Here is a 57,671-nt window from a genome sequence, read left to right on the forward strand (position 1 = left end):
ACAACTATGAGTTGCTTTGGAACATTGGCAGCAATGATGGCTACCTGCAACTGGTCGGTATCATGCAGAAGTTCGTCGATCAGGCGATTTCCGCTAATACCAACTACGACCCGAGCATTCAGCCAGGTGGCAAAGTGCCAATGAAACTCTTGCTCAAGGACCTGCTGACAGCGTATAAACTCGGCGTTAAAACTCTGTATTATCACAACACCCGCGATGGTGCTTCTGATGCGCAGGGCGATGTCGCTGCAGACGACTGCACCAGCTGCAAGATTTAATAACTAACAAAAACAAATGGGAGCTTCGGCTCCCCTTTGATGCTGAGGACACAATGGCATACAGTACTTTCTGTAAAACTAACAACAACCCGCTGCATGAACCTATGTTCTTTGGTCAGCCGGTTAACGTTGCACGTTACGACCAGCAAAAGTTCGAGATTTTCGAAAAACTGATTGAAAAACAATTGTCTTTCTTCTGGCGTCCGGAAGAAGTTGATGTATCCAGTGATCGTATTAACTTCAACAATCTGCCTGAGCACGAACGCCACATTTTCATCAGTAACCTGAAATACCAAACCCTGCTGGATTCCATTCAGGGACGCAGCCCAAACGTTGCCCTGCTGCCACTGGTCTCGATTCCTGAACTGGAAACCTGGATTGAAACCTGGTCATTCTCAGAGACTATCCATTCGCGCTCCTACACGCATATTATCCGCAATATCGTTAACGACCCTGCTGTGGTATTTAACGATATCGTTGAAAATGAGCACATTATTAAACGCGCGGCGGATATTTCCCGTTACTACGACGAACTGATCCAGGACACCAGCGATTATCACCGTATGGGTGAAGGCGAGCATGTGGTCAACGGGGAAACCGTTGTGGTCAGTCTGCACGAGTTAAAGAAAAAACTGTACCTGTGCATGATGTCGGTCAATGCGCTGGAAGCGATCCGTTTCTACGTCAGCTTTGCCTGCTCTTTCGCCTTCGCTGAACGTGAGTTGATGGAAGGTAATGCCAAAATCATCAAGCTGATCGCTCGTGATGAAGCCCTGCACCTGACAGGCACTCAGCATATCCTTAACCTGATGCGTACCGGTCAGGATGATCCTGAGATGGCTGACATTGCCCGTGAGTGTGAACAGCAGAGCTTCGACATCTTTAAAGATGCTGCTGAGCAGGAAAAAGAATGGGCGGAATACCTGTTTAAAGACGGGTCGATGATCGGCCTGAACAAAGACATTCTTTGCCAGTACGTGGAATACATCACCAACCTGCGTATGACAGCCGTTGGCCTGAAACCCGCTTACCCGGGTGCCACTCAAAACCCGATTCCGTGGATTAACGCCTGGCTGTCTTCTGACAACGTGCAGGTTGCGCCACAGGAAGCGGAAATCAGTTCTTACCTGGTTGGTCAGATTGATAACGACGTCAGTGCTGACGATCTGGGTGACTTCGAACTATGAGCCGATTGACCATTACGGTTAACGGACAACAGGTTTCTGGCAATAATGATGAGCCTTTATTAGTCCAACTGGAACGTGCAGGTTTACAGCCTGAGTACCAGTGCCGCAATGGAATGTGTGGGGCCTGCCGGTGCAAACTGATAGCAGGCCAGGTGGATCAGCGCGAGGCAATGGCCTTTGTCGCACCGGGAGAAATCCTTGCCTGCCGGTCGATACCAACCTCAGATCTGAGTCTGGAATTTGATTACCAGGTCCAACTCTCTCACTCTGCGGTTAACGAGTAACCCACCTCAGCGCTGAACACAGCTCAACTCTGTGTCAAAAAAAGCCAGTCTGGAGTACCAGACTGGCTTTTTTGTTTCTTGTGCTGATTGAGATCAATTCGGCTCGGCCGGTAAAAACAACTCACTCAGCCTCTCGAACGATTCATACTGGCCAATCACGGTCTGACCCGTTTGCCACCGGCGCAGCATATCCAGCATCAAAGTCGCGACCATTTTACGATGAGGCTTATTGGCATACTCCCGTCGGGTACGCACGTGCTGCGCCCAATCGCCGTTTGGCGTAGACAGGGCAATCGCAATACTGTTGTCATACAGCGGGCCACAAACCAGTGCCAGATCAGAACCCGTCTGCTGCCGGGCGGCGGCGGCCATTGCTAAAGAGGCCCCCATAGGCTCTGCGTCGCTCAAAGAGGGATCGACCTGGGTCGTCAACAACCATCCCTGACTTAATGCAGTCTGGGTCGCCGGATTATCCTGCAGCCAGTTAAGTACATCACCGCCGGTAAACTGCTCTGCCACCGTTAATGTGAGAGGGGCTTTGGAGAAATGCGTGCCTATGGTATCGAGCAAGGTTTCACCGGCACCGACAATATTCTCACCCAGGCGCGCCTGAATTTGCGCTAACACGGCAGCGGCCTGGGCATCATTTTTAGGTGCAAACAACTTCACTTCGATAAAAGGCAAGTAAGAGCGGTAACCCAGCTGGAATAACGGCGGTAAGGACAGCGAAGCCAGAGTATCGTTGATGCCTGACTCTGATAATCCGAAGCTGTACAGCCGGTGACACTCAAGGCTTGCGACATCCGGGTGCAGCGATTTAAGCCTGGGCAGGATCTCGTCTTCTACCATGACCTTAAATTCACTGGGCACACCCGGGGTGAAGAACAAATGTGCACGGTTCAGCTTCATCATGAAGCCGCATGCGGTACCAACCGGGTTATCCAGTACGTCGGCTCCCTCTGGCAACATGGCCTGCTTCAGGTTTGCCTGCGGCATTTCCCGACCCAGAGTCCGGTACTTCTCGATCATTTGCTCAACCCAGAACTCCGACTGCTCTAAGCCGGCTCCTGCTGCAATGGCTGCCGCCTGGGCTGTCAAATCATCGGTGGTCGGCCCCAGACCACCATTTACAATGACGATATCAGCCGTAAGGCTGCACTGCTCTATTTCCGATGCCAGACTTTCAAGCTGATCACCGACTGTAGTGCGTCGCGACAGCGCGAAGCCGTTCTGAAAAAACAAACGGGACAGCCATGCTGCATTGGTATCAACGATATCTCCATGCAGGACTTCTTCACCGGTACTTATCATGACAACTTGCAACATGTTGTTCCTCTTATTTATTCAGTTGGCACTTCACTGTAACACTTAGTCAACCACGAGAGAATCTTAAGCACTGATAATTGAAAACACCCTCTGGTGCAATGCATTACACTCACTACATAACAATCAGAACCGTAAACTTTAATTTACATAAAAATAAACAAAATTTGACAGGTCATTTTTCTGCATTTAAAGTGTTCACCGTAAATTACGCCTGCTAATCAGTACAATTTGCAGACAAAAACACCAATTGTTGTACAAATGTTATGAGTAAGTTCGCCATGAAAGTCTATTATCGTCGGCCACAGTGGTCGAGCGTGTTGTAAAGAAATCTGAACATATCAATTCCTTCCAACCCAGTGCACCATTGTGGCTATATTTTTTCTTCGGAGAGAATCAGCCTTACCGCCCCCTCTCCCATTAATTAAACCAATAAAAATACAGGGAGTTTTTACTCGATGAGCATGAACAAAACCTTCGGCAGTACTTTAATTATTGCCGGAACAACCATTGGCGCAGGGATGCTGGCCTTGCCGCTGGCATCAGCCGGACTGGGTTTTACAACCGCCACACTGACCATGATCGGTATCTGGGCACTGATGGTATACACAGCGCTGCTGATGCTGGAAGTTCATCAACATGCTGATCCTTCAGCCACGCTCCACTCGCTGGCGAAAGAGTTGCTGGGTACAAAAGGACAAGTTGTCGCCAACATTGCAATGATGTTTCTGTTTTACGCATTGTGCGCGGCCTATATTGCCGGTGGCGGTGCCCAGTTAAATGACAAGTTGTCCGGCTGGTTTGGGCTTGATGTCATGCCGCAGGCTGGCACAGTGTTGTTCACTTTGCTGATTGCGACTGTGGTATCGGTCGGGACACACTCGGTTGATTTGGTCAACCGTATCCTGTTTACGCTGAAAATTATTGCACTGGCTGTCATGCTCAGCCTGTTACTGCCGCATATTCAGGGACAACATCTGGTGGATATGCCGGTCGAAAAAGGCCTGCTCATCTCGGCTCTGCCTGTGGTGTTTACCTCCTTTGGCTTCCACGGCAGCATTCCTTCTATCGTCCGCTATGTGGGCATAGACATGAAAGCGCTGCGCAAGGTGATGATAGTGGGTGCCTCTGTGCCGTTAGTCATTTACCTGCTGTGGCAAGTCGCCAGCCAGGGCATTCTCAGCCAGTCTGATCTGATCGCCAATTCCAGCCTGGGCAGCTTTATTGCCGCATTGAGTACACTGCTCAAAAGCCCTATGGTCAGTAATTCCGTCTCTATCTTTGCAGACCTTGCGCTGGCGACCTCTTTCCTCGGGGTAAGCCTGGGCTTGTTTGACTTCCTGTCTGATACCTTAAATCAGAACAATTCGAAGTCCGGCAGAGTACAAACGGCTCTCTTTACCTTCGTACCACCGCTGTGCTTTGCCCTGTTCTATCCGCAAGGCTTTATTATGGCGCTGGGTTATGCGGCGATTGCGCTCGTCATTCTGGCTATCTTCCTGCCAGTGGCCATGGTGCATGTTCAGCGAGGACAACGCCAGGCTATCGGTGAGTACCAGGTCAGCGGCGGCAAACCGGCTCTCATCATGGCAACCGGCGCAGGTGTGCTGATCATCACAGCACAGTTCCTCCAGATGGCAGGACTTATTCCTGCCGTCGGGTAAAACACCATAAAAATGCACACTGAGTTTCATAATGTGAAGTAAGTGTGTGTTTACCTGTAAAGCAAGAGCAATTCTGGGCTTAGCTGTTTAGCTAAGCCCATTCTCAGACGTTAGCTCATCACTTGCACAGTGCACTTCCGAGCCAATAGATCCGCTGACAGCTCACTATTTGTGCTTATTTATCATTAATTTACATTTACGCAACACGCACTTCCTGAATCAAGATCACGCTTTACACCCTCTCGCATGTATGCCTCAGACAATTTAGGCTATCGTTGAGGCATTGCCCCTTTAAAGTCATTCCTTTATCTGGTATGAGCCAATTCTTTACGACCTTTGAATATCTGCAATCCCCGGTATGGGTTTTCGACATCGAAAACAAAGCCATTATCTGGGCCAATTCTGCTGCACTTCCCCTTTGGGAGGCAGAGAGCCTGAGTGAGCTTACCTCACGGGATCTGGGACAGGATATGTCCGACGCGGTAGAAGCAACCCTGAATGACTATTTGCAGATGTTCAAACGCGGTGAATCGCTAAAACTTTGGTGGAGCTACAGCCCCAAGAGCAAAGTGAAAAATGCATTGTGTCATTTCTCTGGTATTCCGAGCGAAGATGGCAGAATCGCTATGCTGGTTCATGTTATTTCTGAGGAAGCCAGCCTGAGACGTGAACTGGCATTTTCTGATGGCTCAAATCTTGCCCTGCTTTTTTCTTCTGAAGGTCAGTTGCTGAGTGCCAATCGCGCCTTCATTCACGCTTTTGGTGAACAGCTGGACAGCCTCGCCACTTTTGTCGGCGATATCAAATTGGCAGAAAAATGGTTGCATGATGCCAGTGAAGGACAAGTGGTCAACCACAGAAAGCTGTGCTGGACAGGCCGAAACTACGACTGGTTCAGCATTGATGGCAAGTGGCTGGCTGACAAACAACAGCTCTTACTCAGCCTGGTGAATATCAGCCAGGAAAAAGAGCAGTTAAAACAGGCGAAATACCAGTCAGAACACGACTACCTGACCGGCCTGCTGAACCGCAGGGGCATGATTAATGCTATCCACGCCTCTCAGCATTCATCACAGCCTTATACCTTGCTGTTTCTGGATGTAGACGGGTTTAAGCTCATCAATGACACCTATGGGCATGCCATTGGCGATAAGATGTTGCGGGCTATCGCTATCCGGCTCAGCGAAATTGTCAAATTCAACGGCTTGCTGGCCCGGTTTGGCGGAGATGAATTCATCATCCAGATTGACCACCGCCAGGTTGAAGATCCGGCCCAGTTTGCGCGAAAGCTCATTACCAATCTCAATAAGCCTTTTCACCTGAAAGAAGTGGGTGAGTTATCCATTGGCTGCAGTATCGGGATGGCCAGCTTCCCCAATGACGCAAAGAAAATTGAAACCCTCATCACTCAGGCTGACATGGCAATGCACCGTGCCAAACTGAGGGGCCGTAATCGCTGCCATCATTTCTCTCCTGAGATGGCAGAAGATTTATACCGTAAAATGACACTGCGCCATCACCTGACGCTGGCCATGGATGCTGAAGCCTTTGAACTCTATTACCAGCCCATCGTCGATCTGAAAAACAATCGGTTAGGTGGATTTGAAGCCTTAATTCGCTGGTACGATGAAGATCTCGGCCAGGTGGCACCGTCTGAATTTATTCCGCTTGCTGAAGAAACCGGCCAGATTGTACCGCTAGGAAAGTGGACGCTGAAACAAACTTGTATGCAGCTTTCACACTGGAATAAAGCCTATGGTAAGCGTTTTACCGTCAGTGTGAATCTGTCCCGGGCCCAGCTCCATGCCAGTCTCGCAACTTATATCGGGACATTACTCGAACACTACGACATTAACGCCAGCCAACTGGCGTTGGAGCTCACTGAATCTGCCATGTTGCAGGAGTATGATGACGCCAAACAGTGTCTCATCGATTTAGCGGAACTGGGCATTGAGCTTCATCTTGACGATTTTGGTACCGGTTATTCGTCACTCTCTCAGTTGCAGAACCTGCCCATCACTATGGTGAAATTGGATCAAAGCTTCGTGCAGGCCAATAATCAAAGCAGCCGGGCAATTGTGGAAGCGACCTGTGCTATCTGTGACAAGCTGAACCTGAAACTGGTCGCCGAAGGTGTTGAAACGCTTGAACAGCTGGAATATATCCAGCAGTGCGAGTTTGACTATTGTCAGGGATACTATCTGGGCAAACCCATGCCAGCCCATGAACTGGAACAGCGACAATTTAATCTGTTCAACATCATCCCCAAAGCCAGCTGACCCCATCTACCCCATCCAACGTCAGAGGCCGCTGTGATCAGCGGCCTCTGCATTGCAATTTTACGTCCACATCGGGCTGAGTCCCTGCCACATGGCCGCCATGCCGGCAAAAGTACAAAGCACCAGCAAGGCATACCTGACCCATTCAGTTTTAATTAAATGCTGAACTTTATACGCAAACAAGGTGGTCAGTATCGGCGCGGGCAGCACGATCAGTGCATATTTCAGGTGCCACAGACTAAAATGGTCCGTTGCCGAAAGGGCAATCAGCGATAAAACACAGCTGAAGACAAAATACACGGCCAGATTCGCCCTTAATTTTCCGGCTTCCGCGTGCTGCAACACCAAAGCCATAGGCGGGCCACCAATACTGGTTGTCGTCCCCATCAGGCCCGAAGTAAAACCAGCCACAAACAAGGCTTTAGGGGTGGGCTTGAAGCGAACCTTAGATAAACTGATCAGAACCGCCAGTAACACACCCACACCCAGCACCAGGGCCAGATGCTCAGCACTGATGTATACCAAAATCCAGCCGGCAACTATGGTGCCAGGCACGCGCCCGACAAACGCCGCGCTCATTCCGGTAAAGGAAATCATTCGCCGGTACTGCCACATATTAATCAGTGCCAGTACCAGGCCAACAAATGTCACCACACCCGGCACAAAACGTGGTTCATAAAAATACACAATCGGCGCCGCCACAATGGCCATGCCAAAGCCAACGGTACTTTGCACAAAACAGCCAGCCGATAAGGCCAGCGCACAGAAGATCAGCGTGCTTGTCTCCATTATTTCTCCAATTGGGCGTGAATAAGTATATTTCTTGGTGTGGTGGGTTTATCACAGAATGTGCCAACTAACACCTGATATCCGGCCTCTTCCATAAACAGCGCCCGGTCAAAAACCAGCCACATTTCAAGCGGTCGGCGAAAAGCCTGGCGAACCAGCTCCATACGCTCTACCTTTCGAAAGCGGACTTCTCCCAATCGCTGCCAGTACGAATAATCCATCTCTTGCGGCAGTTGTAATCCTTTTTGCTCTGCAGCCCACCGGCAAAAATCAGCAAACCCATGCTTTAAGAGGGCTTTTTGCACATTGGGGACAGGCAAATAAGCGTCATTGTTGGTCAGATGTTTCTGCAAGGCATCAAAGCCCAGACGGTAACTGACTTCGACAAATCGCTGCTGTTTCACTCTTTGTCCGGCTGTGACGGTTTCCTGCAACGGCATTCTCAGATCATGCTTAGATAAGCTCAGCTCACTCTTTGTTGCCGGCGCCGACAATGGCTGATACGCATCATGACGGATCAGGTGGTAGCAGCAAGGTGACACACTGACTGCCGCGGTGCGCTTTGCAACCACCCGCTCCAGCAGACTGACGTGCAGATCGCCGCAGGCATGTAAAGCCACCGCATGCTGATCCGGCCGGATCACACTGGCGCTTTCCGGTGCAAAGGCATCCGCCTGAACGAAAGTCATTGGCAAGCCTAACTGATTCGCAGCTAGCTGGCCGTCTTGTGTCAAACTTTGTTGCCATTCAAGGCTGGTGACCCGGGTGTTGTGGCATGCTGCAAGCACTCGCCCTAAATAACCTTTGCCGGCACACCATTCCAGCCAGGGAAGCTTATGCGAAGGCAGTACCGCATTGAATGCCAGTACCTGCTGCCATTTCCGGCCCGGAATACCAACATCCAACCCACGGGGCAGATGCGGCGAAACCTCTGAGACTAAAGGGAGTGCAAGAATATCAGCCAACTGATGCATTTCAGGCAGAGCAGGGAGAAAAACGGCTAGTTCATCAATGAGCGCAGCAGTGTCTTCCAGTAAGCTGGCCACATCCAGATCGGACAGAGAGTCCAGCCAGTCAGACAGCCCTGGCATACTGTGCTGCCAGGGATATTCGTGGCAGGCGAAAGGCATAAACTGCCAGTATGCTCGTTCCTGAGTGAGCAAGGCATCCAACTGACAAAATGTGTCTGAATAAGCAGACATTGACGACCCTGATACGCTAATTAACTAAAGGGCCGCATTTTATCTCAGATCAGGTCGCAAAAGCAGTGAATAGTGAAGAGAGTACAAAAAAGCCGCAGAATGCGGCTTTTTTGTTGCTGCAGGGCTTTAAAAACTCAGCGCACCGGCAGTTTAATACTGGCGAACATGGCTTCTATTTCATCATTACTCTTGAGTGCTAATGCCTGATCAACCACGTTCCGGGTCAGATGCGGGGCGAAGCGCTCCATGAAATCGTACATATAAGTACGCAGGAAGGTGCCTTTTTTAAAGCCAATGGTCGTCGTACTGGCTTCGAAAATGTGGCTGGCATCAATAGCAACCAGATCATGATCCGTCTCAGGATCAATCGCCATGCTCGCCATCACACCAACGCCAATTCCCAGACGCACATAGGTCTTGATCACATCGGCATCTGTCGCCGTAAACACAATACGCGGTGTTAACCCGGAGCGGTTAAACGCATTATCCAGTTCAGAACGCCCGGTAAAACCAAATACGTAAGTCACCAAGGGATAAGCCGCCAGATCGTGAATCGTAATGTCTTTCTTCTGGGCCAAGGGATGATCCGAGCGCACCACAATTGAGCGATTCCAGTGATAGCACGGCAACATAATCATGTCCTGATATAAATGCAGTGCTTCAGTTGCAATGGCAAACACAGTGGTGCCCTTGGAAACCGCATCGGCTATCTGGGAAGGTGTTCCCTGATGCATGTGTAAAGAGACTTTCGGGTAGCGTTCAATAAAACCCTGAATCACTTTGGGTAGCGCATAACGCGCCTGGGTGTGTGTCGTCGCGATATGCAGTGTGCCCATTTCCGGATGCGTATACTCGCCGGCAACCGATTTAATGCTTTCTACTCGCGAAAGAATGTCACGAGCAATACGGACAATATTCTCACCCGCCGGCGTCACTTTGGTCAGGTGCTTACCGCTACGCTCGAAAATTTGAATGCCGAGCTCATCCTCAAGTAAACGTACCTGCTTGCTGATGCCCGGTTGAGAGGTATACAGATTTTCAGCCGTTGAGGACACATTGAGATTATGGTTTACCACCTCAACGATATAGCGTAATTGTTGTAGTTTCATTTTCCCGCCCCAAATATAGTCCGTTACATTCTAACAATGCGACTATCTATTTCACTATGTTATATACAGTATCATAGTGTCTAAAATGCACATGTACAGCAACACAAGGGTTCTGACCATCATAATTTGACAACAGGTGGAAATCTATACGGGCCCGGCGTTAGCGACAGGGCACCAGCGACCTCCCCCAATGTAAAAATGTGCGCACTGCGAATGTGAGGCTATGAGCAAAATTCTACCCTATGCTATGACCTCATGATCAGATGGTGTATCTTATGGCTTCATTTGTCTGTGGATTATCTGATCGAGTTTTATGAGTATACCTTTAGTGGTCGGTCTTATCGGCCTGTTGTTAGTCCTGGTTGTGGGTTATAACGTTATCATTCAGTACCGGCAGCAGCTGGAAAGCCAGAAGCAGCAGGAATTGGCTAAGCACATTGCCATCATCGACTCCAGTGAAGATCTGATAGGTCATGCTCATCATTTGCCTTACAGCAAAGAATTACTGGTCTGTCTGAATCAACGCATCCTGTCAGCCCTGGAAAGCATGTTCGAGGTGGATCAAAAAGATCGCTCTATGCCCCAGCGTATTAACAACGTCCGGGAGCAGATTCATCAGCTGCAGCAAAATTACACCCCTAACGAAATGTCTGGCTTTAAAGTACCCACCACAGACCGTCAGGCTATTGCTATGCTGCAGCTGGTCAAACGCCTGAAACAGGTAGTTAAAAGCGAGCACAGCAAAGGCCGCCTGGGCACCCAGGCATTCGTTGCTGAGAATGCGCGTCTGGAAGGATTACAGCTGCGCATTAACATTGAAAACGTTGTTAAACGTGCCAACGATGCCCGCATGAAACGCCAGATTGGTACTGCCAAACAGCTGTTAAGAAAAGGCCTGGATGCGCTGGCGACCAAAAATCACAATTATGCCAATCAGGCCCGCGAAAAGTTGCAGGCCATGCTGGATGAAATTGACAGCTCGCAGAATCAGAGCAATGCCAAACAGCGTCAGGAAATGCTCGAAAAAGAGCAGGACGAACTGGATATCCTGTTCCAGCCGAAAAAGAAATGGTAATGACAGCACATTGCTAATCCAATCAGGCCGCTTAAAAGCGGCCTGATTCGTTTGGGCTGTACCTATCACTTAGTTAGCCGATATTGTGATTACGACGTGGTGATTACGATGTGGGGTTTACAACATGGTGTTCACTGAGCACTTTGGCCAGTGTAGAACGAGAAAGACGGCCGCACACTTCTCCCTTCTCTCCCAGCACAGGCAAAGCGACGTCCGCCTCCAGAGTGACAGGCAGCACCTGCTCAAGCAGCTGATGACGCGAAATCGCAGGCACCGGCAGCAAAGCCGATTCATCTAACCGCCCGTCCTCAGCGTCAGTCATGGCCTTTTCAATACTGTGACGGGTCAGCACGCCCAGATACCGCTGCTGCTCATCCAGTACATAAACTTCGTTCAGGCTATGCTGCTCCATGTAGCGGTTCGCCTCAGATACCGAACATAATCCAACACAGTGCGCGCCCGGCGACATGACAGCCTCGACTTTCAGCACTCTGGACCGATTCACATCTTTAACAAAGGCTTCGACATAATCGTCAATGGGGTGCAGCAAAATATCCACAGGTCGGCCCTGCTGAATCAGCTCACCGTCGCGCAATATCGCGATCCTGTCACCCAGCCGCAATGCTTCGTCCAGATCATGAGTGATAAAAATAATGGTCTTGCCGAGTTTGGACTGCAGGGCCATCAACTGTTCTTGCATCTCGCTGCGAATCAGCGGATCCAGCGCCGAAAAGGCCTCATCCATCAGCAGAATATCAGCATCGGTACAAAGCGCCCTCGCCAGTCCAACCCGCTGCTGCTGCCCGCCAGACAGGCTCGATGGATAGTGTTCGCCATAGCCTGTCAGCCCCACAGTCTCCAGCCAGTAGCCGGCTTTTTCCCGCCACTCACTGTTATCAGCACCTTGTATCTGCAGACCATAGCCAATGTTCTGCAGCACAGTCCGGTGAGGCAATAGGGCAAAACGCTGAAAGACCATTGCCATCCGCTGTCGCCGGAATGACTGCAGCGCAGAAGCACTCAAAGCGGTGACATCCACCCCGTCAATTTCCACCTGACCGGCAGACGGCTCGATAAGACGATTAAAATGCCGGATCAAGGTCGACTTGCCTGAGCCGGACAAGCCCATCACGACAAATATCTCGCCCTGACATATCGACAGGTTAATCTTGTTCAGGCCAACCGTATGCCCGGTTTCTGCCAGGATGGCAGATTTCGATTTTCCGGCATGCACCTGTTTCAGTACCCGCTCGGATTGAGGGCCGAACACCTTATACAAATCGCGCACACGAATGAGCGGCGTGCCTGTGTCTGACGTGTGGATTGAATCAGTCATGTTTTTGCCCCGCAAGATGTTGCTGGGTGCGCCGGGCATAGCTTTGGGAGATACGATCAAAAATGATAGCCAGCGCCACTATGGCCAGCCCGTTGAGCAGACCCAGCGTAAAATACTGGTTGGTAATCGATTTAAGGACAGGCTGCCCCAAACCTTTTACGCCAATCATGGACGCGATCACCACCATGGCCAGCGCCATCATAATGGTCTGATTAATCCCCGCCATGATAGTCGGCATCGCCAGCGGCAACTGCACCCCGGTCAGCCGCTGCCAACTGCTCGCGCCATATGCCTCCGCCGCTTCGAGCACTTCTTTGTCCACCAGCCGAATACCCAGATTCGTCAGGCGGATCACTGGGGGGATCGCATAAATCACCACGGCAATCAGGCCCGGAATTTTACCTATGCCCAACAGCATCACGACCGGGATCAGATACACAAACGCCGGCATGGTTTGCATCACATCCAGCAGCGGGGTGATCACATTTTGCGCCCTGTCTGAACGGGCCATCAGAATCCCTACCGGTAAACCCAGCACGATCGCCAGCAGCGTGGATGCGATAATAATGCTCATGGTGCGCATAGTATCTTCCCACATACCGAAAAGACCAATGAACACAAAAGCAACGACTACGCCAACTACCAGCTTCCAGGAACGACTGGCATAAAAAGCCAGTCCGGCCAGTAGGGCAATCATCAGCCACCACGGCGTATTCAGCAGCAGCTTTTCAAAGCCAATCAGCAAAGAGAGCAGCGGGTCAAAAAAGGATTCAATACTGTCACCGTACTCACGTGAAAACGCACGATAGGCGCCATCGAGGGTTTTACGAATCGCGAGCAGTTGATGACGATCGAATTGGGGGAAATCGGTAATCCAGGAGAGTTCAGCCATATCGGGGTGCCGTAGATCGGTAAAATGAACAGACCCGGCAGCTACCGGGTCTGACTGGATCAGCGAGCCGCCAGGGCTTGCTTAATACGCTGTAACGCTGCCGGTGTTACCCACTGGCTCCACAGTGACTCATTATCCGCGAGAAAGTGCTCTGCCGCGATTTCACCGTCGGCCTGATTTTCTTCCATCCAGGCCAGCATGCGGTTCATTTGCGGATTGGTAAAGGCGCGCTTTGATAAATAGGCCAGCGCGTCAGGCGCTCGCGCCGCAAAACGCTCTGTCACCACAGTATCAACCGGCGACGGCGGATACATGGTCGGTTTAGGGTCCAGACAGTCCGCCTGGGTAATACAAGCCTTATAATGCTCGGCATCTACCCCTGTGCCGAAGTCCACTTTCACCATCTCGTATTTACCCAGAACCGCGGTGGGCGCCCAGTAGTAACCGAACCAGGGCTCCTGCCGCTCATAGGCTTTTGCAATGGATGCCGCCAGACCGGCGCCTGAACCGGGATCCACCAGCTCAAAACCTGAATCGCCCAATTTGAGCGCGTCAAACAAATGCTCAGAGGTGATCTGGCAGGTCCAGCCAGCAGGGCAGCCCATCATGGCGGATTTATCCGGATCTTCAGGATGTTTAAACAGGCTGGCATTGGCTTTCACCCCGGCCAGGGTTTTCAGGCTTGGCTCTTTGTCCACCATGTAGGCCGGCACCCAGAAGCCTTCTTCACCCCCGTCAGATAAGGTCACACCGGCATAGCGCAACCGACCTTCCTTAACACCTTTATCCAGTGCTTCGCGCATGGTATTGCTCCACATTTCAGGGGCAATATCCGGCTCACTTTTTTCAATCATGGATGTCGTGGTGGGAATGCTGTCGCCGGGGACAAGCTCGGCATCACAGCCGTATCCTTGCTGTAAAATGAACTGATCCAGATGGGCGATAAAGGTCGCGGAATTCCAGTTCATGTCGGCAATGGTGACATGGCCGCACGCTTGTTCAGCCTGCGCATTCACACTCAAAGGTAAAGTCACAGCGGCCAGTAACCAGGGGGCAATCCGGGGTAAGTGCATATAAAGTCCTTTTCTGATGTGTCTGGATGCCAATAACCGGCAGACCTCCTTCACCAGCCATCGACACATACTTTTTCAGTATAAGCACACCAAAATGGAATAACGATGATACAGCCCTCTTTTTTAAAGCTAAGTGGTTCATTTTTTCTTAGTTTCTTAAGATGAACCAATCTCTGTCATTCTCTGGTCGCTCAGAAAGAGCTTTGTTATAATCCGCCGGTTTTCTTTCTCCTGTTCAACTCAGCAATAAGACCCATCCATGACAGACACTCAGAGCATGATCAACGAGCTACTTCTTCCCGTCCGCCGGTTTCTGCATTGCGAAACCCCAGAGAGCTGGCTTGAGGAAGCACGCAAACCGGAAAACCTCAATGCCTTGCTGGTTGATCACTGTAACTGCGAGCTGAAAGCCAGCCAGACCGCTATTTTCCTGATCCGCAAATACGCCGTGGATGAGAAAAGCGGCCAGGCACTGCTAGACTGGGCCAAACCGTACGAAGATTTCGTCTATGGCAGGTCACGTCAAAAAGACGCCTTCCACGGCAAAAAGAATGGCCTGAGTGCTGAACTGACAGCCAGGGCAGATTGCCCTTACGGCCAGGATCTGATTGATAAGATGGTTCGCCTGATCAAAGAAGAATTCCACCACTTTGAACAGGTACTTGAGATCATGGACAAGCGCGGTATCGCTTACTCAAACCTGAGTGCCGGCAACTATGCCCGCGGGCTGATGAAAGCCGTGCGTACTCATGAACCCGCCACCTTAATCGATAAACTGATTGTTGGCGCTTACATTGAAGCTCGCTCCTGCGAGCGTTTCGCCAGACTGGCACCGTTTCTTGATGATGAACTCAAGAAGTTTTACATCTCGTTGCTGCGCTCTGAAGCCCGTCATTATCAGGATTACCTGAAACTGGCCGAGCAAATTGCCGGCAAGGATATCAGTGACCGAATTCTGCACATTGGCCAGCGGGAAGCCGGACTCATCAACACCCCGGATCAAGATTTCCGCTTTCACAGCGGCATTCCGGCCACCGCTATGGTGAACTGAACACCACACGGCTGAAATCAATCCAGCCATTCGCCAGCAGTGATACCCCATTGAGATGACTTCGGACATTGAGCTGCTGGCGGTTTTGCCACAAGGGACGATAGATGCCGATATCCACCAGCCATTGTTCGATCTCCTGAAATTTGTCCAGCCGCTCAGCCAGATTGTCAGACAGAAAGACGGTTTCCAGTTCTCGCAGCAACCGTGTCTGCTGCTGAGGTTGCAGGCATACGGCCAGCGCAGTGCTCGCCTTGAGCCATTCCATCCAGCTCAGTTCCGCGTCCTCGCCAAATACTTCACCGGAAATAATGATATCCGCCTGGGCCAGCCGCTCTGCCTGGTTGAAGTCCGGAAATGTTTCCACACAGCAAGTCGCCGGAATACCGGCGGCATTGAGTGCCGCTGCCAGTTGCTCGGCCAGGGCAATATGATCCCGCAACTGATAAGTCAGCACAGAGAGCGGAGCGTCAGGCGCTGGCAGATCTGAGAAATCCACAGCCACCCCGGTGTGGTGACAGGACAGTTCAGATTGCAACATGCCTTTCGCAACACGGTAATCTGCCGGTACCATAACGGCAGGCAGCGGCAGCTGACGAATAAAAGCGGATAATCGCAGCCTGTGTGCCGGTACCGCCATCCAGCCAGCACGATTTTCATTCAGCAACGCATACTCACACCCTTTTTCCCAGCTTTCGAGCTGCGAAAACGGCGTTGTCTGTCCCGGCACCAGCCAGGGATGAACCACATCACTGCTGACCTCAAAATCCATGGCCTGATCGCCAATGTTCCAGATCTCCACGGCATCGAGCCAGGGTCGATAGCCATGGTATTGCTCAAATGCACTCAGCCGGGTCAGCCACTCAGTGTGCTCATCAAGACGAAAAGCACCGGCGCCGAGAATGCTCCCATCGCGGGACACTTTCGAGATACCTGCCGCCTTTTGTGTTAACAGGGTCGGTATAAAGCCAGCGGTGGCATTCGTGGTCAGCTTCAGGCGCAGCGGCGCAAGCACCTCAACCGCTTTAATGCACTCGAACAGCCTGCGGTTACTGCTGTCAGACGCTTGCAAACGGGCAAAATGGGCTTGTACCGCTAAAGCATCCAGGGGCGAACCGTCATGAAACGTCAGTCCTTTTCTGAGTGTGATATGCCAGTCATTGCCAATACGCTCCCAGTGTGCGGCCAGATCGCCGTGAATCCGCCCTGAATCAGGATCCCGTTGCAGCAACCCGGCATAAAGGTAACTGCCGAGATGCACTTCGGTCCGCCGGGAGAGCTGCACGGCATCCAGATCATGAATCCCCCGATAAAACGGGATACGCAGCACATCGCTTTGTTCCTGCTGCGGTATCGCACGGTTATCCGAACGGTTACCCGAACGGTTATCCGAACGACGGCAACCTGCCAGGTACTCTGCCAGCAACCCCTGCCTTTGTGGCTCGGACACTAAGGCTGTGGCACGCTCCACCTGATGCTGAGCCAGCAGCGACAATGCTTCCTGCTTAAGAACCGAATCAACCGGTTTTTTCAGACAAATTGTCGGTAAATTACCGCGACCGACACCCGGCTGCCAGCTTATCCAGCCTTCCTCAACCAGCTTCTTAATCACAATCTGAGCATTGCGCCGGGTACAGGCGAGTCTCTGCGCCAAAGTGTCTAGTGAGATCGACCGGGCCTGTCCGACCGTCAGTTCTTCTCTGAAGTACATTAATGCTCGCCAATAGCGCATAAAAGGTGAAATCCCTTGTTATTGTTTACACTTTTTCTTCCACTTTTATCACGGATAATCGTAAATCTCTATGATGTGAAAAGGAATTTATGATGACAACCGTCACCCAGTCCCAAACGGGCATTTGGCAAGAGCCGAAGTTTCTCATTCTGCTCTCCAGTGCCTTTTTTGCTGCCTTCGGCGCCAAAATTTACAGTCTGGCGCTGCCACTGCTCGTGTATGAACTGACAGCATCGTCCGAATGGATGGGCTGGATGCGCGCTGTAGAGTATTTGCCGAATCTGTTGCTGGCACTGTTCATCGGGGTTTGGGTCGACCGTGTGAACCGCAAGCACTGGTCACAGGCCATGCTGATTGGCCAGTGTCTTTGCCTGCTCATTGCTTATACGGCCGTTGAATGGCTGGCAGAGCCGCTCTGGGCGCTCTTTCCGGCCGCTTTCATGATGATGGCTTTCGATTACGGCTACCACAATGCGCGGCTTGGCATGATGAAAACAGCGCTGCCGCAGGCATTGCAAAATACGGCAACCGCACGTTTCAGCACCATGTACAGCTTTCTTGAGACCGTCGGGCCGGTACTGTCCGGTATGCTGCTACTGATGGCGGCGATCCATCAGGTGTTCCTGTTGCTCATTATTTTCTACCTGATTGCATTTGTGCAACTGCACCGAATGCCATTTACACCAGCGGCCCCTGTGGCTCATCCGCCTGTCCTCATCGCACTCAGAGAAGGCTGGCAGGCGCTGAGTGCCGACAAGACCATGTGCCTGATCACTGCCGCCGTTGTGGTCATTAATACCACAGGCGCTGTGTTTCATGTCCAGGCGATATACTTTGCCAAAGCCACGCTCATGATGACCAACCTGGAAGTCAGTTATCTGATTGCCGCATCGGGGATCGGCGGCATTCTGGGCGGATTCGTCGCCGATAAGATCAGAAAACGTATGGGTCTGGGCTTGCTGCTGATTCTTTCCATCGCCTTTGAATCCGTGGGATTTGCCCTGCCAGCCCTGCTGCCCAGTGCACCGATGTTAGCCTTATCCTTCTTTTTGATCAGCAGTATAGGTTTGATGAGTTCTATCTGTATCTGGAGTTACCGCCAGGAAGCCTTCAGTGACACACTGCTCGGACGCGTAGCTGGTATCACCGGCTCACTGTTTAAACTCGGCATGCCTTTCGGTCTGGCGGCATCCGGTTATCTGGTGGTGACACTGGGGACAGAAAGACTGTTCTTGCTGTGCAGTATCATTCAGTTCATCACTGCGCTGCTGCTTTGCCTGACCCGTGTCCGTCACACCCCCTGATAGTCAATGAATACTCAAATACTGGCTGGCTCCGGGGCAAACCCGGAGCGACCATAGTGCTTTTTGACCACTGGACCACCACAGATTATCAGCCGTGAATATTAACAGCTGGCATATTCATCTGATCTTTTCCGCTCCCTTGTGTGGCGATGAAAACTTCGGTAGCTTAAAAACTCACCGATACTAAGGTACCCATCATGAATGTCACTTTACTGCAGCGCTGGCTTCTCACCCGGATACCCCTCAGTCGGTAGCATCTCCCCTGCCCGGCTGTGAGTCATGCAGTCGGTCTCCATCTCTCACAGCCTGTTCTTAAACACAAAAGGAAGTGAGCAATGGAAAAAGAACTGACACCCACTCCGGCCCTGTCGATCGACACACAAGGCATTGTTTATGCGCTGATCGGAACGGTATTTTTCTCTTTAAAACCTGTGCTGATCAAAATTGCCTATCAGCTTGGCGGGGATGCTGTCACCATCATGAGCCTCAGAGCAGCCAGCTCTCTTCCTTTCTACCTGCTGATACTTGGCTGGCTGCTCCGCGATGCCGGGCAGCGACACAAGACCCTGCGTTATGGCTGGCAGGCCATGCTGATTGGGATTTTAGGCTATTACTTTGCTTCACTGTTCGATATTCTGGCGCTGGAAAGCATTTCCGCTCAGCTTGAGCGGTTACTGTTATTTATGTTTCCGTCTTTTGTGGTTCTGATCAGCGTGCTGATTTTAAAAGAAACGCCGAAAGCGGGGACTTTTCTTTCCATCCTGCTGGGGTATCTGGGTATTGCGCTGATAGTCGCGCATGACATTCAGCATCTGGGTGATGATATCTGGCTCGGCAGCCTGTACGCCCTTGTGTCAGCCATGATTTTTGCCACTTATCTGGTGCTGAGCAAACAGGTGATCAGTCAGCTCGGCAGCCAGTTATTTACCAGCCTCGGCATGACCAGCGCCGGGATTGTCATTCTGCTGCATTTTCAGTGGTCAGGGGCGCAGCTGAGCACTATCTCACTGGATTTGGCCTTGCTGGGCATTGCACTGGGATTTTTCTGCACTGTCTTGCCGTCCTATCTGATTGCAGCCGCGATGGCACGCCTGACCCCATCCGCCGTCAGTCTGACCAGCAATATCGGCCCGGCCATGACGGCAGTCTTTGCGATCACCCTACTGGATGAGTCATTTACCGTGTATCACCTCATCGGGATAACGCTGGTGGTGTTTGCTGTGATTCAGGTCAACCGCAAACCCAGGGCTGCTCGAACACAGCTGACATCACCGGCCGAAGAGACTTCGACCGGACAGAAAAAAGCCACCTCACCTGCCGGCCCCAAAACGGAAGCATAAAAAAACCGCCTTGCGGCGGTTTTTCATTATTTCTCTTTTTTGGCGTTTTTGCGCTTATCGGTAATGAGCCATTTCCCGGCATCATAGAGTGCAGTATAACCGGTTGGTTTACCGTCTACTTCTGAACGGACATAGTTCTCTTTGGTCTTGCGGCTAAAGCGAACCACTGTCTTCAGGCCATCCGGATCTTCGGTCGGCGCCTCAGTCAGATAATGGAACTTGGGTGACAACCTGTCTTTAAAGCGAACCAGCTCTTCCACCAGAGGAGCACGGGTCTCACGGGATTTAGGGAAGGTGCTGGCCGCCAGGAACAGACCTGATGCACCATCACGCAACACAAAATACGCATCCGGATCCTGAGTACAAGGCAGCTCAGGCAGATGAACCGGATCTTCTTTCGGCGGCGCTACCTCACCGTTTTTCAGGATTTTCCGTGTGTTCTTACAAGTTTCATTGGTACAGCCCATGTACTTACCGAAACGGCCATTTTTCAGTTCCATGTCTGAGCCGCATTTATCACACTCAACCACAGGGCCTTCATAGCCTTTCAGTTTGAACTCACCTTTTTCAACCACGAAGCCATCACATTCGGGGTTGTTACCGCACACATGCAGCTTACGGCTCTGGTCGATGAGGTAGGCATCCATCGCTGTACCGCACTTAGGACAACGTTTCTTCGCCCGTAGAGCGGCAGTTTCCACATCCTCTTCAAGGACGTTCACCACACCTTCTTCATCACCCAGGTTAATGGTGGTCTTACAGCGCTCCTTCGGAGGCAGGGCATACCCAGAGCAACCTAGGAACACCCCGGTAGAGGCGGTACGGATACCCATAGGGCGAGAGCAGGTCGGACACTCAATATCGGTCAGAACGATTTTGTTCGGCTTCATTCCGCCTTCATCTTCATCCTGCTCAGCCTTGACTAATTCATCGGTGAAATCACTGAAGAATTTGTCGAGTACCGATTTCCAGTTTGCCTGCCCTTCTGCAATCTTGTCCAGATTACCTTCCATGCGGGCGGTGAAATCGTAGTCCATCAGATCTGAAAAGCTGTCTTCCAGACGGTCAGAGACGATTTCACCCATTTTTTCCGCATAGAATCGACGCTGATCCACTTTGACATAGCCGCGATCCTGAATAGTAGAAATGATCGAAGCATAAGTCGAAGGACGGCCAATACCGCGTTTTTCCAACTCTTTAACCAGTGCCGCTTCTGTGAAACGCGCAGGCGGTTTAGTAAAGTGCTGCTTGGGTTCCAAACTGTCCAGCGTCAGTACATCACCCACCTGAACGGTCGGCAGGGTGGTATCTTCATTCTTGCCTGACGGACGCTGCACTTTGGTCCAACCGGCAAAACGTAATGTCCGGCCTTTGGCTTTCAGCGTAAAGTTATCGGCCTGCACGGTAATGGTGCTGGAGTCATACTGCGCCGCTGTCATCTGACAAGCCACAAACTGGCGCCAGATCAGGTCATACAGTTTGACGGCATCCTGATCCATGCCTTCCAGATCTGCGGGCTGAGTATCAACACTTGACGGACGAATCGCTTCGTGCGCTTCTTGCGCATTGCCCTTGCTGCCGTATACCACAGGATTGGCAGGCAGGTAATTTTCACCATATTCAGACGCAATATAGCCACGCACGGCCTCGACTGCTTCTTTGGACAAGTTGGTCGAGTCAGTACGCATATAGGTGATATAACCTGCTTCGTACAGACGCTGAGCCAGGCCCATAGTGCGTTTTACGCCGTAACCCAGACGGGTACTGGCCGCTTGTTGCAGCGTTGATGTGATGTAAGGCGCTGAAGGTTTACTGCTGGTCGGTTTATCTTCCCGTTCAACGACTTGATAAGCCGCTTTTTCCAGTAAAGAAACCGCTGCATCTGTGTCCGCTTTGTTGACCGGACGAAATGCCTTGCCCGCCTGCTGGGCCACCATAAGACGCAATGCGTCTTTGCCGCCGGTTACCGTATTGGCGTGAATATCCCAGAACTCTTCCGGCACAAAGGCTTTGATTTCACGCTCACGCTCAACGATCAGCTTTACCGCTACCGACTGAACACGACCGGCAGACAAGCCCCGGGCAACTTTTTTCCACAGCAGAGGGGAAACCATGAAGCCAACAACACGATCAAGGAAACGGCGTGCCTGCTGCGCATTCACACCATCAATATTCAGTTCACCCGGATGTTCGAAAGCCTGCTGAATCGCATTTTTGGTAATTTCATTAAAAACAACACGTTTATAGCGTTCTTCATCACCACCGATGAGCTCACGAAGATGCCACGCAATAGCTTCTCCCTCGCGATCCAAATCGGTTGCCAGATAAACATAATCGGCGTTCTCAGCCAGTTTTTGCAATTCCTGGACGACTTTCTCTTTGCCGGGCAGCACAGCATAATGCGCTTCCCAATCTTTATATGGGTTCACACCCATTTTATTGATCAGCGCTGTAAGCTCTTTTTCTTTTTTGATCTGTGCTTTCTCTTCAGCGCTCAGACCTTTCGTGGACGATGCAGTCGCTTTTTTACCTGTACTGCTACCACCAGTAGACAGGTCTCGAACATGACCAACGCTGGACTTTACGATGAAATCCTTACCAAGGTACTTATTAATCGTTTTTGCCTTGGCCGGGGACTCCACAATAACAAGAGATTTACCCATATGACTCTATTACGTCCTCGTGCTCGCGAAATTTTCAAATAAAAACATATAGTTGCACGCTAAAAGTGACAGTGTATGCACGGCAACGCTATTACAATATTGGGCTACTATACAAGAAGGTCAACCTGTTTTTAAGAAATTCAGGCTAATTGCTCGACCCTTCTGCATATGTAAACACTGTGTTAAGTGCCGCTGTATTATCCAATCAGCGCCCACTTTTCATCTCTCTGAGTCAGTATTCTGACAGGGCGCAGATCATTACCACCTCGACGGAACTTTGACTATTTTCAGCCCTGTTTATTTGTGTCAGCTCACAGAAATATTCGTTTTCTTACTACAAAACGGCTCAGTGTGATTATTTTACAACCAACAAAACGATTTAAAGGCGTAATATTCACTCACATTATTTAATACGGCGGACAGCATGCCAAAAATATAAAAACTTTCATCCGTCGTTATTACTTCAGTCAGAAAGAGATAACCCGCCTGCTGGCGGGTTATCTCTTTGCTATTTACATAATCGGCCGCTGTCCCCGGCTGATCCATTTCAGCAGCAAAGTGTCGGCAGCTTCACTGCCCGCCCCGGCCAGACGCTCTGCCAGTTTCTTGCGCTGAACATAATGCACCTGCAAGACTTCACGGTCTTTACACGCCTTCATAATAAAGTCGTCACTGGTCCCGATACTGTCGACCAGACCAAGGGTAATCGCTTGCTTACCGAACCAGTGCTCTCCGGTAGCAACGGTTTCCAGATCCAGAGACGGACGATGTTCTGCAATAAAATCCTTAAACAAACCATGGGTCGCTTCAATTTCACTTTGAAACTTCTCACGAGCCTTATCCGTGTTTTCACCAAACATCGTCAGGGTACGTTTAAACTCACCGGCTGTGATTTGTTCGAACTCAATATCATTCTTTTTCAATACCTTGCTAAAGTTCGGCAACTGAGCAATGACACCAATTGATCCCACTACAGCAAACGGCGCAGAGATAATCTGATCAGCCACACAGGCCATCATATAGCCGCCACTGGCAGCGACTTTATCGACCGCGATGGTCAGCTTAATACCTGCCTGTTTCAGGCGATCAAGCTGCGAAGATGCCAGGCCATAGCCATGCACCATACCACCGCCGGTTTCCAGGCGCAGGAGAACTTCATCACCGTCAGCAGCCACGGCCAGAATAGCTGAAATTTCTTCGCGTAATCCGGCCACTTCTCTGGCATCAATACTGCCGTGAAAGTCCAGCACAAACAGTCGTGGTTCACGGGCCGCTGACAACTCGCCCGATTTCGCCGCGGCTTTAATTTCACTTTGGCGGGCTTTGCCTTTTTCTTTCTCGGCTTTCTTTTCCGCCTTCTCCCTGGCTTTGAGTAAAGGCTTATCGAACAGGTGAGACTCTAAATGATGAACGGTTTCTTTGTAGCGTTCAGACAAATCGGTAATTTCCAACGACCCTTTTCGCGCCCCCTGGCGACCACCTACGCTTTTCACAATGACCAAGATACTGACGACAGCAACCACGACAGTGATTATCTTGGCCAGAAAAAGTCCGTAATCAAACAAAAAATCCAAGAGTAATTCCTCATGTTCTGGTTTTACCTGATTGTAATACCAATCCAATCAAGCCTCTAGGCTTGTTAACGATTCAGGTTTAATTTTGTTCTTTCCAGTGTGAAATATCGCCTTGCGGGCAGTTAGTACTTGAAAAAAACACGCCATACTGGCAGTTAAGCGCCTTAGCAGCCTGCTGTTTTTCATTACCGACAGGTTTTGCCGGCTTGTCACCCTGAGCGTGAAACGCCTACAATAGCGGCACAAAGACATCCTTACCAAGAAGGAAAGCAAGTGAATTATCAAACTGCCGCTGACTCACTCAAAGACCGTGTCATTCTGGTGACAGGTGCCGGTGACGGTATCGGCCGCCAGGCCGCTATCAGCTACGCAGCTCACGGGGCGACCGTCATTCTGCTGGGCCGTACGGTTGCCAAGCTGGAAGCCGTATACGATGAAATCGAGGCGTTGGGTTATCCGCAGCCGGCAATCATCCCGCTGGACATGAAAGGGGCTTCGAAACAGAACTATCTGGATATGACAGACACCATTAATGATCAGTTTGGTCGCCTTGACGGTGTGCTGCATAACGCAAGCCTGCTTGGTGTGCTCAGTCCTTTTGACCAGCTGGGTGAAGACACATTTGACGAAGTGATGCAGGTCAATGTCAAAGCACAATTCCTGCTCACTCAGGCGATTATGCCTTTGATTAAGAAATCCGAAGACGGCCGTATCATTTTCACCTCCTCCACCGTCGGCCATGATGGCCGGGCTTTTTGGGGTGCGTATGCGATTTCGAAATTTGCGACCGAAGGCATGATGCAGGTGGTGGCTGACGAGCTGAGTGGCACCAGTGTTCGGGTGAATGCGATTAACCCGGGCGGCACACGCACAGGCATGCGGGCTAAGGCCTATCCGGGCGAAAATCCGAAAACGCTGAAAACACCGGCAGACATCATGCCGCTGTACCTTTACCTGATGGGGCCGGAAAGCAAGGATGTCAATGGGCAATGCATTGATGCCCAGCCTAAATAAGCGCCGGAGCGTCTCTGCCCTGAAATGACAGGCACAAAAAAGCCGACCACCATTTACGGGTCGGCTTTTTTACTGTACGTCACAGCATTCTTGCGAGAACAACGCTTACTTGCGAGTACGCGGTTTCGCAGGTTTGTTCTTCAGCGGGTTTCTGCGATTCGCTGCGTTACCGGCAGGCTTACGCTTGTTGCCGGCAGAACGCGCCGTCTCTTCACCTGGCTGGTTCTGAGGTGCCGGGCGACGATTGTCGCGACGACGACCGCGTGAGTCATCACTAACACGTTCTTCATGACGACGAACGGCACGACGGATCTTACGCACCCCTTTCTTACGCTTCAGACCTTCGACGGTCAGATGCGAACGCGTTTCTTCAGGCAGCTCAACAATTTCACGCAGATAGTTCACTTCCTGCAGCTCAAGCTCCAGCCAGCCACCTCGCGGTAAATCTTTGGTCAGGAAGATGTCGCCATAGCGGACACGCTTGAGTCGGCTCACCGTCACACCCTGCGAATCCCACAGGCGGCGAACTTCACGGTTACGGCCTTCGGTAATCACCACATAAAAAGTGTGGTTCATCCCTTCGCCACCGGCATACACGACATCTTCAAAACGGGCCATGCCGTCTTCCAGCTGAACACCGTGAACCAGATTTTTCACCATCTGTTCAGTCACTTCACCGAAGACACGCACCATGTACTCACGTTCTACGCTACGGCTGGGATGCATCAGGCGATTAGCCAGCTCACCATCGGTAGTGAACAGCAGCAAGCCGGATGTATTGGCATCCAAACGACCGACAGATACCCAACGGCCTTCGCTCAGTCGTGGCAGGCGGTCAAATACCGTTCTGCGTCCTTCCGGATCGTGTCGGGTACACAACTCACCTTCAGGTTTGTTATAAGCAAGCACACGGCACACTTCTTCAGAAGGCTTGACCAGGTCTACTTTGTGACCATCAATACGCACAAGTACGTCCAGGTTATCCAGACGATCACCCAAGTGGGCAACTTTGCCATCAATACTGACACGCCCTTCCTGGATCATCAGCTCCACTTCACGTCGTGAACCCTGACCGGAACGCGCAAGTACCTTCTGTAATTTTTCACTCATCAGACAAACCTTTGTCGCCTTCACAGGCGTCGAAACATTCTAAAAATCATCGTTCTGTTACTGACGTTTGGTACACCAGCAACACAAGATACCCGCCGTTTGCAGTCTTAAGCTGAAACGGCGTCCACCCTATTCAAAGCAGCCGTGAATTATGCCAAATACTGCCGCCTGATACCATATAAAAAGAAGGGAAAAGACGATTCTTTCATCGCCTGAATCCCTTCCCTGTCTGACTCAGCCGCGTTTATTCAAACGGCGTGGTATCACCGGCACCGTGACGCACAATCTCGATGCTGTCGTTACTGAAATCCACCACTGTCGTTGGCTCTTCCCCGATGACCCCGCCATGGATGATCAAGTCGACGGCGTGGTCGAGCGCATTGTGAATGTCCTCAGGATCCGATTCAGCCGTGTCTTTGCCAGGCAGAATCAAGCTGGTGGACATCATAGGTTCCCCCAGCGCATCCAGCAATGCCAGCGCAATCTCGTTATTCGGCACCCGGATCCCAATCGTTTTACGCTTCGGATTCATCAGGCGGCGGGGCACTTCTTTTGTCCCTTTGAAAATGAAGGTATAGGCACCCGGCGTGTTGTTACGCAACAATCTGAACGCGTCATTTTCCACGCGGGCATACAGCGACAACTCAGACAAATCACGGCACAACAGGGTGAAATTATGCTTTTCGTCAAGCTTACGGATCCGACAGATACGTTCCAGCGCCTGCTTATTGGCCAGCTGACAGCCCAGCGCATAGCCCGAGTCGGTTGGATAAACGATAACGCCACCGTTGCGAACAATAGCCACGGCCTGACTGATCAGCCTTGCCTGCGGATTTTCCGGGTGAACATAAAAAATTTGACTCATCACTCCTCCAGACCTGCGCTTACTCAGGGCACAGGTTTACAACATTTTATTCCATACCCCAGTCCTGCCACACAGGTACTGAAGCTTTGGGTAACCAAAGATTGCGTCCCAACTCCGTCCAGGGTGACGGGTAGTGAAAATCCGATCCCTGAGATGACAAAAGACCAAATTGTTCAGCGTACTCCGCCAGGGTACGGCGCTCATTCTGGGCCTGCTGCGGCTGAGCCACTTCGATGGCATCTCCGGTGGCAGCCACAAAATCACTGAGCAAACGTTTCAGCCATTTCGCCGTCATGTCATACCGGCCCGGGTGGGCCAGCACCGCCTGTCCGCCAGCGGCATGAATAGCCTGGACAGCCTCAGCGATACTGCACCAGTTAGGCGGAACGTAGCCTGTGTTTCCCCGGGTCAGAAATTTCTTGAACACTGCCTGCATTGTTTTGGCATGCCCCTGTTCGACCAGCCAGCGGGCAAAATGAGCCCGGGTTAAGGTGGCATCCCCGGCAAGGGCTCTCGCACCTTCATAAGCGCCGGCTATCTGGCTTTTGGCCAGACGCTCCCCCATTAACACAGCCCGGGCAGTTCGTCGCTCTGCCTGCTGGGCGATTAGAGACACTAAGTCAGCATGCGCCGGGTCAATGTTCAGGCCAACAATGTGAATATCAAAATTATTCCAAACTGTCGATATTTCAATGCCTTTGACCAGCTTTAAAGCCAGGTTTTGTGCATCTATCGCCTGCTGGGCTAATTCGAGGCCCGCGACAGTATCGTGATCTGTGATCGCGAGAACATCCACACGGAAATCGGTCGCCCGTTTCACCAGCTCTGCAGGTGTAAGCCGACCGTCCGAGGCCGTGGTATGACTGTGAAGATCAAACAACATAAAAATAAAGTCTTGACATAATATTCATGAACTAGTTTACTAGTACGAAGTTACTCAATGAACATTTAATTACTCAGGTTCTGTTTATGTTACAGCAAAAACATCATTCGCTTCGCGCTTTCTTCACTTGGTGGCTGCACAACCTATAGCGGGTCGTGAGATTTGCTGTGCCGACTGCACAGAATCCAGAACCCGCCCTGTGCGGGTTTTTTTATAGCTGAACAATCTAAAACCAATTCCAGATCTGGCTAGCAAGGACAACAACATGATTATCGTACTGAAACCAACAGCCACCGAGCGCCAAGCAAAAGACATCCTGAAACGTATTGAAGATGCCGGCCTCAAACCTCTGTATATGCCAGGTGTGGAGCGCATTGTGCTGGGTGCATTGGGTGACGAGCGGGTGCTGCAGAAACTGAATCTGGATGCCAATCCTTGCGTGGAAAACATCAAACCGATCCTGACCAAATACAAAATGGTCAGCCGTGAGGTGCAGGCACACGATACTGTGGTTCGCTTCGGCAATGCGTCGGTCGGCGGCAATCAATTTGCCGTGATTGCCGGCCCTTGCTCGGTGGAATCCGAGCAGCAGCTGCTGTCGGTGGCAGAAGTGGTCAAACAGCATGGCGCGGTTGCACTGCGGGGCGGCGCTTACAAACCGCGTACCAGCCCTTATGACTTTCAGGGCATGGGTGTTGAAGGGCTGAAGCTGCTCAAACAAGCCAGCGAGATGCTGAACATGCCCACTGTGTCTGAAGTGATGGAAGTGAGCCAGATGGAGACCATGTGTGAATACATCGACTGTCTGCAAATCGGCGCCCGTAACATGCAAAACTATGCTTTGCTTAAAGCAGTGGGTGAAAGCAAAAAGCCAGTTCTGCTGAAGCGCGGCCTGTCTGCCACTATCGAAGAATTGCTGCTGGCGGCGGAATATATCTATGATGCCGGCAACCCGAACATCATTCTGTGCGAACGTGGTATCCGCACATTCGAAACCGCTACCCGCAATACACTGGATCTCAATGCCGTTGCCTTCCTGAAGCAGAAAACCCATCTGCCCGTTGTTGTTGACCCGAGCCATGGTACGGGTGTCCGTGAGCTGGTGATTCCTTTATCCCGCGCGGCGGCCGCAGTCGGTGCCGACGGTATCATCGTTGAATCTCACCTCAACCCGGGCGAAGCACTGTCTGACGGCCATCAGGCGCTGACCGGCCCCATGTTCCAGCAACTGATGCAGGAACTGAAACCCTTTGTAGAAGCTGCAGGTAAAACACTATGAAAACAATACCTTTAGCTGTCGGAGAACTGGACGTTCTGAATCTGGACGTTCCTTATGTCTCAGAGCCCACCGAACTGTATTATTCGATCTGCGGCGACCGCCCCCACAATCTGTTACTGGAATCGGCAGAAATCGACTCCAAAGAAGATCTGAAAAGCCTGATGCTGATTGATGCCGCCGTGCGCATTGTCTGCCGCGGCCGCGAAGTACGCCTGGAAGCCTTAACCAGCAATGGTCAGAACGTCCTGCAGGCCGTGAAAAATCAGATCCCGGCCGATGTTGACCTGGCCGTGGACAACAACACCCTGATACTGACATTTAAGGAAAGTGGCCGTGCGCTGGATGAAGACAGCCGGCTGCGCCAGTCATCACCTTTTGATGCACTGCGCCTGATCCAGCACATTTTCCACCAGCCCGCACAGTCTCGCGAAGCGCTGTTTCTAGGCGGCCTGTTTGCCTACGATCTGGTCGCCAGCTTCGAGCCGCTGCCTGACGCAGAGCAGGGCAACCGCTGTCCGGATTACCTGTTTTATGTGGCAGAAACCCTGCTGGTTATCGACCACCAGCGCCGAAAAGGCAAGCTGCAGGCGACCTTGTTCGGCGGCGACAACTACACGGCGAGCTATTTCGAACTGAGCCGCCGGCTGCAGCAAATCAAAGAAATCTGCCTCAAACCGGTTGCCCTGCCACCGGCCGAGATATTGGAGCAGTGCGAACCCAGCGTCAGCATCAGCGATGCCGACTTCTGTGCCACCGTCGAGCAGTTAAAGCAATTTGTGGTACGGGGTGATGTTTTTCAGGTGGTGCCGTCCCGTCAGTTCACGCTGCCCTGCCCGTCACCGCTGAACGCCTATAAAGCCCTGAAGATTGGCAACCCAAGCCCTTACATGTTCTACCTGAAAGATGCCGATTTCACTTTGTTTGGTGCTTCTCCGGAGAGCGCACTGAAATATTGCACCGACAGCAATCAGGTCGAAATCTATCCCATTGCCGGGACCCGTCCACGCGGTAAAAAAGCCGATGGCAGTATCGATCTGGATCTGGATGGCCGTATCGAACTGGAACTGCGCTGCGATAAAAAAGAAAACGCCGAGCACATGATGCTGGTCGATCTGGCCCGAAATGATGTGGCCCGAATCAGCCAGCCAGGTACGCGTTATGTGGCCGATCTGCTGCAGGTTGACCGTTACAGCCATGTGATGCACCTGGTTTCCCGTGTGGTTGGCCAGTTGCGCGACGATCTTGATGCCCTGCACGCCTACCAGGCCTGCATGAACATGGGCACCCTGACCGGGGCACCGAAAATCCGCGCCATGCAGCTCATCCGCGATGTCGAACAACAACGTCGCGGCAGCTATGGTGGCGCCGTCGGCTACCTGACCGGGCAGGGTGATATGGATACCTGCATCGTCATTCGTTCGGCGTATGTTGAAGACGGCGTCGCAACCGTACAGGCCGGTGCCGGTGTGGTGTATGACTCCGTACCTCAGGCCGAAGCGGACGAAACCCGCAGCAAAGCACAGGCCGTGATCACCGCCATTCGTCACGCACACAGTGTGCAGTAAGGAGCCGACCATGAACAAACACATCGACATCGTTCTGCTGGATAACTTCGACTCCTTTACCTACAACCTGGTCGACCAGTTTCGCGCCATGGGTTATCCGGTCACCATTTTTCGCAACAGCCTGAGCGCAGAGCAGGTGGAGCAGGCTCTGGCAGAGAAACAAAATCCGGTGCTGGTTTTGTCACCGGGTCCGGGGGCGCCTGCCGAGGCTGGCTGTATGCCGGCACTGATCAAGCGGGTAGCCGGCAAGATCCCCATGATAGGTATCTGTCTTGGTCATCAGGCCATTGTTGAAGCCTATGGCGGCAAAGTAGAAGGGGCGGGTGACATAGTCCATGGTAAGGCCGCGCAGATGACCCATAACCGGCACGCCGTCTTTGGTCAGTTATCCAGCCCGCTGACCATAGCCCGCTACCACTCGCTGGTGGCCACTCAGGTGCCGGACGCGCTCAGGGTAGTGGCTGAAGTCGATGGCCTGGTGATGGCGGTCACCCACGAGAAAGATAAAGTCTGCGGATTTCAGTTCCATCCTGAGTCCATTCTGACTGCGCAAGGCGCGCAACTGCTGGCAAACACCCTCGACTGGGTCTCGGGCCAATCCGCCACTGTGACTGAATTTTAAAGCTAAGGGAGAGCCCAGATGAACAGCGCTATTTATCCGATTACCGACAAATTATACGATCAGCAAACGCTGACCAAAGACGAAAGCCGCACATTATTCGATGCCATTATCAAAGGCGACGTGGAACCCGCTCTGCTGGCTGCCATTCTGACCGCGCTGAAAATCAAAGGCGAAACACCTGATGAGATCGCCGGCGCCGCCACGGCCTTGCTGGAAAATGCCGCGCCCTTCCCGCGTCCGGACTACGACTTTGCCGATATTGTCGGCACAGGCGGTGACGGTGCCGACACCATCAATATTTCCACCACCTCGGCCTTTGTCGCCGCCGCCTGCGGTGTAAAAATCGCCAAGCACGGTAACCGTGGCGTCTCCAGCAAGTCGGGCTCTTCAGACCTGCTGGACAAATTTGGCATTAATCTGGCGATGTCAGCGCAAGACGCCCGCGCCGCGCTTGATGAGCAAGGGGTCTGTTTCCTGTTTGCACCTCAGTATCACAGCGGTGTGCGGCATGCGATGCCTGCCCGGCAGGCCATGAAAACCCGGACTATCTTTAACCTGCTCGGTCCGCTGATCAACCCTGCCCGTCCGAGCATTGAACTGATGGGTGTGTACGATGCCGCTCTGGTTCGCCCGATTGCAGAAACCATGATTGCGCTGGGGATGAAACGCGCCGCCGTGGTCCACGGCAGCGGCCTGGACGAAGTGGCCATTCACGGCCCGACTCTGGTTGCTGAAATCATCAATGGCGATATTCGCGAATATACAGTGACACCGGAAGATTTTGGCTTGCAAACCCATGCATTAGATGCGATTAAAGGGGGCGAACCGGAAGAAAACCGTGCCATTATCACCAACATACTGACGGGCAAAGGCACGGAAGCACAGCAAAGCGCTGTGGCCGTCAATGTCGCTCTGCTGCTTCGTCTGTTTGGTCAGGAAGATTTAAAAGCCAATGCTCAGCAAGCGATGGAAGTCATGCAATCCGGCAAAGCCTACCAGCTGGTAGAGCAACTGGCCGCACGAGGTTAATCATGGAAACTGTACTCGCCAAAATCGTCGCTGATAAGAAAATCTGGGTTGAAGCCCGTAAGGCACTCCAACCGCTGGACAGCTTCATTGCCGATGTCACCCCCAGCGACCGGGACTTTTATCAGGCTCTGCAAAGCGAAAACGCGGTATTCATTCTTGAATGCAAAAAGGCGTCGCCGTCTAAAGGGCTGATCAGGGAAGATTTCGATCTGGATCATATTGCTCAGGTCTACAGCCGTTACGCCAATGCGATTTCCGTACTGACAGATGAAAAGTATTTCCAGGGAAATTTTGATTTTCTGCCGCAAGTCCGCCAGCACGTGACCCAGCCCGTCTTGTGCAAAGATTTTATGATAGACCCGTATCAGGTCTATCTGGCCCGCTATTATCAGGCCGATGCCATTTTACTGATGCTGTCTGTCCTGAACGACGAGCAATACCGTGAACTGGCGGCCCTGGCCGACACGCTGAATCTGGGCGTGCTGACCGAAGTCAGTAACGAAGAAGAGCTGGAACGTGCCATTGCCCTGCAGGCCAGAGTGGTCGGGATCAACAACCGTAACCTGCGCGATCTCAGTATTGACCTGAACCGGACCAAAGTGCTGGCTCCGCGCCTGCCGGCAGGTACGCTGGTGATTTCAGAATCCGGCATTTACACCAACCAGCAAATTCGGGATTTATCAGACTACGCCAATGGCTTTCTGATCGGCAGTTCACTGATGAGTGAAGATAATCTGGAAATGGCCGTACGCACTGTGCTGCTGGGCGAACATAAAGTCTGCGGACTGACGCACCCTGATGATGCCTGTGCGGCTTACCAGAGCGGTGCGGTTTATGGCGGGCTGATTTTCGTCGAAGGATCACCAAGAGCCGTCGACGCTGAGCTTGCCCGCCTGGTAATGAGTGGTGCGCCGCTGAAATACGTCGGCGTATTTCGCAATGCCGATGTCAATGCGGTAGCCAAACACGCTAAAGCTCTGAAACTGGCGGCCGTTCAGTTGCACGGCAGCGAGTCCTCTGATTATATTTCAGCGCTGAAAGCGCTATTACCCGCAGACTGTGAAGTCTGGAAAGCCCATGGTGTCAGTGATGCCCTGCCCGACCTCACGGCCTGGCCGGCTGACCGGCACCTGCTGGATACCCAGGTCGGTAATCAGAGCGGCGGGACAGGTCAGTCATTTGACTGGTCGCTGCTGGATAACTGCGAAGAGAAAAGCCGCATTATGCTGGCTGGCGGGTTGAACCCGGACAATGCTAAAGACGCCGCCAGTAAAGGCTGCCGTGGCCTTGATTTTAACTCAGGCGTGGAAAGCGAGCCCGGCAAGAAAGACAGACAGAAATTACTCTCGGTATTCAAGGCAGTGAAGCCTTAATCAGGTTAGCGAACCGCTCGCGGGCTTCCGCACCGACACAGATTACAGAATAGGACAGCAGACACATGAGTAAACTTGACCCGTATTTTGGTGAATTTGGCGGCCAGTTTGTGCCCCAGATTTTGGTTCCGGCCCTGGACCAGCTGGAAGACGCATTTATTGATGCGCAAAAAGATCCGGCTTTTGAAAAAGAATTTATCGGCTTACTGAAAGACTATGCCGGTCGTCCCACGGCACTGACCCTGTGTCAGAATTTAACCAAAGGCACCAACACCAAACTGTACCTCAAACGCGAAGACCTGCTCCATGGCGGCGCGCACAAAACCAATCAGGTTCTGGGCCAGGCCCTGCTGGCCAAACGCATGGGTAAAAGTGAGATCATCGCCGAAACCGGTGCCGGCCAGCATGGTGTGGCGACTGCCCTGGCCTGTGCCCTGCTGGGCCTGAAATGCCGCATTTACATGGGTGCCAAAGACGTTGAGCGCCAGAGTCCCAACGTTTTTCGCATGAAACTGATGGGCGCAGAAGTCATTCCGGTTCATTCCGGCTCAGCCACTCTGAAAGATGCCTGTAACGAAGCCATGCGTGACTGGTCCGCCACTTACGACAAGGCGCATTATCTGCTGGGAACAGCAGCAGGGCCGCACCCTTTCCCAACCATAGTCCGTGAATTCCAGCGCATTATCGGCGAGGAAACCAAGGCGCAGATTCTTGACAAAGAAGGCCGCCTGCCGGATGCGGTAATTGCTTGTGTCGGCGGCGGTTCCAACGCTATCGGCATGTTTGCCGATTTTATCGAAGACACCAGTGTGAAACTGATTGGTGTGGAGCCTGCCGGTCTGGGCCTGGATACCCACATGCACGGCGCGCCGCTGAAACATGGCAAGCTGGGGATTTTCTTCGGTATGAAAGCCCCGTTAATGCAGGATGAACATGGTCAGGTGGAGGAGTCTTACTCTATCTCGGCCGGTTTGGACTTCCCGTCTGTGGGCCCTCAGCATGCCCATCTCAATGCCACCGGCCGCGCGGAATACGGCTCAGTAACCGACGATGAAGCACTGGATGCTTTTCAGGCACTGGCCCGTAATGAAGGCATTATTCCGGCGCTGGAATCGGCACATGCCCTGGCGTATGCACTCAAGCTGATTAAAGATGAACCAGAAAAGGAACAACTCCTGGTGGTTAACCTATCTGGCCGTGGCGACAAAGATATCTTTACCGTACATAAGATTCTGGATGAAAAGGGAGCCCTGTAATGGACCGTTATCAAGCTTTATTCAGCCGTTTAGCGGCCAAACAGGAAGGCGCGTTTGTTCCTTTTGTCACCCTGGGCGATCCAAGCCCGGCACTCTCGTTACAGATCATTGATACCTTAGTTGAATCCGGGGCCGATGCCCTTGAGCTGGGTATACCGTTTTCAGACCCGCTCGCCGACGGTCCGACCATTCAGGGGGCGACTATCCGTGCGCTGGATGCCGGCACCACCCCTGACACCTGTTTTGAGCTGTTAACACAGGTGCGGGAAAAGTACCCCGAGTTGCCCATTGGCCTGCTGATGTACGCCAACCTGGTGTTTGCAGGCGGTATTGAGCATTTTTACCGTCGTTGCCAGGAAGCGGGCGTTGACTCGGTGCTGGTCGCAGATGTACCTGTTAATGAATCCGCAGAGTTTCGGCAGGCGGCGGAAAAATACGGGATTCACCCGATTTTCATCGCCCCGCCCAATGCCACGGCAAATACGCTGAAAACCGTGGCCGAGTTCGGCGGTGGTTATACTTACCTGCTGTCACGCGCGGGTGTAACCGGGGCGGAAACCAAAGCAGGTATGCCTATTGACCATCTGCTGGCCTCTCTGGCCGAATATAAAGCGCCCCCCGCACTGCTGGGCTTTGGGATCTCAGAGCCGGCACAGGTGTCTGACGCGATCAAAGCCGGTGCTGCCGGGGCGATATCCGGCTCTGCGGTAGTGAAAATCATTGAGCAGCACAAAGATAATCCGGACGCTTTGCTCCATGCATTAGGTCAATTCATCCACAGCATGAAGCAAGCCACCAGAGGCTGATGCATTTCCTTCGCCCTGAACAGAGCCCTGGCTTGATTACAAGTCGGGGCCTCTTCATTAACAATACCGTTACATCTCGCCTTCCCTTGCATAAAAAACGTAATGCATAAGCCCGCCAGCCTATTAAAATAAATCGCCCCTAAATCGTAACCCAAGTAGAAAGTAACGCATTACAACATTGATTATCGCATTATTCTGCTGTAAAACCTTAACCCGCAAAATATTGACTCAAATTAATCAACATTTGCGAAACATAAGTCTTTCATCAATTAACAAATTCCACAATAAAGGTGTTCAAGGTGCTAAAACAACAAGGACTACTTGGCAACATTGGAGTACAGGTTGTCATTGCCATGTGCTTGGGTGCATTGGCCGGTGCAATGATGGGGCACTCGGCGAGCATGTTTGCTCCGCTGGGCAGTATTTTCATCCACCTGATTAAAATGCTGGTGATCCCTCTGGTTGCTGTGGCTATCATCTCTGGCGCAGCCGGTCTGGGCAGCAGCCAGTCAGCCGGTAAAATCGGCCTGATTACGCTGGGTTTCTTTGGCCTGACATCAGCCGTTGCCGTTGCACTGGCGCTGTTTATGGGTGAAGTGTTCCAGCCAGGTATGGGTGTCGACCTGACCGGCGTACAGGGCATGTTCGCAAATACCTATGCTGACAAAGGTGACCTGCCTTCGTTCTGGGCAACTATTCTGGGTATGATCCCAACCAACATTTTCCAATCCCTGAATGAAGCAAACATCCTGCAAATTCTGGTGTTCTGTCTGTTCTTCGGTCTCGCCGTTTCTAAACTGGAAAAAGAACGCCGTGACCCGCTGATCAACGGTGTTAATTCCATCGTTGACGCTATGGTCTGGATGATCAACGTAGTCATGAAGATCGCGCCTATCGGCGTGTTCGGCCTGATGGCTGATGCCGTAGGTACCTTTGGCTTTGACGCCCTGATGGTGGTGTTCAAACTGTTCGTTGTCTACATTGCTGCCATCCTGGTGTACGGCTTCGTGTTCTACCCGCTGATGATCAAATGCTTCAGCAAGACATCGCCAATCAAGTTCCTGGCTGCAATGAAGAAGCCTCAGGCAGTTGCACTGTCTACCGCCTCTTCCATGGCAACGCTGCCTGTCACCATGGAAACCTGCGAAGAAGAGCTGAAAGTGAGAAACAGCACGGCGGCTTTCGTACTGCCGCTTGGCGCGACCATCAATATGAGCGGCAACGCTATCTATTATGGTCTGGTTGCTATCTTCTTTGCCCAGCTGTTCAATATCGACCTGTCTATGAGCGCGTATATCGCCATCATAGTGACTTCGACACTGGGTGCCGTGGGTCAGGCCGGTGTACCTGGACCTTCATTCCTGGTCGTGGCTGTACTGCTGTCGGCAGGTATTCCTATTGAAGGTCTGCCACTGCTGTTCGCGCTGGACCGTATCTTTGACATGATCCGTACCGCACTCAACATCACAGGTGATGCTGCCTGTGCTGTGATTGTGGACAGCCTGATCACTGACGAGCAGAAAGAAGACGTACGCATGGCAACACAGAACGAAGCCTAAACGGCTACTTCTGCCATTGCCAAAAGGCTGTCAACCGACAGCCTTTTTTGTTTTCTGCCGCTATGGATCCGATTTTCGTTCAAAGTTCCATCAGGCCTGGGTCAGACCAGGCGCTTTGTGCTTGCAAGCCAGCGCAATATTGATGACCATATGAATACATCTTCCCAACACATGATTTATGATGAATTCAGAAAATAATGTCCCACGAGGCCAGTTATTACTTCGCACTTTAGCCATGCCTGCTGACACCAATGCAAATGGCGATATTTTTGGTGGCTGGATAATGTCACAGCTCGACCTGGCCGGCGCGATTCTGGCTAAAGAAATATCTCGCGGTAAAGTGGTTACCGTTTCTGTCGACAACATAGTGTTTAAAGCCCCCGTCGGTGTGGGCGATGTGGTGTGCTGTTATGGCGAATGTAACCGTATTGGTAATACGTCGCTCTCTGTCGCCATGGAAGTGTGGGTGAAGCCCGTTGGCAATGAGGGGATCGGTGAGCGTTACAAAGTCAGTGAAGCGACCTTCAATTATGTGGCCATTGATGCCGATGGCCGCCCTCGTCCGATTAAGAAAGCCTGATTTATCTGCCCTGACCGCTGGTTGGGGCTTTTTCATTCCGCTATGATAACGGCTGCATTCCACCACAAGTACAGGGAGACAGAACGCATGTGGTACGTCATTTTTTCTCAAGATGTTGAAAACAGTCTGGAGCGCCGTCTGAGCGTTCGCGAAAATCACCTGGCCCGCCTCAAAGCCCTGCAGGATGAAGGCCGTCTGCTGGTGGCCGGACCTATGCCCGCCATTGACAGCGACAACCCGGGTGAAGCCGGTTTTACCGGCTCTACCGTCATCGCTGAGTTCGGCTCTCTTGAAGAAGCAAAAGCCTGGGCCGATGCGGATCCTTACATTGATGCCGGTGTCTATGACAAGGTCATTGTGAAGCCATTCAAAAAAGTACTGCCGGCCTGATGGTTATGAATCGAGCATCGGTAAAGGCCCTGTTTGCCGCCGTCATAGCAGCGGTTATTCTCACTGGTTGCGCTAAATCACAAGAGGACCTGACCAACGAGCTTGCGGAGCGCCGGGCTGCCGTCATTAATTCCAAAGCACCTTATCCCAAGATTGATCAGTACCAGATCATGAAAGCGAAGGCGCAACAGAATATCGTTGAAATTACCATTCTCTACGGCGGTGGCGGTAAAGTGGCCCCCACCCAAGCCGCGCAGGCAGCGGCAGCGAACTTCTGCAGTAATCCTGAACTGACACCTATGGTCAGCGAAGGTCTGGGCTATCTGATTCAGATCCTGGATATGCGGGGAAGACCCGTGGTGCAGCAGCCGATCAATGCACAATTCTGTGCCCAGATTGTGGCTCCCGGCTCCTGATCTATTGCCAGACAGAAAACCAGGCAGGCAGGAAGCTAACCCGCAATAAAAATGCCGGAGATATCCTCCGGCATTTTTATTTATCGGGCAAAAATCATGGCCTTCAGCGCACTGTCGTGCTCCAGATCCGCAAACTCAGGCGGATTCTCAAGGCGCTCGATAAACCTCAGCTCAGGTGCTTCCTCAGCCATACCATCAATCAGAAACTGTGGTGACACAGCAGGCGAATTCACACAGGCCAGCACCTTGCCTTCGGCTGTCAGCATATCCGGCAAACGGCGCAGAATTTTGGCGTAATCTTTCGTGAGTGCGAAACTGCCTTTCTGGAAGGACGGCGGGTCAATGATGATCAGATCATAAGGGCCGTACTTTTTCAGTTTGCCCCAGGATTTAAAGATATCGTGCCCCAAAAAACTCACTTTGTTCAGATCGTGTCCGTTCAGCCGGTGATTATCCCGGCCGCGCCCCAGAGCCGCTTTGGCCATATCCAGATTAACCACATGCTCAGCACCGCCAGCAATGGCGGCAACAGAAAATCCGCACGTATAGGCAAACAAGTTGAGCACTTTGCTGTCTTTCGCCGCATCCCTGACCCACTGACGGCCATAACGCATGTCCAGAAACAGACCGTTATTTTGCTTCTGGCCCAAGTCGAGCTGAAACTTAAGGCCATTTTCCGTCACTTGCTGCCAGGTTTGCAGCTCCCCCCAGATCACTTCCACCGGCGATCCCGCCCGGTCACGATGCTGCACCAAAAGCGACACCGCCCCCGAGCGCTGCCAGGTGTCCGTTTGTACCAGTTCATGAAGCAAAGCTGTCAACGCCGCCAGAAAGTCAGCATCCTGCTCTTTAAACAGCGATATCAGTACCTGGCCGTCAAGCCAGTCGGCCGTCAGTTGTTCCAGTCCGGCCCAGCGCCGGCCGCGACCATGGAATAACCGGCGCACCTCATGAGGAGGAGAAGCCAGTTGCGACAGCAAATGTTGACAGAACAGAGGTAAAGCAGAAGCGTCCATGGATCACCAGTATGGAATGAATAATAAATAAATCTAAACGGATAGCCGCTCTGGCGGCAAAAGCGTTAGTCAACGCGCGGTTTAACCAGCCCTGAAGGTAACGAAGGCCAGGATATGTCCCAGGGTGTGGCCCACCCGGACAGGGCTGCCTGCACTTGCGCCACTTGCCAGAGCGAGCCTTGTTCTGGCAAACAGACAAAGCGCCAGACTTGTCCCTGAAAGGTAAACTGCAGGGCAAATGCGTGTAAATATCCACGATCTGCCTCTTCCTGGCCATAAATGTCGTCACCTGTAATACCGGCCCCCACACTTTTCAACGCCACCCGGATCTGATGGGTTTTCCCTGTGCAGGGTTTGCACAGGAACAACCGGCGGCCCTCACCGGCAGCCGTTGAAATAAACTGGGTTATGGCCGGATTCTCTCGCGTTGCATCCAGTTTCCAGCTGCGACGACGTGAACGGCTCATGTCGCCAATCACTGTGCCCTGCTTCTTTTTGGGTTTCTTGCTGCTGATCGCGAGATAAAACTTCTGCACGTCACGGCGGGCAAAACCGCCCGACAACTCGGCGGCGGCTTTGGCGTGACGGCCCAGCAGCAAAATACCCGATGTCATCTTATCCAGGCGGTGGATCAGATACAGCTGTTTATCACCGGTGGCCGCAGCAACTTCCGCCAGCAATGGCTGATCATTGTCATCTTTATGCACACTCACGCCAGCATGCTTGCAAATAACGAGGAAATCCGGGGTTTGATGCAGAAGTGTAAACATGGTTCGCAGTTCGATTGACTCAGGAGAACGGCAGTATACCCGCTCTGCCGCATGACGCCAGCCTTGTGATGCCATCTGTTACTGAAGGAAAAAGACCAGCAGCATGAGAACCGGACAGACAATCCGCACATACCAGGGCCAGATCCGCCAGAACAGGCCCGACTCGACGGCCGGATAGCCTTTGCGGATCTCTTGCAAGACTTTGTCTCTGCGCCAGATCCATCCCACCAGCAGCGCGAAAATCATGCCGATAACCGGCTGCGCATAGGCTGTGGTCATGGTCACTACCCGGCCGAACAAGGCGTCAAAATTAAGCACAATGACCGCCGAGGTGACACAGATTAACCCGCCTATCCACCAGACGGCGGCATGGCGGCTCTGGTTCAGCTCTTCAATGGCGCAAGAGACGGGCACCTCCAGCATAGATATGGAAGAGGTAAGCGCCGCAATGATCATCAGCACAAAAAACAGGATGCCGACTATTATGCCTACCGGCCCCATGGTATCGAACATGGTCGGCAGCACGCTGAATACCAGCGTATCTGACGCCAGTAATGCCCCGCTCTCGTCGTAAATCACCACGCCGTTATGCTGGGCCACAAACATAGCAGGCAGGATCAGCAGCCCGGCGATAAAGGCTACAGCGGTATCGAGCAGGGCAACCTGCGCGGCAGTTTTCGGTAAATTCGCGGACTTGCTCAGGTACGAGCCGTACACCATCATAGTGCACACCCCAAGAGAAAGAGAAAAAAACGCCTGCCCCATCGCGCTGACAATCAGCTTGGGCGACAAATGGCTTAAATCCGGGACCAGGTACAGCTTCAGGCCGTCCCAGGCACCGTCCTGAGTCAGGATATACATCACCATAACCACGAACAGCAGCAGCAGTACAGGCATCAGACGGGTGGACCATTTTTCGATCCCATCGGCAACCCCGCTCCTGACGACCATGACGGTCAGCCACATAAAGATCAGCATGAGTACCAGATTGCGGCCGCTGCCAAACGCTTCCAGCCAGTGAGCCAGTGAAACCAGCCCCACCGCCTCACACATCGGGGCCAGCAAATACCCCAGCAGCCAACCGGCAACAATCGCGTAGAAACTCAGTATCAGCGATACAGCTATCATGCCCGCCAGCCCGACCAGCCCCATCAGGGCTTTCTGCTGCGGCCAGACTTTACGCAACGAGGTGATGGGATCGGCACTGCCGTAGCGGCCAATGGTCAGCTCGGCCACCAGCAAGGGATAAGCCAGGGCAAACACCATCAGTAAATAGACCATCAGAAATACCGCGCCGCCATTGCTGGCCGCCTGAGTCGGAAAGCCCCAGATATTACCCAGCCCGACCGCGGAGCCGGCCGCCGCCAGAATAAAACCAATGCGGGAGCTGAATTGCGCTCTGTTCGCCATACACGATACTCAAATAACAAGGGGCTCTTACAAGATAAGACATTTCTCAGCGTAAAACGCCTTCACTATTGATACATGCGGCAATATAAAGTGTGTCAAGTTTTCGCTTAACCCTATGTTTTACAGAGATTCGGGTGCAAAATAGAGCGCAGGTATGCATATAGAAAGAGACAAGCCGCTTTTATGGATCACGTTTATCAAGTCTTAGCCTGGCTCAGCCTGTTTATCTATTGGGTGGCCATTGCGGCTGTCACTATGCGGGTGGTATTCAAACGTCGTGTGGTGGGTGTGTCGCTGGCATGGCTGATGATTATCTACATCATTCCTATTGGCGGCATCATTGCCTATCTCTTGTTTGGTGAGCTCAATCTTGGCAAAAAACGGGCATTACGTGCCGAAGAAATGTTTGAACCCTTCGCCAGCTGGTTTAAGCAACTGTATAACTGCCCGGGGCATCAGCCGCAGCTGATGAACCTGCATACCAAACCGATTCACGACCTGTGTCAGAACCGCCTCGGTATTCCGGCGTTAGTGGGTAACAGCATGACATTGCAGGACACTCCGCAAACCATTCTGCGCTCGCTGATTTCAGACATACAGCAGGCCCATCGCGCGATTCATTTGGAATTTTACATCTGGCATCCGGGCGGCCTGGCCGACGAAGTGGCGACGGCATTAATTCTTGCCGCCAAACGCGGTGTTAAAGTCAGATTACTGCTGGATTCCGCCGGCAGTATGCGTTTCTTCCGTTCCCACTGGCCTCGTTTGATGAAGCACGCCGGTATCGAATTAACAGAAGCGCTGGCTGTCAGCCCGTTACGTATGTTCCTGCGAAGGCTGGATATCCGGCAGCACCGTAAAATTGTTGTCATTGATGCGCAGATTGCCTATACCGGTTCCATGAATCTGGTCGATCCGGCTTTTTTCAAAACAGATGCCGGTGTCGGGCAATGGATTGATGTGATGGTGCGTGTCACCGGTCCGGCCGTCTCGGTGCTCAATTGCATTCAGGCCTGGGACTGGGAAGTCGAAACCGGGCAACGCTATTTACCCCCCGTTCCTGAATGCGACGCCACTCCTGCTGATGGCAGCATCGATATGATCCAGGTAATTCCGTCCGGACCGGGGATGCCGGATGAAATCATCCATCAGGTTCTGTTAATCAGTATTTATCAGGCCAGGGAACGCGTCGTTATTACTACGCCCTATTTTGTACCCAGCGAGCACCTATTACATGCACTGATCAGCGCCGCTGAACGAGGAACAGAGGTTCACATCGTCATCCCCGCCAAGAACGACTCTGTCATGGTGGAATGGGCCAGCCGCTCGTTTTTTGCCGAGCTTTTGAATGCCGGTGTGTTCATTCACCGGTTTAACGGTGGTTTGCTCCATACAAAATCGGTTGTCGTTGATGATACCCACTGCCTGATTGGCACAGTCAACCTGGACATGCGAAGTCTGTGGCTGAATTTTGAAGTGACGCTTGCGGTCGATAATCCGGTTTTTACAGCGCAATTAGCACAATTGCAGCAACAATACATAAGGCAATCCAGCCGGATTGATCCGGCAAAATGGCGTGAACGTTCTTTAGGGCATAAATTTCTTGAACAGTGCTTTTATATGTTCAGCCCGCTACTTTAATTCGAAGGTTTTCCCAGCGAAAGAAATAGCGCCAAACACATAAGTAGCAACATGAAAAAATCACTGTTTGGTTACATCATCAGGCGTATGAAAATACAGACAACTTAGTCTGACTTTCCGGGATAGAGGTAAACTAAAGTGGGAACTTCTTATATGCAACCGCTTACAAATACTGTCGTTTGAACAAGGATCACACCGGAAAGGCATGAATAAATACTAAAAAAACCGTAACTGCATAATAAAAAATCCAGGAAATCTTAAATTTCAGCAGGGAAAACCACAAACCATTCAGAAATGGAATAATCACCTCATCTTCAATCATGTGAGAAAAGTATTGCTTTGCGCTTTTATATAGCTATCTTTGTATTTACGTACTAATCACCTACAAAGATGAGGGATATGTGATTCTCAGGAAGTATATTTCACCGCTTTCCAATGCCCTCACGCCAGGCCTGCTGTTTGCAGGTTTTATTGTTGTGTTTCCTGTTTTTGCTCTTACACCGCCTCCTTTAACACTCAAGGGGCAGTCGGCAGAAAATGCCCCTATAGAAGTACGCCTGACGCGGGATGATATTGCCAGCTTTCCCCAGGAATCCGTCACGACATCCATGCCCTGGGTTAATGACAAGGCAACATTTTCCGGTGTTAACCTGCAAGCCTTGTTAAACCACTATCATCTGAAACCCGGCACCATACATTTGACGGCCCTGAATAAATTTACCGCCGAGTTACACTGGCAAGATATGAAAAAATATCAGCCTGTACTGGCGATACGCCGCAATGATGAGTGGATGAGAGTACGTGATTACGGCCCCTTCTGGCTTATTTTTGCGCTAGACACGCACCCGGACCTCATTGATAAGGGCTTCCTAGAAAAAATGGTCTGGCAAATAAACGAAATTAATGTGGTGCCGTGACGTGTTTTTGAAATCATTAAAAGTTTTCCACTTAGCCGGGATGCCGTTGATGAAAAAGCTGCTTTTTTTTGCAGCCCCCCTGCTTATTGTGTTCACTTTCGTGTCTGTCAGCTCTCTGGAATCCAATGCTGAATCTGTCAGTAAAGACCAGAATCTGGCCAGCTGGTTCATGATGCAACTGAGTGATGAATACAGTGAATTGATTTACCAGCTTCAGAGTTATGAAGCCGGACGTGCTGAAACTGACGATGTGTTACTCCAGTATGAGATACTGTTAAGCCGTTTTAATTCCATACAAGTCAACAGCCAGGTGAACCGCCTCCACAGCACCTTTGGCTCATTGCAGTCGTTCAATCATCACTATCAGATCGTCAAGGGCTACGAATCATCGCTGCAACGGCTCACCAGACAAAACGTGGCTGAACTGACCTTAACAGTCAAAGATAACTACGATCAATTGATGAGCTATGCGTTGAAAACATTTCTATTCACAAACAATGTATTACGCTCGAAACTGGACAGGTTTATTTCTCTGCGCTGGTTAATTCATGCTTCCCTGTTTTCAACCTTGTTAATCGGCATCATGATGATTTACTTACTGATGAAGGAGTCTAGAACACACCATCAACTGGCGATGTATGACTCATTAACAGGTATCCATAACCGGCTGTGGCTCAACAGAAAATTAAAAGATCTGGAGAAATGCGGTAAAGATTTTGCTTTTTTCCTGATTGATCTGAACGGGTTCAAAGAAGTGAATGATACGCTGGGACATGGGGCCGGGGATCAGCTGTTAAAAACGATCGCACGACGACTTGATAACCTGACACACGACGGTATGTATGTTGCCCGGATGGGAGGGGATGAGTTTGCCGTGATCCAGGTTTTCCCTCAGTCGGTCAATCAGGAGTATGTATCGAACTTTCTGATGAACACACTGGACCACGTACTTAAAATCCCTATTCAGCTCCTCCATCGTGAGTTATCGCTATCAGCCAGTATCGGCCTGAGCGTGTACACACCGGGCAGCAAAAGCCTGTCAGAACTACTGCAGGAAGCGGATTTTGCTATGTATGAAATGAAACAACAATTTAAAGCAGAGCATCCGCACCCAATCACCAATCTGGAGCACCCTGCATCTGATGCTGCACCAGGCTTTACCAAACGCCAGTAACTGTTACTAATTGGCCGACCAAATATCGCTGGCCATGACATGACCTGTTTCCAGCAAGGTTTTTAAATTGCTGATCACTGCAGGCCAGCCATCACAGACATCCTGATAGCTCAGAGAGCCCGACTGTAAATCACTGTGGATAACTGTTATCCGGGTGTCTTCACCCAGGTTTTCCAGCGCAATGCTCACCTGAGAGGAATGCATGACACCGTGGTGCCCATCGGTTTCCTGCCAGCTCAGCACTAAATGATGAGGGGGATGAATCAGCAGCACTTTGCCCGTCACATCTTCAATTTCGGAGCCGTCGGCCCGGATATGTGCCCACCGGCTGCCCACCTTCCAGTCAGATTCATTCACATGCCCCCAGTATTGCTGCGTCATTTTCGGATCCAGCAAGGCATTCCAGACGTCGGTATCCTTTGCCGCGATATAGCTGACATATTTGAATTGTTGCAAGCTCATGGACATACCTCATCACAGGGACGGCGAATCTGGCCGGATAAACAACGTACCGACCAGGATACGTTAGCACCACAACCGAAAAAGAGTTATTCAGTCATTCTTTATTGAGAGTAGCACTGAGTGTCTCTGCAAGCCGAACCGGATAGTTACAATAACTTCTTCATTTGCAGTAACGTCCAGGGTTCACCGTTAAAAACGCGGGTCGCCCGGTCAGCCTGATAGATTTCAAAGCCCATCCCGCGATAACAATTGACCGCACGAAAATTGTGCTCAAACACCGACAGTGATACCACCTCAGCACCGAACTCAGATTCTGCTTTCTCCACTGCCATATCCAGCAGCATCCGACCATATCCCTTACCGCGATCCGATTCATTTGCCACTAATACGCGACAAAGCCTGCAGTGTTTGGGCGATGATTGGTATAACTCTATATAACCTTTTGTCTGGCCTGCGGCCTGAAATAAATAAGGATGGACTTCAGGACGAGAAACATGTCTTTCAATCTGTTGTAAAGTCAGAGGAAACTGATAGACAGGCCCTCCCCAAAGTAAATTAAACTCCTCATCCGTTACCCAATCCATGAGTAATGAATAGTCCTGCGCGGTAAACGGTTTAAGTTGATGCCGGGAGTCTGGCCGTTTGGTGAGCATGATCTTCCTTTATAACAGACAAATTTATACGATGTTTATACAGGTGCAACGGTACGCAAGAATGGATTGGTAACACGACAAACCATGACGAAAAGCTGAAAGATCGCATCTTTTCTCAGTCGCAGGCTGATCACAACATCACCAAAATGAACCAAGTTGCACACCACTCTGTAGCATTACTGCAATTGGGAGCCAGATCAATGCTCTAAAGCTGATTGATTGCACTAACTCTCACTTTTTTTCAGTGAAAAGCGCAGAAGATACACTTATTCGCACCCTGTTGGATATTGTTTATGCGCATCACAAACCGCTAACCAAACGAGCTTATATCGGTATAAATATGTTTTTGCTTCTTGGGAAGAAAGGAAGTATCCGGCTTGTTCTGGATCATTACATCGAAGCGAAAAGGTCACAGCCCCGCATTGACAGGGGGCCATGATGATGATTCGACATCAGAACGGCTAACCGTCCAGTGAATTCAAGTCGAGCTCCATAAAAATACTGAGCGGGTGTGCTTGATACTGACCATAAGGCTCACAAACCCGATATCCTATGGTTTGATATAAACCAATGGATTCAGGCTGATTCACGCCGGTTTCCAGGCGGGCAAGGCGGATACCGTTATGCTTAAGGTACTGGTGCAAAGCATCCATAATTTGCCGGGATATACCCAGACCGCGGTAATTATCCAGTACAAACATACGCTTGATTTCGCCGTACTGCCCGTCATCATCCATCATTTTCACTGCGCCAATACCGGCTAACGCACCGCGTACAAAGGCTCCGACCAGATGAACATTGTCCTTCATGAGGGATTCCTCACTTTCCAGGTTGTTCGTCTCGGGCGGGTACAAACTATACATATAATCATCGGATGCGCTGAGGATCACTCGGACGTCATCACGATTGGGCATAACTTTTTGAATATACATAGTATTAACCAAGCATTAATGTTGTTACTGCTACACAGTCAAAAAATAGTGATAATAATTTTCATCGCGCTGAAAACCCAACGACTCATAAAGAGCCTGAGCAGTCAGGTTTCTGTGCGATGCCTCTAACGCGATCCCTCTGGCGCCGGTACGACGGGCAAACAGGATAGCTTTTTGCATTAGCTGGCGGCCAATGCCTCCGACTTCTAACCCTCATCAGCCAATCAAACCGACCTGCGCCCAGGCGCTATAATCGGAATCAGCCTCACATAATAGCAATTTTGAAATCGGAATGAGAGCTTAAAGCGTAAAGTGGTAACATTCTGTGCACTCTCGCACATAGCCAACCACCAAAGCAAACTCAGCCGCTGTGCATCCTGATGCTTTAGGCCAAACGGTTCTGAATTTACATCAGTCTATCCTTCTGGGAGGCGCACAGTACTACAAGGCAACCTAAGATGCCATGAGTGTTGAGACACCTCAGGAACGAGGTGTCTGGGTGGTAATTTGGCAGTCGTCGGTGACTGTCAGGACAGACATGTCGCCAGCGGCATCAACCGTGATGCTGACAGGGAATTGAGATTTACTTAATGACATTCTGGATTTGCTGGAGCCGCTTACTGCTGAGCGCATTTTATTACCACTACGTGAGGTCAGTGAATACGCGACTCGCTCACCGCTTTCCGAGATCATTAATATCGCCACTGAATCCCCGGCCAGAGTGCAGCTGATATCAAACGGTTTTTCCGTCTGGCTTATCGCCAGCAATGGATAAAAACAGAAAGCGGCGATAATCGCCGCTTTATTGGTCATAAGTTTACACATAGTTAGTCATTCAATTTAATTTCTACAATGTTATCAGAACTGCTGGATATCAACTTCGTTATAAGACGAGTTGCTGATATAAAAGGTTGCGGTATCAGCGCGAGTCTGCTCGATGTCCACTTCATTGTAGCTAGAGTTACCCAGGATTTTACCGTAGACACGAGCATCATCTGAGTTCTGGTCGATATAGACATCGTTGTGATCAGCGCCATAACCTTTGATGTCAACATACACTTTGTTGTCATCGCCATACTGGTCAACATCAACATGGTTGTCATCACCACCTTCGATATCTACATCAGCGGTATTGTCATCACCATTTTGGTTCAGCACCACATAGTTGTCATCTGCATGGTCATCCAGGCTGATTCGACCTTTATTATCGTCACCATCTTGCAGCACTTCCAGCTCGTTATCTTCTGAGTCGTCAGCTACTTCAACTTTAGCGAAGTTATCCGAACCGTCTTGTTCAATATCGATTTCGTTGTCATCGGAACCACCGCTGATATCGACCACTGCTTCGTTACCCCAGCTTCCTGGAGAATCCTGATAAATCCACACATCATTGTAATCACTGTACCCTGTGATACTGACATCAGCTTCGTTATCTACCGCCAGCGCACCACCAGAGACCAACAGCGCAGAAATTACCAGAGCTAACTTTTTCATGTGATATTCCTTACATTGTGTTAATGGACTGTTATTTGTTTATTCATTCCGTTGACTATTAGTATTTGCTCATTACCTGATTGATTGATATTAAAACCAGAGTAATTCACATTTGGCTTGTCAATGACGTAAGCCACATTACCATCACCATCCTGGTTGATGGTTTCGCTAAGCCCTATTCCCGTTTGGGAAAGTACCGCACGATTCTGATTGCCATTTTGTATAATTGCGCCTTCGTTATTCCACCCGGCCTGATAAATGGCAGCATAATTATCATTACCATTTTGTTCGATATAAGAGAGGTTCCCCCCTCCAATCTGGTCAACATTGGCGTTATTGTTATAACCTGACTGTCGGACTAATGCTTTGTTACCTGAACCAAATAAATGCGTTTGGTTAATTCTCGCTGAACTATCATACGCATTTCTTAATTCAACTCTTGCCGCATTATTAAAGTCATCAGACAACTCAGAGACCCTGCTTAATTCATTCCTTGCCAAATCACTTGCAAGAACAGGAAAACTTAACATAACACCTATTAAGGCCACCGCATTCGAATTATTTGAAAATTGATACTTCATTGCTGCAACCCTCGAAATCACCTTGCCTTGTTTGTAATTTCATTATGGTATTTATTTATCTATTTCCTATGAACTTTATGATGATTGTATCTATTTTTTTGCTAGCACTTTATTACTATATAACTCACCAATAAAATTAAAACATAAGAAAGAAATCAGATACATACATAAGGACTAAGTTGAAAGACGCAGCAGAGCCATACCTGAATCATCAGTTGGACAATAATAATCACTGTCAGAATAATTTAAATAGTTAATAAAAAAAGACAATCATCTTGTACAGATGATTGCCATAACATAAACAGCAACAAAAGGCCTGGAGAGAAAGAAATGTATTGATTTTAGATTTTAAATGATTGGCTGAGTAGTTCCCGCATATTTTTGAATAACAGGATTGGACATATCTGAAGGATTTCTAAGTTTCCAGAGATTTGTCTTTATCCCATCCACAACCATTTGTATTACGGCAGAATCTATCGCCGACATTACAGCAACATTGACAGGCTCATTGGTTGTAATCCCTAACTCAGCTTCTAAGAGATCTTTATAATCTATAAATTTAAAAATACCGGTTTGCAGTTCCTGAGACAGAATGGTCTTGCTGGTTGTGACACTCAACAAAATGCGACCACTGCGGATATCCACCGCCCTGACATTCACCGTCACCTGATCTGTGCGGTACTGAGAAGATAGCCCTATCCCCAAATACCTCGCACCTGCTCCGCCAGTCTGGATATTGGTATCGTAAGCGATGATTCCACCTTCAACCATAATATTGGCCGCCATCAAAGAAGGAAGGTGATTACCGTGATTTTTCGGTGTCTCATGTTTACTCTGAGCGGCGCGAATAATCTTTCGCTCAGTGAGCAAATTCTGAAGCCCTTCCCGCTCTAAGGGGATAAACCACTTAGAATTGAGCAGCGCTGTTGTTAACATTGCCGCTCCCCCTTGCGGAACCGCAGTAGAGAAGTTGCTGTTAGGCTGGGGCTTGTACTGGCCGGTTTGGTCCCGGAAATCATAAACCGACACGTAAACCGGACCTCGGGGTAAGGGCAAAGAGGTTAAATCTAAATAGGTCGCCCCTCTTGGCATCAGTGTTGGCTCATCTTTAGGTGCCGGAATACTCATAGACTGAGAGCAACCCCCTAAGATTAATGTAGAACACAATAAGGCAATAAGTCTCATGATCGTCTCCTTACATATCAGGCACTAAGCCACTAACTTGTATAGTAGATGTTTCGCCTGTTGCCTTATCAGTGACTTGAATCATCAAAGCACCATTATTGTCGACTATATTCAACAGAAAATCATCCGTACTGAGTTGTCCTGTATTTCCGTTACCTACATCGGAAAGTAGCTGACCGATTAACCGGGACTCCAGATTTGCCGCCAGCCTTTGTATACTGCTTTCGTCTTCACCCAGTAAACGATCTTCTTGTGGCGGTTTATAATCATTAATGGCATTAGCTCCAGCTAATAAATAACTACCATTTAATGGGCTACCGCCAAAATTAGGGTTCACCGGTGTATAAATCAGTTCGGTTGCTGAGACATCAATTGTCCAGAAACTCATAAACAATAAACAACATACCTTCCCTTTCATGTGCTGACCTCTTAAATTTCGTCGTAGTCAATATCAAAAGTATCTTTTAAATACCTTTCTATCCGCCATCTCAATACATAATTCTTAACCGCTGAAACAGCCTGATCCGTTTTCTCTTCAATATTTTTTCTGCCTGGAGACAAAGCCGTTCGGTAGATAATATTCTGCCGATGGAAAACAGTGATAATACTGCCTGATAACGCTGTCGGCCTTTCCTTCACAGAAATATTCTCTTTTAGCTCGTCCAGTTGGTCTTCTAATTTTTGTGCAAAGAGAGAATAAAACTCTTCACCTAATCGAGTCATTGTTCTGTCGATCACTACACCATCAATTTCTCGTAAACTATCTAACGATTCCAATCGGTCCTGGAGTTCGAGCGGCTCATCATTTTCCAATGACGGTCCATTCTCAATCGGCTTTGATGACTCTATCGAATCACCCTTGTCCGCACTCACCGCAGGAAACACAATGACTAGGTATACAAGCATAAAATATGGTAGTTTCATGATAATAAGCTATTAAATGTATGATTCTTAGCCCACATAAACGCCTGCAGGCGGTTCTTGACTTTGATTTTTTTAAACACATTATGAAGATGTGTTTTGACTGTATTTTCACTTACGAACAAGGACTCAGCAATTTGCAAATTTGAGGCGCCTGAGACCAAAAGTTGCATAATTTCTTTTTCTCTTGTCGTTAACTCCACACTCAATTTTGGGATATTAGCTTGAGTACTCCGGTATTCAGAAATCAGTTCCTGGCATAACTTACGACTAAACCACAGCTCACCACTTTGTATCTTCAGCAGCCCCTCAGATAACAGCTCCAGTGAATCACTGGTATAAAAGACCCCCACCAGGTTCGGCCATCGCTTAAGCTCATCGACCTTAATATCAGTGCATACATTGATCAGAATTTCAGAAGGTATTACCTCTTTATCAGCCATGATACTCAGGTACTTTTCACTCGACTTTGGCGTGATACTGGCAGAATCTAAAATGAACAATGTCTCTTCTATATGTTTAGCTGATAACTTGCTGATTTCATCCAGCTTTATACAGTTTATGGAAAATGTAAGCTTCTTTACCAGGTACTCTTTCAGAATAGAAGACTGAATACTCTCGTCCGACACTAATGCCAATCTAGTGTATGATTTTCTAGACATCCCTACTCGTCCTTTCATTATTATATTAGCGTTTTAATAAAGTTAACTTTAGTTCACGTCAAAAAAATAACAAACAATAAAGTCATCGTGAAAGTTGCTTAAAGTTAACCTTTTAAAAACATGAAGTTACAATTGGTCTTACATTTTAATCCTGATACTTAATTGCCTTTCAAATATCAATAAAGTTATATAAAAATTCACCTTCTTATTTTTAGCACTGGAAGTTTAGTTTGGTAGTAAACTTAAGTATTAATTTTCAATTGTTCAGTTAAATTAGATAGTTGATAAAGTATTTTTATAAATAAACATTTTTATCAGAAAACCATGTGTCAATATTTTTTACGTTTGTCTTTTTAGGCAGGTTTAATCTGAGATAAATCGGCTCAATATTCATCAGGGAGTATATGGCAACAGAGTTAACCGGATTGATGATTACATTGAATAAGAAAGATGATGGATGTAAAAGTAATCCAGAAGGGCTGTCGCTGTATTTTAGTCTATTGGGCTGCTTGTCTTGCATCAGGCAGGCAAGGGATTTATCGCTCGCAAGCTCGCGCCCTTCGGGCGTTGCCTGAAGGCAACGTGGTCTCGCTTCGCTCGGCTGAAGACTCGCCGTCCGCCCCCGTCCAGGCTTCTTCACCCTATCTCATCTTGCCAAGGTTCAGGCGAAAAAAAACCGCTGACAGTTCAGCGGTTTCTTCGAATGTGACGGAGCCAGAACAAGGTATAGAGGGATTTTCAAATCCCGGGAAACATCATCTGAAACCCAATAAAAAAAGCCCCGTCGATGACGAGGCTTTCGAATGTGGCGGAGAGATAGGGATTTGAACCCTAGATACGCTATTAACGTATGCCGGTTTTCAAGACCGGTGCTTTCAACCACTCAGCCATCTCTCCTGAATGTGGCGGTGAGGGAGGGATTCGAACCCTCGATACGTTGCCGTATACACACTTTCCAGGCGTGCTCCTTCAGCCACTCGGACACCTCACCAAATTGTTGCCAACGCCTGTCGCGTCGACGGCGGCTAATTTACTGACTTGTGCTAATTGGGTCAAGGTTTTTTCCCAATTTGTTGTACTTTCTTATCGCAAGCGATGATCAAAAGATCAAATCGGTTTTTTCTTAGGCCTAACACACGCTTATTTCTACACTTGTAAGATAATTCTTATTTGAGTCTTACCACTTCACTATGCGCAATCTCACCGTATTCGTACTCTCGTTAGTCTTATTGATCACCGTCTTTCCCTGCTACGCCAGTGAAGAGTCAGATTCCGCCGCCACCACACAGCAAACGTCCGATTACAGTGAAGCACTGGACAAACAGATTGCGCTGGCCAAGGAGCTGGGGACAACGCCTGAGAATGAGAAATTACTGGAGAAACTGCTTCAGGCGCAGGATCAATTGCAAAAAACGGAAACCTATAAAACGCAAATCGAAAAGAATCAGCAGCTACTTGATAACTTCAATGAACAAACAGAAACCATAAAAACGCAAATCAGTGACTTTAATGCCTCAACCTTTCCTGACTTCAGCCAGTGGGGCCAGGATCAGCTGACACTTGAAATAGCGGAGCAGGACAACAAGTTAGAGCAGCTTGAATTACAACGACACAACTATCGCAACGAGATTGAAGACATAGAGCGCAGTATTGAAGCGTTTCCTAAACGGGTCGAGCAACTGCGCCAACAAATAGATAGTGCTGATAAAGCCCGCAAACAGGCAGAAAGAGATCGCGATAACCCGCTCTTGCTGGTTCATAACATTGAGTATGCGTTTTATGACACCCAGTTGTCAGCCCTCGAAGCCGAACAACTGACCGGCGATAATCGTCGCACACTCAGTAAACAAAAACTCCAGCTGGTCAATATAGAAATAGAAGCCAGACAGGCTTACCGTAACAATCTGCAATTAATGCTGAACCGGCTACTCCGAACCGATGCCGAACAATCTGCCGTCGATACCGATGAACTGGTACAAGAGCTGGTCGATCTTCCCCCTGAACTGAAACAGCTCAGTGAAGAAAACCGTCGCTATGCCCGTGTGTTGTCCTCGCTGTCAGATCAGCTGGATCAGGTTCAGCTGCAACAGGAAAAAGCCGACCAGCAATCAGAACAAGTGGTAAAAACGGCTGAGGATCTGAATAACATGGCCGAGTGGCTCTCCCTCAGCCCTGCTTTCAGTGAAAACATGCGTACGCGGCTCAAGAGACTGCCAGATCCGCCGGATATGTCAGAACTCGACAATAACATCGCTCAAAATCAGATCCGTAAATATGAATACCAGCAACGGTTTGAAGATCTCACAGAAAGCGCAAAGTCAGCGCCGGAAAGAACCCTGTCTGAAGATCAGCAAACCCAGCAATCAGAGCTTATTCAGAACAATCTGTCTTTGCTAGAAAAGCTGATAGACAGCAGTGACATCCTGATTTATCAGCAAGCGACCTTAAAAGTCGCTTATGACAAGCTGGACTCATCACTGAATAACCTGAAAAACAGAGCGGCACGCTTGCTGTTCCTGGCCCCGGACACTAATGCATTCAGTCTGAAATTAGCCACCGACACACTGGAGAAATTACAGTGGTTTTTTTCACCGACGCACTGGCTGGGTTTACTCAAAGTCCCTTTGGTTGCCGATCCTGTGCTACTGGCTTTCTGTCTGATCATTGTCGCACTGCTGATCATCGCCCTCAGCTGGAGCCGTGCACGCTGGAAGAAATATTTACAAGAAACCAGTCAGTATATAGGCAAAGTCACCAAAGACAGGTTCAGCTTCAGTACCATCAATGTCATCTTCTCCGGTCTGTTTGCCTGGCCGGCACCACTGGTTGTCGCCGTCATTGGCGCTCTGCTAAGTGCGCTTTGGCAATTACCTTTTATCCATCACTTAGGTCAGGCCCTTGCGCTGCCATTGCCGCTGGTCATGTACTGTTTCATGAGAGAGCTGGTGCGGCCGGACGGTCTGCTCATCAAACATTTTGACTGGCAACCCAACCTGGTCATGCGCTGCTTCGGCCATTATCGTCGATTGATCTGGATATACCTCCCTATGATGGTGATCCAGAACTTTGCCTTCTATTACAACGATATTGATGTGAACGCCACCCTGGGACGGCTTGCTTTTATCATCAGTAACTTAGCCATCAGTTACTTTCTGTGGAAAATGGCCAATGAGCGTATTCCTATGACATACCGGGATTTACCCCAAGGCCATTTACACCTTGGCCATCATTTATTCTGGTGGCTGCTGATTTTATTACCGCAAGCGCTTAACTATTTTGCTCTGCTGGGTTATCTGGGCTCAGCACAACAGCTGATGTCCAAACTCGAATATGCTGCAGTGCTGGGCGTGTTTACCCTCTTGGTGTATTACCTGATCAAGCGCCTTATGCTGATTCAGCGACGCAGACTGGCTTTCGAGCGGGCAAAAGCAAAACGTCAGGAAATATTAGCGCAACGCAGAGCGGAATTGCTCGAGGGCAAAGAGGAGTCAACCAGCAGTGAGCTGCAAATTGAAATTGAAGAGCCAGAAGTCGATCTGGATGTCATCAGTGCGCAATCGCTGCGGCTTTTGCGCTCGCTGTTGCTGCTGATATACCTGTTTATTCTCGCTCTCTTGTCATCAGATTTATACCAGGCCACCAGCTTCCTGGAAGACATTACACTCTGGGATGTCAATGCCAATATCGACGGGATAGAACAACTTAGCCATATCACGCTGAAAAGTGTGCTGCTCGCCATTCTGGCACTCTGGCTGACTGCGATTCTGGCCCGTGATTTACCCGGTGCAATGGAGCTGCTGGTACTGCAACACATCAGCCTGAGCCCGGGAACCGGCTATGCGATTACATCCCTCACCCGCTATCTGGCCATTTTCTTTGGCATCATTATTGGCTCGGCATTGATAGGTTTTGAATGGTCGAAAATGCAATGGTTGATTGCGGCGCTGGGTGTCGGTCTGGGTTTTGGTTTGCAGGAGATTTTCGCCAATTTTATCTCAGGCTTGATCGTACTGTTTGAGAAGCCCATCCGGATAGGTGATACGGTCACTATCCGTGATCTTACCGGGATTGTGGCAAAAATTAATACGCGGGCAACCACCATTGTCGACTGGGACAGAAAAGAAGTCATCGTGCCGAACAAAGCCTTTGTGACAGAGCAATTTGTCAACTGGTCGTTATCGGATTCTATTACCCGGGTAACCATAGCTATCAGTGTGAAATATCTGGCTGATACTGAATTGGTGACCCGGCTGTTATTTGAAGCGGCAGATGAATGTGAACTGGTGCTGGACAATCCTGAACCCGAAGTGTTTTTCCTGAGTATTACCGCAGATGCGCAAAATTTTGAAGTGCGGGCTTATGCCGCAGAAACCGGCCACCGGCTCAGCCTCACTCATGATCTCCACAGCCGGATCAAACGTAAGTTCCTGGCACACGATATCAGTATTGCGCACCCTCAACTTGAAATTGCCATCAAGAAGCAGCAGCGCCACCCTTTGAGCCGCTAGCGACAGCAACGAAAAAGGCAGTCCATTGGACTGCCTCTCAGTAAAGACGCTATAACTGGCGGTGTTAAGCCTGCTGGTAGTAACCTGGTACCCTGAACATACGACGGCAAACTTCAAGAAACTGGCCATAGACGCCACCCAGCACACCGCTTACCAGCGCATTAGTTGCTACCGCTGTCATAATTTGCTCGGGCTCTGCCCCCACAAACCAAAGGATAGCGGCATAAACAGGCGACTGGAATAGCACGTAAGCCAGCATATCTGAGACGAATTTCATCCGGCCCGACGGGCTCAGTTTTGCGCCCTGACGGATCATCCAGTCGCGAAAGACGCCGTAAGGCCAGGCAATGGCGATGTTAACCGGAATTGACAATGTTCGGGAAGCCAGCGACTGCTGGAAGGTCATCCCTGAGATAAACACTTCGATCATCATGCCTGTGATAAAG

Annotated in this window: 54 protein-coding genes and 2 tRNA genes (2 of these 56 running past the window's edge); 25 read left to right on the forward strand and 31 right to left on the reverse strand. The window is 50.3% G+C overall.

Going from position 1 to position 57,671, the window contains the following annotated elements; translation table 11 throughout:
- The 3 genes in view from nrdA to H511_RS0116920 are tightly spaced (at most 53 nt apart) and all read left to right on the forward strand, a layout consistent with a single transcriptional unit that may run on beyond the window.
- A protein-coding gene (nrdA, locus tag H511_RS0116910; RefSeq protein ID WP_027253376.1) for a class 1a ribonucleoside-diphosphate reductase subunit alpha crosses the window boundary here: on the forward strand, positions 1-278 show its end. 1,990 nt of this gene lie to the left of the window's left edge; 278 of the gene's 2,268 nt are visible here — the last part of the coding sequence; its start codon lies beyond the left edge, outside the window; its stop codon occupies positions 276-278.
- A 53-nt stretch (positions 279-331) separates the two neighbouring features.
- Positions 332-1,465, forward strand: a complete 1,134-nt coding sequence (gene nrdB / locus H511_RS0116915; protein WP_027253377.1) for a class Ia ribonucleoside-diphosphate reductase subunit beta — start codon at positions 332-334, stop codon at positions 1,463-1,465.
- Complete coding sequence (locus tag H511_RS0116920; protein ID WP_027253378.1) at positions 1,462-1,749, forward strand: 2Fe-2S iron-sulfur cluster-binding protein; 288 nt, start codon at positions 1,462-1,464, stop codon at positions 1,747-1,749. The genes nrdB and H511_RS0116920 overlap by 4 nt, the downstream gene beginning before the upstream one ends.
- Before the next feature lie 93 nt (positions 1,750-1,842).
- Here the strand turns inward: H511_RS0116920 and H511_RS0116925 are convergent, their stop codons facing one another.
- Positions 1,843-3,075 (reverse strand): CinA family nicotinamide mononucleotide deamidase-related protein, encoded by a 1,233-nt coding sequence (locus H511_RS0116925; protein ID WP_027253379.1) that lies wholly within the window; start codon positions 3,073-3,075, stop codon positions 1,843-1,845.
- A gap of 455 nt (positions 3,076-3,530) precedes the next feature.
- Here H511_RS0116925 and H511_RS0116930 point away from each other — a divergent pair, with 455 nt between their 5' ends.
- Together H511_RS0116930 and H511_RS0116935 are read left to right on the forward strand one after the other, a co-directional pair.
- Positions 3,531-4,736 carry an aromatic amino acid transport family protein gene (locus H511_RS0116930; protein ID WP_027253380.1) on the forward strand — a complete coding sequence of 402 codons (1,206 nt, stop codon included), beginning with the start codon at positions 3,531-3,533 and terminating at the stop codon, positions 4,734-4,736.
- A gap of 314 nt (positions 4,737-5,050) precedes the next feature.
- Positions 5,051-7,015 (forward strand): putative bifunctional diguanylate cyclase/phosphodiesterase, encoded by a 1,965-nt coding sequence (locus H511_RS0116935; RefSeq protein ID WP_027253381.1) that lies wholly within the window; start codon positions 5,051-5,053, stop codon positions 7,013-7,015.
- A gap of 60 nt (positions 7,016-7,075) precedes the next feature.
- Here the strand turns inward: H511_RS0116935 and H511_RS0116940 are convergent, their stop codons facing one another.
- From H511_RS0116940 to cysB, 3 genes are all read right to left on the reverse strand, one after another.
- Positions 7,076-7,804 (reverse strand): sulfite exporter TauE/SafE family protein, encoded by a 729-nt coding sequence (locus tag H511_RS0116940; protein WP_027253382.1) that lies wholly within the window; start codon positions 7,802-7,804, stop codon positions 7,076-7,078.
- On the reverse strand, positions 7,804-9,006 hold the full coding sequence (locus H511_RS0116945; protein WP_027253383.1) for a methyltransferase: 1,203 nt from the start codon (positions 9,004-9,006) through the stop codon (positions 7,804-7,806). Before H511_RS0116945 ends, H511_RS0116940 begins: the two co-directional genes overlap by 1 nt.
- Positions 9,007-9,140: 134 nt before the next feature.
- Entirely contained in the window at positions 9,141-10,115 is a 975-nt protein-coding gene (gene cysB / locus H511_RS0116950) for an HTH-type transcriptional regulator CysB (protein WP_027253384.1), read from the reverse strand.
- 313 nt (positions 10,116-10,428) lie between these two features.
- On the opposite strand from cysB, the gene H511_RS0116955 reads away from it, so the two are divergent.
- On the forward strand, positions 10,429-11,190 hold the full coding sequence (locus H511_RS0116955) for a hypothetical protein (protein WP_027253385.1): 762 nt from the start codon (positions 10,429-10,431) through the stop codon (positions 11,188-11,190).
- 103 nt (positions 11,191-11,293) lie between these two features.
- Here the strand turns inward: H511_RS0116955 and H511_RS23715 are convergent, their stop codons facing one another.
- From H511_RS23715 to H511_RS0116970, 3 genes are read right to left on the reverse strand one after another with little or no spacing between them, the layout of a single operon-like run.
- On the reverse strand, positions 11,294-12,526 hold the full coding sequence (locus H511_RS23715) for a quaternary amine ABC transporter ATP-binding protein (protein WP_036759871.1): 1,233 nt from the start codon (positions 12,524-12,526) through the stop codon (positions 11,294-11,296).
- Positions 12,519-13,418 carry an ABC transporter permease gene (locus tag H511_RS0116965; protein WP_027253386.1) on the reverse strand — a complete coding sequence of 300 codons (900 nt, stop codon included), beginning with the start codon at positions 13,416-13,418 and terminating at the stop codon, positions 12,519-12,521. Before H511_RS0116965 ends, H511_RS23715 begins: the two co-directional genes overlap by 8 nt.
- A gap of 59 nt (positions 13,419-13,477) precedes the next feature.
- Positions 13,478-14,491 (reverse strand): ABC transporter substrate-binding protein, encoded by a 1,014-nt coding sequence (locus H511_RS0116970; protein WP_036759873.1) that lies wholly within the window; start codon positions 14,489-14,491, stop codon positions 13,478-13,480.
- Between the two features lie 259 nt (positions 14,492-14,750).
- Between H511_RS0116970 and miaE the strand changes: the two genes are divergently transcribed.
- Complete coding sequence (miaE, locus tag H511_RS0116975; RefSeq protein ID WP_027253388.1) at positions 14,751-15,542, forward strand: tRNA isopentenyl-2-thiomethyl-A-37 hydroxylase MiaE; 792 nt, start codon at positions 14,751-14,753, stop codon at positions 15,540-15,542.
- Here the strand turns inward: miaE and H511_RS0116980 are convergent.
- Complete coding sequence (locus H511_RS0116980; RefSeq protein ID WP_027253389.1) at positions 15,529-17,271, reverse strand: SgrR family transcriptional regulator; 1,743 nt, start codon at positions 17,269-17,271, stop codon at positions 15,529-15,531. The genes miaE and H511_RS0116980 overlap by 14 nt on opposite strands.
- A gap of 92 nt (positions 17,272-17,363) precedes the next feature.
- On the opposite strand from H511_RS0116980, the gene H511_RS0116985 reads away from it, so the two are divergent.
- Both H511_RS0116985 and H511_RS23720 read left to right on the forward strand, forming a co-directional pair.
- Complete coding sequence (locus H511_RS0116985; RefSeq protein WP_027253390.1) at positions 17,364-18,575, forward strand: MFS transporter; 1,212 nt, start codon at positions 17,364-17,366, stop codon at positions 18,573-18,575.
- Between the two features lie 335 nt (positions 18,576-18,910).
- On the forward strand, positions 18,911-19,915 hold the full coding sequence (locus tag H511_RS23720; protein WP_081669316.1) for a DMT family transporter: 1,005 nt from the start codon (positions 18,911-18,913) through the stop codon (positions 19,913-19,915).
- A 26-nt stretch (positions 19,916-19,941) separates the two neighbouring features.
- Here H511_RS23720 and topA read toward each other — a convergent pair whose 3' ends face one another.
- Together topA and sohB are read right to left on the reverse strand one after the other, a co-directional pair.
- A complete protein-coding gene (gene topA, locus H511_RS0116995; protein WP_027253391.1) occupies positions 19,942-22,578 on the reverse strand; it encodes a type I DNA topoisomerase in 2,637 nt (878 codons plus the stop codon).
- A 512-nt stretch (positions 22,579-23,090) separates the two neighbouring features.
- Positions 23,091-24,152, reverse strand: coding sequence for a protease SohB (gene sohB, locus H511_RS0117000; RefSeq protein WP_027253392.1), 1,062 nt, complete (start codon positions 24,150-24,152; stop codon positions 23,091-23,093).
- Between the two features lie 273 nt (positions 24,153-24,425).
- Between sohB and H511_RS0117005 the strand changes: the two genes are divergently transcribed.
- Positions 24,426-25,166, forward strand: coding sequence for a YciK family oxidoreductase (locus H511_RS0117005; RefSeq protein ID WP_027253393.1), 741 nt, complete (start codon positions 24,426-24,428; stop codon positions 25,164-25,166).
- Between the two features lie 105 nt (positions 25,167-25,271).
- On the opposite strand, the gene rluB is transcribed toward H511_RS0117005, so the two are convergent.
- From rluB to rnm, 3 genes are all read right to left on the reverse strand, one after another.
- Entirely contained in the window at positions 25,272-26,276 is a 1,005-nt protein-coding gene (gene rluB, locus H511_RS0117010; RefSeq protein ID WP_027253394.1) for a 23S rRNA pseudouridine(2605) synthase RluB, read from the reverse strand.
- Positions 26,277-26,520: 244 nt separating this feature from the next.
- Entirely contained in the window at positions 26,521-27,141 is a 621-nt protein-coding gene (locus H511_RS0117015) for an L-threonylcarbamoyladenylate synthase (RefSeq protein ID WP_027253395.1), read from the reverse strand.
- Between the two features lie 46 nt (positions 27,142-27,187).
- Entirely contained in the window at positions 27,188-28,024 is an 837-nt protein-coding gene (gene rnm / locus H511_RS0117020; RefSeq protein ID WP_027253396.1) for an RNase RNM, read from the reverse strand.
- Between the two features lie 265 nt (positions 28,025-28,289).
- Here rnm and H511_RS0117025 point away from each other — a divergent pair, with 265 nt between their 5' ends.
- From H511_RS0117025 to gspS2, 11 genes are all read left to right on the forward strand, one after another.
- Positions 28,290-29,303 (forward strand): bifunctional 3-deoxy-7-phosphoheptulonate synthase/chorismate mutase, encoded by a 1,014-nt coding sequence (locus H511_RS0117025; protein WP_027253397.1) that lies wholly within the window; start codon positions 28,290-28,292, stop codon positions 29,301-29,303.
- Entirely contained in the window at positions 29,300-30,868 is a 1,569-nt protein-coding gene (locus H511_RS0117030; protein ID WP_027253398.1) for an anthranilate synthase component 1, read from the forward strand. The genes H511_RS0117025 and H511_RS0117030 overlap by 4 nt, the downstream gene beginning before the upstream one ends.
- Before the next feature lie 10 nt (positions 30,869-30,878).
- Entirely contained in the window at positions 30,879-31,490 is a 612-nt protein-coding gene (locus H511_RS0117035; protein ID WP_027253399.1) for an aminodeoxychorismate/anthranilate synthase component II, read from the forward strand.
- An 18-nt stretch (positions 31,491-31,508) separates the two neighbouring features.
- Positions 31,509-32,519: an anthranilate phosphoribosyltransferase gene (trpD, locus tag H511_RS0117040; RefSeq protein WP_027253400.1), complete on the forward strand. Its 1,011-nt coding sequence runs from the start codon at positions 31,509-31,511 to the stop codon at positions 32,517-32,519.
- 2 nt (positions 32,520-32,521) lie between these two features.
- A complete protein-coding gene (trpCF, locus tag H511_RS0117045; protein ID WP_027253401.1) occupies positions 32,522-33,892 on the forward strand; it encodes a bifunctional indole-3-glycerol-phosphate synthase TrpC/phosphoribosylanthranilate isomerase TrpF in 1,371 nt (456 codons plus the stop codon).
- Between the two features lie 65 nt (positions 33,893-33,957).
- On the forward strand, positions 33,958-35,148 hold the full coding sequence (gene trpB, locus H511_RS0117050) for a tryptophan synthase subunit beta (protein ID WP_027253402.1): 1,191 nt from the start codon (positions 33,958-33,960) through the stop codon (positions 35,146-35,148).
- Positions 35,148-35,954, forward strand: coding sequence for a tryptophan synthase subunit alpha (trpA, locus tag H511_RS0117055; RefSeq protein ID WP_027253403.1), 807 nt, complete (start codon positions 35,148-35,150; stop codon positions 35,952-35,954). The genes trpB and trpA overlap by 1 nt, the downstream gene beginning before the upstream one ends.
- A 290-nt stretch (positions 35,955-36,244) precedes the next feature.
- Complete coding sequence (locus H511_RS0117060; protein ID WP_036759876.1) at positions 36,245-37,513, forward strand: dicarboxylate/amino acid:cation symporter; 1,269 nt, start codon at positions 36,245-36,247, stop codon at positions 37,511-37,513.
- Between the two features lie 181 nt (positions 37,514-37,694).
- The gene (yciA, locus tag H511_RS0117065; RefSeq protein WP_027253405.1) at positions 37,695-38,093 is read left to right on the forward strand and encodes an acyl-CoA thioester hydrolase YciA; all 399 of its coding nucleotides are present in this window, start codon (positions 37,695-37,697) and stop codon (positions 38,091-38,093) included.
- Positions 38,094-38,180: 87 nt separating this feature from the next.
- The gene (locus H511_RS0117070; protein ID WP_027253406.1) at positions 38,181-38,483 is read left to right on the forward strand and encodes a YciI family protein; all 303 of its coding nucleotides are present in this window, start codon (positions 38,181-38,183) and stop codon (positions 38,481-38,483) included.
- Positions 38,483-38,899 carry a type II secretion system pilot lipoprotein GspS-beta gene (gspS2, locus tag H511_RS0117075; protein ID WP_248616613.1) on the forward strand — a complete coding sequence of 139 codons (417 nt, stop codon included), beginning with the start codon at positions 38,483-38,485 and terminating at the stop codon, positions 38,897-38,899. The genes H511_RS0117070 and gspS2 overlap by 1 nt, the downstream gene beginning before the upstream one ends.
- An 80-nt stretch (positions 38,900-38,979) precedes the next feature.
- On the opposite strand, the gene H511_RS0117080 is transcribed toward gspS2, so the two are convergent.
- The 3 genes from H511_RS0117080 to H511_RS0117090 all read right to left on the reverse strand — a co-directional run bounded on the left by H511_RS0117080 (position 38,980) and on the right by H511_RS0117090 (position 42,095).
- Positions 38,980-39,915, reverse strand: coding sequence for a class I SAM-dependent methyltransferase (locus H511_RS0117080; RefSeq protein ID WP_027253408.1), 936 nt, complete (start codon positions 39,913-39,915; stop codon positions 38,980-38,982).
- A 65-nt stretch (positions 39,916-39,980) separates the two neighbouring features.
- Complete coding sequence (locus tag H511_RS0117085) at positions 39,981-40,685, reverse strand: TIGR01621 family pseudouridine synthase (protein WP_027253409.1); 705 nt, start codon at positions 40,683-40,685, stop codon at positions 39,981-39,983.
- 78 nt (positions 40,686-40,763) lie between these two features.
- Positions 40,764-42,095, reverse strand: a complete 1,332-nt coding sequence (locus tag H511_RS0117090; protein ID WP_027253410.1) for a sodium-dependent transporter — start codon at positions 42,093-42,095, stop codon at positions 40,764-40,766.
- Between the two features lie 183 nt (positions 42,096-42,278).
- Between H511_RS0117090 and cls the strand changes: the two genes are divergently transcribed.
- The 3 genes from cls to H511_RS0117110 all read left to right on the forward strand — a co-directional run bounded on the left by cls (position 42,279) and on the right by H511_RS0117110 (position 45,827).
- Entirely contained in the window at positions 42,279-43,736 is a 1,458-nt protein-coding gene (gene cls, locus H511_RS0117095) for a cardiolipin synthase (RefSeq protein ID WP_027253411.1), read from the forward strand.
- A 401-nt stretch (positions 43,737-44,137) separates the two neighbouring features.
- On the forward strand, positions 44,138-44,653 hold the full coding sequence (locus H511_RS23725; RefSeq protein ID WP_051288295.1) for a putative pterin-binding protein: 516 nt from the start codon (positions 44,138-44,140) through the stop codon (positions 44,651-44,653).
- Positions 44,654-44,702: 49 nt separating this feature from the next.
- Positions 44,703-45,827, forward strand: coding sequence for a GGDEF domain-containing protein (locus H511_RS0117110; protein ID WP_161443337.1), 1,125 nt, complete (start codon positions 44,703-44,705; stop codon positions 45,825-45,827).
- A 6-nt stretch (positions 45,828-45,833) separates the two neighbouring features.
- Here the strand turns inward: H511_RS0117110 and H511_RS0117115 are convergent, their stop codons facing one another.
- From H511_RS0117115 to H511_RS0117180, 14 genes are all read right to left on the reverse strand, one after another.
- A complete protein-coding gene (locus H511_RS0117115) occupies positions 45,834-46,289 on the reverse strand; it encodes an SRPBCC domain-containing protein (RefSeq protein WP_051288297.1) in 456 nt (151 codons plus the stop codon).
- Between the two features lie 146 nt (positions 46,290-46,435).
- Positions 46,436-46,942 (reverse strand): GNAT family N-acetyltransferase, encoded by a 507-nt coding sequence (locus H511_RS24485; RefSeq protein ID WP_027253414.1) that lies wholly within the window; start codon positions 46,940-46,942, stop codon positions 46,436-46,438.
- A 461-nt stretch (positions 46,943-47,403) separates the two neighbouring features.
- Complete coding sequence (locus tag H511_RS0117125) at positions 47,404-47,874, reverse strand: GNAT family N-acetyltransferase (protein WP_027253415.1); 471 nt, start codon at positions 47,872-47,874, stop codon at positions 47,404-47,406.
- A gap of 30 nt (positions 47,875-47,904) precedes the next feature.
- Positions 47,905-48,069, reverse strand: a complete 165-nt coding sequence (locus tag H511_RS24490) for a GNAT family N-acetyltransferase (RefSeq protein WP_276324938.1) — start codon at positions 48,067-48,069, stop codon at positions 47,905-47,907.
- Between the two features lie 285 nt (positions 48,070-48,354).
- Positions 48,355-48,699 (reverse strand): hypothetical protein, encoded by a 345-nt coding sequence (locus H511_RS0117135; protein ID WP_155804928.1) that lies wholly within the window; start codon positions 48,697-48,699, stop codon positions 48,355-48,357.
- 33 nt (positions 48,700-48,732) lie between these two features.
- Entirely contained in the window at positions 48,733-49,368 is a 636-nt protein-coding gene (locus H511_RS23730) for a hypothetical protein (RefSeq protein WP_051288299.1), read from the reverse strand.
- Between the two features lie 20 nt (positions 49,369-49,388).
- Positions 49,389-49,949: a hypothetical protein gene (locus H511_RS23735; protein ID WP_051288300.1), complete on the reverse strand. Its 561-nt coding sequence runs from the start codon at positions 49,947-49,949 to the stop codon at positions 49,389-49,391.
- A 348-nt stretch (positions 49,950-50,297) separates the two neighbouring features.
- Complete coding sequence (locus H511_RS0117150; protein WP_027253417.1) at positions 50,298-51,134, reverse strand: CsgG/HfaB family protein; 837 nt, start codon at positions 51,132-51,134, stop codon at positions 50,298-50,300.
- A gap of 10 nt (positions 51,135-51,144) precedes the next feature.
- Positions 51,145-51,552 (reverse strand): curli assembly protein CsgF, encoded by a 408-nt coding sequence (locus H511_RS0117155; RefSeq protein WP_081669319.1) that lies wholly within the window; start codon positions 51,550-51,552, stop codon positions 51,145-51,147.
- A gap of 11 nt (positions 51,553-51,563) precedes the next feature.
- Positions 51,564-52,058 (reverse strand): curli production assembly/transport protein CsgE, encoded by a 495-nt coding sequence (locus tag H511_RS0117160; protein ID WP_027253419.1) that lies wholly within the window; start codon positions 52,056-52,058, stop codon positions 51,564-51,566.
- A complete protein-coding gene (locus tag H511_RS0117165; protein ID WP_027253420.1) occupies positions 52,055-52,717 on the reverse strand; it encodes a LuxR C-terminal-related transcriptional regulator in 663 nt (220 codons plus the stop codon). Before H511_RS0117165 ends, H511_RS0117160 begins: the two co-directional genes overlap by 4 nt.
- Before the next feature lie 295 nt (positions 52,718-53,012).
- Entirely contained in the window at positions 53,013-53,357 is a 345-nt protein-coding gene (locus H511_RS24700) for a hypothetical protein (RefSeq protein WP_155804930.1), read from the reverse strand.
- Positions 53,358-53,523: 166 nt separating this feature from the next.
- A tRNA-Ser gene (locus H511_RS0117175) sits at positions 53,524-53,614 on the reverse strand.
- Positions 53,615-53,620: 6 nt separating this feature from the next.
- Positions 53,621-53,708 (reverse strand) — tRNA-Ser (locus tag H511_RS0117180).
- A 199-nt stretch (positions 53,709-53,907) separates the two neighbouring features.
- Here H511_RS0117180 and mscM point away from each other — a divergent pair.
- Positions 53,908-57,225: a miniconductance mechanosensitive channel MscM gene (gene mscM / locus H511_RS0117185; RefSeq protein ID WP_027253422.1), complete on the forward strand. Its 3,318-nt coding sequence runs from the start codon at positions 53,908-53,910 to the stop codon at positions 57,223-57,225.
- 64 nt (positions 57,226-57,289) lie between these two features.
- Here mscM and H511_RS0117190 read toward each other — a convergent pair whose 3' ends face one another.
- Positions 57,290-57,671, reverse strand: the 3' portion of a protein-coding gene (locus H511_RS0117190) for an L-alanine exporter AlaE (RefSeq protein ID WP_027253423.1). 62 nt of this gene lie beyond the right edge of the window; 382 of the gene's 444 nt are visible here — the last part of the coding sequence; the start codon falls outside the window, past its right edge; the stop codon is at positions 57,290-57,292.

The sequence above is a fragment of the Photobacterium halotolerans DSM 18316 genome (assembly GCF_000425165.1).
In the GTDB taxonomy this organism is placed as follows: domain Bacteria; phylum Pseudomonadota; class Gammaproteobacteria; order Enterobacterales; family Vibrionaceae; genus Photobacterium; species Photobacterium halotolerans.

What these genes read in the sequence shown, in the direction of transcription:
- nrdB (WP_027253377.1), top strand. Translation starts at nt 332, where the DNA reads ATGGCATACAGTACTTTCTGTAAAACTAACAACAACCCGCTGCATGAA.
- H511_RS0116920 (WP_027253378.1), top strand. Translation starts at nt 1,462, where the DNA reads ATGAGCCGATTGACCATTACGGTTAACGGACAACAGGTTTCTGGCAAT.
- H511_RS0116925 (WP_027253379.1), bottom strand. Translation starts at nt 3,075, where the DNA reads ATGTTGCAAGTTGTCATGATAAGTACCGGTGAAGAAGTCCTGCATGGA.
- H511_RS0116930 (WP_027253380.1), top strand. Translation starts at nt 3,531, where the DNA reads ATGAGCATGAACAAAACCTTCGGCAGTACTTTAATTATTGCCGGAACA.
- H511_RS0116935 (WP_027253381.1), top strand. Translation starts at nt 5,051, where the DNA reads ATGAGCCAATTCTTTACGACCTTTGAATATCTGCAATCCCCGGTATGG.
- H511_RS0116940 (WP_027253382.1), bottom strand. Translation starts at nt 7,804, where the DNA reads ATGGAGACAAGCACGCTGATCTTCTGTGCGCTGGCCTTATCGGCTGGC.
- H511_RS0116945 (WP_027253383.1), bottom strand. Translation starts at nt 9,006, where the DNA reads ATGTCTGCTTATTCAGACACATTTTGTCAGTTGGATGCCTTGCTCACT.
- cysB (WP_027253384.1), bottom strand. Translation starts at nt 10,115, where the DNA reads ATGAAACTACAACAATTACGCTATATCGTTGAGGTGGTAAACCATAAT.
- H511_RS0116955 (WP_027253385.1), top strand. Translation starts at nt 10,429, where the DNA reads ATGAGTATACCTTTAGTGGTCGGTCTTATCGGCCTGTTGTTAGTCCTG.
- H511_RS23715 (WP_036759871.1), bottom strand. Translation starts at nt 12,526, where the DNA reads ATGACTGATTCAATCCACACGTCAGACACAGGCACGCCGCTCATTCGT.
- H511_RS0116965 (WP_027253386.1), bottom strand. Translation starts at nt 13,418, where the DNA reads ATGGCTGAACTCTCCTGGATTACCGATTTCCCCCAATTCGATCGTCAT.
- H511_RS0116970 (WP_036759873.1), bottom strand. Translation starts at nt 14,491, where the DNA reads ATGCACTTACCCCGGATTGCCCCCTGGTTACTGGCCGCTGTGACTTTA.
- miaE (WP_027253388.1), top strand. Translation starts at nt 14,751, where the DNA reads ATGACAGACACTCAGAGCATGATCAACGAGCTACTTCTTCCCGTCCGC.
- H511_RS0116980 (WP_027253389.1), bottom strand. Translation starts at nt 17,271, where the DNA reads ATGCGCTATTGGCGAGCATTAATGTACTTCAGAGAAGAACTGACGGTC.
- H511_RS0116985 (WP_027253390.1), top strand. Translation starts at nt 17,364, where the DNA reads ATGACAACCGTCACCCAGTCCCAAACGGGCATTTGGCAAGAGCCGAAG.
- H511_RS23720 (WP_081669316.1), top strand. Translation starts at nt 18,911, where the DNA reads ATGGAAAAAGAACTGACACCCACTCCGGCCCTGTCGATCGACACACAA.
- topA (WP_027253391.1), bottom strand. Translation starts at nt 22,578, where the DNA reads ATGGGTAAATCTCTTGTTATTGTGGAGTCCCCGGCCAAGGCAAAAACG.
- rluB (WP_027253394.1), bottom strand. Translation starts at nt 26,276, where the DNA reads ATGAGTGAAAAATTACAGAAGGTACTTGCGCGTTCCGGTCAGGGTTCA.
- H511_RS0117015 (WP_027253395.1), bottom strand. Translation starts at nt 27,141, where the DNA reads ATGAGTCAAATTTTTTATGTTCACCCGGAAAATCCGCAGGCAAGGCTG.
- rnm (WP_027253396.1), bottom strand. Translation starts at nt 28,024, where the DNA reads ATGTTGTTTGATCTTCACAGTCATACCACGGCCTCGGACGGTCGGCTT.
- H511_RS0117025 (WP_027253397.1), top strand. Translation starts at nt 28,290, where the DNA reads ATGATTATCGTACTGAAACCAACAGCCACCGAGCGCCAAGCAAAAGAC.
- H511_RS0117030 (WP_027253398.1), top strand. Translation starts at nt 29,300, where the DNA reads ATGAAAACAATACCTTTAGCTGTCGGAGAACTGGACGTTCTGAATCTG.
- H511_RS0117035 (WP_027253399.1), top strand. Translation starts at nt 30,879, where the DNA reads ATGAACAAACACATCGACATCGTTCTGCTGGATAACTTCGACTCCTTT.
- trpD (WP_027253400.1), top strand. Translation starts at nt 31,509, where the DNA reads ATGAACAGCGCTATTTATCCGATTACCGACAAATTATACGATCAGCAA.
- trpCF (WP_027253401.1), top strand. Translation starts at nt 32,522, where the DNA reads ATGGAAACTGTACTCGCCAAAATCGTCGCTGATAAGAAAATCTGGGTT.
- trpB (WP_027253402.1), top strand. Translation starts at nt 33,958, where the DNA reads ATGAGTAAACTTGACCCGTATTTTGGTGAATTTGGCGGCCAGTTTGTG.
- trpA (WP_027253403.1), top strand. Translation starts at nt 35,148, where the DNA reads ATGGACCGTTATCAAGCTTTATTCAGCCGTTTAGCGGCCAAACAGGAA.
- yciA (WP_027253405.1), top strand. Translation starts at nt 37,695, where the DNA reads ATGAATTCAGAAAATAATGTCCCACGAGGCCAGTTATTACTTCGCACT.
- H511_RS0117070 (WP_027253406.1), top strand. Translation starts at nt 38,181, where the DNA reads ATGTGGTACGTCATTTTTTCTCAAGATGTTGAAAACAGTCTGGAGCGC.
- gspS2 (WP_248616613.1), top strand. Translation starts at nt 38,483, where the DNA reads ATGGTTATGAATCGAGCATCGGTAAAGGCCCTGTTTGCCGCCGTCATA.
- H511_RS0117080 (WP_027253408.1), bottom strand. Translation starts at nt 39,915, where the DNA reads ATGGACGCTTCTGCTTTACCTCTGTTCTGTCAACATTTGCTGTCGCAA.
- H511_RS0117085 (WP_027253409.1), bottom strand. Translation starts at nt 40,685, where the DNA reads ATGTTTACACTTCTGCATCAAACCCCGGATTTCCTCGTTATTTGCAAG.
- H511_RS0117090 (WP_027253410.1), bottom strand. Translation starts at nt 42,095, where the DNA reads ATGGCGAACAGAGCGCAATTCAGCTCCCGCATTGGTTTTATTCTGGCG.
- cls (WP_027253411.1), top strand. Translation starts at nt 42,279, where the DNA reads ATGGATCACGTTTATCAAGTCTTAGCCTGGCTCAGCCTGTTTATCTAT.
- H511_RS0117110 (WP_161443337.1), top strand. Translation starts at nt 44,703, where the DNA reads ATGAAAAAGCTGCTTTTTTTTGCAGCCCCCCTGCTTATTGTGTTCACT.
- H511_RS0117115 (WP_051288297.1), bottom strand. Translation starts at nt 46,289, where the DNA reads ATGAGCTTGCAACAATTCAAATATGTCAGCTATATCGCGGCAAAGGAT.
- H511_RS24485 (WP_027253414.1), bottom strand. Translation starts at nt 46,942, where the DNA reads ATGCTCACCAAACGGCCAGACTCCCGGCATCAACTTAAACCGTTTACC.
- H511_RS0117125 (WP_027253415.1), bottom strand. Translation starts at nt 47,874, where the DNA reads ATGTATATTCAAAAAGTTATGCCCAATCGTGATGACGTCCGAGTGATC.
- H511_RS0117135 (WP_155804928.1), bottom strand. Translation starts at nt 48,699, where the DNA reads ATGTGTAAACTTATGACCAATAAAGCGGCGATTATCGCCGCTTTCTGT.
- H511_RS23730 (WP_051288299.1), bottom strand. Translation starts at nt 49,368, where the DNA reads ATGAAAAAGTTAGCTCTGGTAATTTCTGCGCTGTTGGTCTCTGGTGGT.
- H511_RS23735 (WP_051288300.1), bottom strand. Translation starts at nt 49,949, where the DNA reads ATGAAGTATCAATTTTCAAATAATTCGAATGCGGTGGCCTTAATAGGT.
- H511_RS0117150 (WP_027253417.1), bottom strand. Translation starts at nt 51,134, where the DNA reads ATGAGACTTATTGCCTTATTGTGTTCTACATTAATCTTAGGGGGTTGC.
- H511_RS0117155 (WP_081669319.1), bottom strand. Translation starts at nt 51,552, where the DNA reads ATGAAAGGGAAGGTATGTTGTTTATTGTTTATGAGTTTCTGGACAATT.
- H511_RS0117160 (WP_027253419.1), bottom strand. Translation starts at nt 52,058, where the DNA reads ATGAAACTACCATATTTTATGCTTGTATACCTAGTCATTGTGTTTCCT.
- H511_RS0117165 (WP_027253420.1), bottom strand. Translation starts at nt 52,717, where the DNA reads ATGTCTAGAAAATCATACACTAGATTGGCATTAGTGTCGGACGAGAGT.
- mscM (WP_027253422.1), top strand. Translation starts at nt 53,908, where the DNA reads ATGCGCAATCTCACCGTATTCGTACTCTCGTTAGTCTTATTGATCACC.